The sequence below is a fragment of the Pseudomonas sp. GW821-FHT04C07 genome, assembly GCF_059420325.1.
On record NZ_JBWKTM010000013.1, the window covers coordinates 55,710 to 109,965 of the forward strand.

Annotated in this window: 61 protein-coding genes, 1 tRNA gene and 1 pseudogene (2 of these 63 only partly in view); 39 read left to right on the forward strand and 24 right to left on the reverse strand. The window is 56.3% G+C overall.

What is annotated here, in order from left to right; genetic code table 11:
• Positions 1-609 carry the 3' portion of a MucB/RseB C-terminal domain-containing protein gene (locus AC07UI_RS22255; protein ID WP_494994540.1) on the forward strand. The gene continues 351 nt to the left of window position 1, outside the view, so the window shows 609 of its 960 coding nt (coding positions 352-960); the start codon falls outside the window, past its left edge; its stop codon occupies positions 607-609.
• A gap of 244 nt (positions 610-853) precedes the next feature.
• Complete coding sequence (locus AC07UI_RS22260; protein ID WP_494994541.1) at positions 854-2,284, forward strand: DegQ family serine endoprotease; 1,431 nt, start codon at positions 854-856, stop codon at positions 2,282-2,284.
• Between the two features lie 76 nt (positions 2,285-2,360).
• On the opposite strand, the gene AC07UI_RS22265 is transcribed toward AC07UI_RS22260, so the two are convergent.
• Positions 2,361-3,794 carry a M48 family metalloprotease gene (locus AC07UI_RS22265; RefSeq protein ID WP_494994542.1) on the reverse strand — a complete coding sequence of 478 codons (1,434 nt, stop codon included), beginning with the start codon at positions 3,792-3,794 and terminating at the stop codon, positions 2,361-2,363.
• A gap of 97 nt (positions 3,795-3,891) precedes the next feature.
• Here AC07UI_RS22265 and AC07UI_RS22270 point away from each other — a divergent pair, with 97 nt between their 5' ends.
• A complete protein-coding gene (locus AC07UI_RS22270) occupies positions 3,892-4,131 on the forward strand; it encodes a sulfurtransferase TusA family protein (protein ID WP_494994543.1) in 240 nt (79 codons plus the stop codon).
• Positions 4,132-4,162: 31 nt separating this feature from the next.
• Positions 4,163-5,233, forward strand: coding sequence for an AI-2E family transporter (locus AC07UI_RS22275; RefSeq protein WP_494994544.1), 1,071 nt, complete (start codon positions 4,163-4,165; stop codon positions 5,231-5,233).
• A 49-nt stretch (positions 5,234-5,282) separates the two neighbouring features.
• Here AC07UI_RS22275 and AC07UI_RS22280 read toward each other — a convergent pair whose 3' ends face one another.
• Both AC07UI_RS22280 and AC07UI_RS22285 read right to left on the reverse strand, forming a co-directional pair.
• Positions 5,283-5,756: a peroxiredoxin gene (locus tag AC07UI_RS22280; protein ID WP_494994545.1), complete on the reverse strand. Its 474-nt coding sequence runs from the start codon at positions 5,754-5,756 to the stop codon at positions 5,283-5,285.
• Positions 5,757-5,766: 10 nt separating this feature from the next.
• Positions 5,767-6,327 carry a glycine cleavage system transcriptional repressor gene (locus tag AC07UI_RS22285; protein WP_419115067.1) on the reverse strand — a complete coding sequence of 187 codons (561 nt, stop codon included), beginning with the start codon at positions 6,325-6,327 and terminating at the stop codon, positions 5,767-5,769.
• 328 nt (positions 6,328-6,655) lie between these two features.
• Between AC07UI_RS22285 and dapA the strand changes: the two genes are divergently transcribed.
• The 7 genes from dapA (at position 6,656) to AC07UI_RS22320 (ending at position 13,299) form a co-directional block, all read left to right on the forward strand.
• Positions 6,656-7,534, forward strand: coding sequence for a 4-hydroxy-tetrahydrodipicolinate synthase (dapA, locus tag AC07UI_RS22290; protein ID WP_419115066.1), 879 nt, complete (start codon positions 6,656-6,658; stop codon positions 7,532-7,534).
• 17 nt (positions 7,535-7,551) lie between these two features.
• Complete coding sequence (gene bamC / locus AC07UI_RS22295; RefSeq protein WP_494994546.1) at positions 7,552-8,667, forward strand: NlpB/DapX family lipoprotein; 1,116 nt, start codon at positions 7,552-7,554, stop codon at positions 8,665-8,667.
• 4 nt (positions 8,668-8,671) lie between these two features.
• Complete coding sequence (locus tag AC07UI_RS22300; protein ID WP_494994547.1) at positions 8,672-9,430, forward strand: MBL fold metallo-hydrolase; 759 nt, start codon at positions 8,672-8,674, stop codon at positions 9,428-9,430.
• Between the two features lie 49 nt (positions 9,431-9,479).
• Complete coding sequence (purC, locus tag AC07UI_RS22305; RefSeq protein WP_419115063.1) at positions 9,480-10,190, forward strand: phosphoribosylaminoimidazolesuccinocarboxamide synthase; 711 nt, start codon at positions 9,480-9,482, stop codon at positions 10,188-10,190.
• Between the two features lie 83 nt (positions 10,191-10,273).
• Positions 10,274-10,363: transfer RNA gene (locus AC07UI_RS22310), tRNA-Ser, on the forward strand.
• Between the two features lie 429 nt (positions 10,364-10,792).
• Positions 10,793-11,752 carry a XamI family restriction endonuclease gene (locus AC07UI_RS22315; RefSeq protein ID WP_494994548.1) on the forward strand — a complete coding sequence of 320 codons (960 nt, stop codon included), beginning with the start codon at positions 10,793-10,795 and terminating at the stop codon, positions 11,750-11,752.
• A 2-nt stretch (positions 11,753-11,754) separates the two neighbouring features.
• On the forward strand, positions 11,755-13,299 hold the full coding sequence (locus AC07UI_RS22320) for an Eco57I restriction-modification methylase domain-containing protein (RefSeq protein WP_494994549.1): 1,545 nt from the start codon (positions 11,755-11,757) through the stop codon (positions 13,297-13,299).
• 270 nt (positions 13,300-13,569) lie between these two features.
• Here AC07UI_RS22320 and AC07UI_RS22325 read toward each other — a convergent pair whose 3' ends face one another.
• From AC07UI_RS22325 to AC07UI_RS22335, 3 genes are all read right to left on the reverse strand, one after another.
• A complete protein-coding gene (locus AC07UI_RS22325; RefSeq protein ID WP_494994550.1) occupies positions 13,570-14,196 on the reverse strand; it encodes a recombinase family protein in 627 nt (208 codons plus the stop codon).
• 133 nt (positions 14,197-14,329) lie between these two features.
• A complete protein-coding gene (locus AC07UI_RS22330) occupies positions 14,330-14,545 on the reverse strand; it encodes a hypothetical protein (protein ID WP_494994551.1) in 216 nt (71 codons plus the stop codon).
• 551 nt (positions 14,546-15,096) lie between these two features.
• Complete coding sequence (locus AC07UI_RS22335) at positions 15,097-15,318, reverse strand: helix-turn-helix domain-containing protein (protein ID WP_494994552.1); 222 nt, start codon at positions 15,316-15,318, stop codon at positions 15,097-15,099.
• A gap of 137 nt (positions 15,319-15,455) precedes the next feature.
• On the opposite strand from AC07UI_RS22335, the gene AC07UI_RS22340 reads away from it, so the two are divergent.
• Both AC07UI_RS22340 and AC07UI_RS22345 read left to right on the forward strand, forming a co-directional pair.
• Positions 15,456-15,770 (forward strand): hypothetical protein, encoded by a 315-nt coding sequence (locus AC07UI_RS22340; protein WP_494994553.1) that lies wholly within the window; start codon positions 15,456-15,458, stop codon positions 15,768-15,770.
• A 20-nt stretch (positions 15,771-15,790) separates the two neighbouring features.
• Positions 15,791-16,255, forward strand: coding sequence for a hypothetical protein (locus tag AC07UI_RS22345; protein ID WP_494994554.1), 465 nt, complete (start codon positions 15,791-15,793; stop codon positions 16,253-16,255).
• A 406-nt stretch (positions 16,256-16,661) separates the two neighbouring features.
• Here the strand turns inward: AC07UI_RS22345 and AC07UI_RS22350 are convergent, their stop codons facing one another.
• From AC07UI_RS22350 to AC07UI_RS22360, 3 genes are all read right to left on the reverse strand, one after another.
• On the reverse strand, positions 16,662-17,273 hold the full coding sequence (locus AC07UI_RS22350; protein WP_494994555.1) for a hypothetical protein: 612 nt from the start codon (positions 17,271-17,273) through the stop codon (positions 16,662-16,664).
• A gap of 793 nt (positions 17,274-18,066) precedes the next feature.
• Entirely contained in the window at positions 18,067-18,708 is a 642-nt protein-coding gene (locus AC07UI_RS22355) for a hypothetical protein (RefSeq protein WP_494994556.1), read from the reverse strand.
• Positions 18,709-18,806: 98 nt separating this feature from the next.
• Entirely contained in the window at positions 18,807-19,574 is a 768-nt protein-coding gene (locus tag AC07UI_RS22360) for a hypothetical protein (protein ID WP_494994557.1), read from the reverse strand.
• Positions 19,575-20,195: 621 nt separating this feature from the next.
• Between AC07UI_RS22360 and AC07UI_RS22365 the strand changes: the two genes are divergently transcribed.
• Positions 20,196-20,759, forward strand: a complete 564-nt coding sequence (locus AC07UI_RS22365) for a hypothetical protein (protein ID WP_494994558.1) — start codon at positions 20,196-20,198, stop codon at positions 20,757-20,759.
• A gap of 9 nt (positions 20,760-20,768) precedes the next feature.
• Here AC07UI_RS22365 and AC07UI_RS22370 read toward each other — a convergent pair whose 3' ends face one another.
• Together AC07UI_RS22370 and AC07UI_RS22375 are read right to left on the reverse strand one after the other, a co-directional pair.
• The gene (locus tag AC07UI_RS22370) at positions 20,769-22,265 is read right to left on the reverse strand and encodes a tyrosine-type recombinase/integrase (protein ID WP_494994559.1); all 1,497 of its coding nucleotides are present in this window, start codon (positions 22,263-22,265) and stop codon (positions 20,769-20,771) included.
• 275 nt (positions 22,266-22,540) lie between these two features.
• Entirely contained in the window at positions 22,541-22,732 is a 192-nt protein-coding gene (locus tag AC07UI_RS22375; protein ID WP_494994560.1) for a YegP family protein, read from the reverse strand.
• A 308-nt stretch (positions 22,733-23,040) separates the two neighbouring features.
• Here AC07UI_RS22375 and AC07UI_RS22380 point away from each other — a divergent pair, with 308 nt between their 5' ends.
• The 6 genes from AC07UI_RS22380 (at position 23,041) to AC07UI_RS22405 (ending at position 27,604) form a co-directional block, all read left to right on the forward strand.
• Positions 23,041-23,991: a glycosyltransferase family 2 protein gene (locus AC07UI_RS22380; protein ID WP_494994672.1), complete on the forward strand. Its 951-nt coding sequence runs from the start codon at positions 23,041-23,043 to the stop codon at positions 23,989-23,991.
• A gap of 2 nt (positions 23,992-23,993) precedes the next feature.
• Positions 23,994-24,704, forward strand: a complete 711-nt coding sequence (locus tag AC07UI_RS22385) for a class I SAM-dependent methyltransferase (RefSeq protein WP_494994561.1) — start codon at positions 23,994-23,996, stop codon at positions 24,702-24,704.
• Positions 24,705-24,732: 28 nt separating this feature from the next.
• The gene (locus tag AC07UI_RS22390; protein ID WP_494994562.1) at positions 24,733-25,128 is read left to right on the forward strand and encodes a GtrA family protein; all 396 of its coding nucleotides are present in this window, start codon (positions 24,733-24,735) and stop codon (positions 25,126-25,128) included.
• On the forward strand, positions 25,097-25,867 hold the full coding sequence (locus AC07UI_RS22395; protein ID WP_494994563.1) for a DUF6311 domain-containing protein: 771 nt from the start codon (positions 25,097-25,099) through the stop codon (positions 25,865-25,867). The genes AC07UI_RS22390 and AC07UI_RS22395 overlap by 32 nt, the downstream gene beginning before the upstream one ends.
• Positions 25,868-25,990: 123 nt before the next feature.
• Positions 25,991-26,929 carry a LysR family transcriptional regulator gene (locus AC07UI_RS22400; RefSeq protein ID WP_494994564.1) on the forward strand — a complete coding sequence of 313 codons (939 nt, stop codon included), beginning with the start codon at positions 25,991-25,993 and terminating at the stop codon, positions 26,927-26,929.
• Positions 26,930-27,238: 309 nt separating this feature from the next.
• Positions 27,239-27,604, forward strand: a complete 366-nt coding sequence (locus AC07UI_RS22405) for a 5-carboxymethyl-2-hydroxymuconate Delta-isomerase (RefSeq protein WP_494994565.1) — start codon at positions 27,239-27,241, stop codon at positions 27,602-27,604.
• Between the two features lie 17 nt (positions 27,605-27,621).
• Here the strand turns inward: AC07UI_RS22405 and AC07UI_RS22410 are convergent, their stop codons facing one another.
• The 4 genes from AC07UI_RS22410 to AC07UI_RS22425 all read right to left on the reverse strand — a co-directional run bounded on the left by AC07UI_RS22410 (position 27,622) and on the right by AC07UI_RS22425 (position 30,964).
• On the reverse strand, positions 27,622-28,557 hold the full coding sequence (locus AC07UI_RS22410) for a LysR family transcriptional regulator (protein ID WP_494994566.1): 936 nt from the start codon (positions 28,555-28,557) through the stop codon (positions 27,622-27,624).
• Positions 28,558-28,716: 159 nt separating this feature from the next.
• A complete protein-coding gene (locus tag AC07UI_RS22415; protein ID WP_494994567.1) occupies positions 28,717-29,628 on the reverse strand; it encodes a DMT family transporter in 912 nt (303 codons plus the stop codon).
• A gap of 170 nt (positions 29,629-29,798) precedes the next feature.
• Positions 29,799-30,269, reverse strand: a complete 471-nt coding sequence (cynS, locus tag AC07UI_RS22420; protein ID WP_494994568.1) for a cyanase — start codon at positions 30,267-30,269, stop codon at positions 29,799-29,801.
• Positions 30,270-30,304: 35 nt separating this feature from the next.
• Positions 30,305-30,964, reverse strand: coding sequence for a carbonic anhydrase (locus tag AC07UI_RS22425; protein WP_494994569.1), 660 nt, complete (start codon positions 30,962-30,964; stop codon positions 30,305-30,307).
• A gap of 108 nt (positions 30,965-31,072) precedes the next feature.
• Here AC07UI_RS22425 and cynR point away from each other — a divergent pair, with 108 nt between their 5' ends.
• The 6 genes from cynR (at position 31,073) to AC07UI_RS22455 (ending at position 37,241) form a co-directional block, all read left to right on the forward strand.
• Complete coding sequence (gene cynR, locus AC07UI_RS22430; protein ID WP_494994570.1) at positions 31,073-31,954, forward strand: transcriptional regulator CynR; 882 nt, start codon at positions 31,073-31,075, stop codon at positions 31,952-31,954.
• 362 nt (positions 31,955-32,316) lie between these two features.
• Positions 32,317-33,699: a glutamine synthetase family protein gene (locus AC07UI_RS22435; protein ID WP_494994571.1), complete on the forward strand. Its 1,383-nt coding sequence runs from the start codon at positions 32,317-32,319 to the stop codon at positions 33,697-33,699.
• 250 nt (positions 33,700-33,949) lie between these two features.
• Complete coding sequence (locus AC07UI_RS22440; protein WP_494994572.1) at positions 33,950-34,636, forward strand: class I SAM-dependent methyltransferase; 687 nt, start codon at positions 33,950-33,952, stop codon at positions 34,634-34,636.
• Positions 34,637-34,759: 123 nt separating this feature from the next.
• The gene (rnd, locus tag AC07UI_RS22445; RefSeq protein WP_494994573.1) at positions 34,760-35,893 is read left to right on the forward strand and encodes a ribonuclease D; all 1,134 of its coding nucleotides are present in this window, start codon (positions 34,760-34,762) and stop codon (positions 35,891-35,893) included.
• Positions 35,890-36,183 carry a YcgL domain-containing protein gene (locus AC07UI_RS22450; protein ID WP_494994574.1) on the forward strand — a complete coding sequence of 98 codons (294 nt, stop codon included), beginning with the start codon at positions 35,890-35,892 and terminating at the stop codon, positions 36,181-36,183. Before rnd ends, AC07UI_RS22450 begins: the two co-directional genes overlap by 4 nt.
• Positions 36,184-36,308: 125 nt before the next feature.
• Positions 36,309-37,241, forward strand: a complete 933-nt coding sequence (locus AC07UI_RS22455) for a D-2-hydroxyacid dehydrogenase (RefSeq protein ID WP_494994575.1) — start codon at positions 36,309-36,311, stop codon at positions 37,239-37,241.
• A gap of 125 nt (positions 37,242-37,366) precedes the next feature.
• Here AC07UI_RS22455 and AC07UI_RS22460 read toward each other — a convergent pair whose 3' ends face one another.
• On the reverse strand, positions 37,367-37,960 hold the full coding sequence (locus AC07UI_RS22460; protein ID WP_494994576.1) for a nitroreductase family protein: 594 nt from the start codon (positions 37,958-37,960) through the stop codon (positions 37,367-37,369).
• 284 nt (positions 37,961-38,244) lie between these two features.
• Between AC07UI_RS22460 and AC07UI_RS22465 the strand changes: the two genes are divergently transcribed.
• Together AC07UI_RS22465 and AC07UI_RS22470 are read left to right on the forward strand one after the other, a co-directional pair.
• Entirely contained in the window at positions 38,245-38,694 is a 450-nt protein-coding gene (locus AC07UI_RS22465; RefSeq protein WP_419115042.1) for a YcgN family cysteine cluster protein, read from the forward strand.
• Positions 38,695-38,742: 48 nt separating this feature from the next.
• Entirely contained in the window at positions 38,743-39,981 is a 1,239-nt protein-coding gene (locus AC07UI_RS22470) for a hypothetical protein (RefSeq protein ID WP_494994577.1), read from the forward strand.
• A gap of 49 nt (positions 39,982-40,030) precedes the next feature.
• On the opposite strand, the gene AC07UI_RS22475 is transcribed toward AC07UI_RS22470, so the two are convergent.
• From AC07UI_RS22475 to AC07UI_RS22490, 4 genes are all read right to left on the reverse strand, one after another.
• Entirely contained in the window at positions 40,031-40,408 is a 378-nt protein-coding gene (locus AC07UI_RS22475) for a YgaP family membrane protein (RefSeq protein WP_494994578.1), read from the reverse strand.
• 82 nt (positions 40,409-40,490) lie between these two features.
• Positions 40,491-40,958, reverse strand: coding sequence for an RNA methyltransferase (locus AC07UI_RS22480; protein ID WP_150642116.1), 468 nt, complete (start codon positions 40,956-40,958; stop codon positions 40,491-40,493).
• 185 nt (positions 40,959-41,143) lie between these two features.
• Positions 41,144-41,518 (reverse strand): YajD family HNH nuclease, encoded by a 375-nt coding sequence (locus tag AC07UI_RS22485; protein ID WP_494994579.1) that lies wholly within the window; start codon positions 41,516-41,518, stop codon positions 41,144-41,146.
• A 49-nt stretch (positions 41,519-41,567) separates the two neighbouring features.
• Complete coding sequence (locus tag AC07UI_RS22490; RefSeq protein ID WP_494994580.1) at positions 41,568-42,254, reverse strand: spermidine synthase; 687 nt, start codon at positions 42,252-42,254, stop codon at positions 41,568-41,570.
• 97 nt (positions 42,255-42,351) lie between these two features.
• On the opposite strand from AC07UI_RS22490, the gene AC07UI_RS22495 reads away from it, so the two are divergent.
• Positions 42,352-42,642, forward strand: coding sequence for a hypothetical protein (locus AC07UI_RS22495; protein WP_494994581.1), 291 nt, complete (start codon positions 42,352-42,354; stop codon positions 42,640-42,642).
• Here the strand turns inward: AC07UI_RS22495 and AC07UI_RS22500 are convergent.
• Entirely contained in the window at positions 42,639-43,112 is a 474-nt protein-coding gene (locus AC07UI_RS22500; protein ID WP_494994582.1) for a cyclic nucleotide-binding domain-containing protein, read from the reverse strand. The two genes, AC07UI_RS22495 and AC07UI_RS22500, sit on opposite strands and share 4 nt — an antisense overlap.
• Before the next feature lie 102 nt (positions 43,113-43,214).
• Positions 43,215-45,284: a S9 family peptidase gene (locus tag AC07UI_RS22505; RefSeq protein ID WP_494994583.1), complete on the reverse strand. Its 2,070-nt coding sequence runs from the start codon at positions 45,282-45,284 to the stop codon at positions 43,215-43,217.
• Positions 45,285-45,385: 101 nt separating this feature from the next.
• On the opposite strand from AC07UI_RS22505, the gene AC07UI_RS22510 reads away from it, so the two are divergent.
• The 7 genes and pseudogenes from AC07UI_RS22510 to AC07UI_RS22540 all read left to right on the forward strand — a co-directional run bounded on the left by AC07UI_RS22510 (position 45,386) and on the right by AC07UI_RS22540 (position 50,051).
• Positions 45,386-45,892 (forward strand): MFS transporter, encoded by a 507-nt coding sequence (locus tag AC07UI_RS22510; RefSeq protein ID WP_494994584.1) that lies wholly within the window; start codon positions 45,386-45,388, stop codon positions 45,890-45,892.
• A gap of 32 nt (positions 45,893-45,924) precedes the next feature.
• Positions 45,925-46,701, forward strand: a complete 777-nt coding sequence (locus AC07UI_RS22515; RefSeq protein ID WP_494994585.1) for a class II glutamine amidotransferase — start codon at positions 45,925-45,927, stop codon at positions 46,699-46,701.
• A 9-nt stretch (positions 46,702-46,710) separates the two neighbouring features.
• Entirely contained in the window at positions 46,711-47,253 is a 543-nt protein-coding gene (locus AC07UI_RS22520; protein WP_494994586.1) for a DUF2937 family protein, read from the forward strand.
• A 139-nt stretch (positions 47,254-47,392) separates the two neighbouring features.
• A pseudogene (locus AC07UI_RS22525) lies at positions 47,393-47,617 on the forward strand (MFS transporter); the annotation flags it as partial.
• Positions 47,618-47,683: 66 nt separating this feature from the next.
• Positions 47,684-48,436, forward strand: coding sequence for a 5-oxoprolinase subunit PxpA (locus tag AC07UI_RS22530; protein ID WP_494994587.1), 753 nt, complete (start codon positions 47,684-47,686; stop codon positions 48,434-48,436).
• A complete protein-coding gene (gene pxpB / locus AC07UI_RS22535) occupies positions 48,433-49,137 on the forward strand; it encodes a 5-oxoprolinase subunit PxpB (protein WP_494994588.1) in 705 nt (234 codons plus the stop codon). Before AC07UI_RS22530 ends, pxpB begins: the two co-directional genes overlap by 4 nt.
• On the forward strand, positions 49,134-50,051 hold the full coding sequence (locus AC07UI_RS22540) for a 5-oxoprolinase subunit C family protein (RefSeq protein WP_494994589.1): 918 nt from the start codon (positions 49,134-49,136) through the stop codon (positions 50,049-50,051). The genes pxpB and AC07UI_RS22540 overlap by 4 nt, the downstream gene beginning before the upstream one ends.
• Positions 50,052-50,180: 129 nt before the next feature.
• On the opposite strand, the gene AC07UI_RS22545 is transcribed toward AC07UI_RS22540, so the two are convergent.
• Both AC07UI_RS22545 and AC07UI_RS22550 read right to left on the reverse strand, forming a co-directional pair.
• Positions 50,181-51,359 (reverse strand): vWA domain-containing protein, encoded by a 1,179-nt coding sequence (locus AC07UI_RS22545; protein WP_494994590.1) that lies wholly within the window; start codon positions 51,357-51,359, stop codon positions 50,181-50,183.
• Between the two features lie 33 nt (positions 51,360-51,392).
• Positions 51,393-52,238 (reverse strand): AAA family ATPase, encoded by an 846-nt coding sequence (locus AC07UI_RS22550; RefSeq protein ID WP_494994591.1) that lies wholly within the window; start codon positions 52,236-52,238, stop codon positions 51,393-51,395.
• Between the two features lie 201 nt (positions 52,239-52,439).
• Here AC07UI_RS22550 and AC07UI_RS22555 point away from each other — a divergent pair, with 201 nt between their 5' ends.
• The 3 genes from AC07UI_RS22555 to cysK form a co-directional block, all read left to right on the forward strand.
• Positions 52,440-52,613, forward strand: a complete 174-nt coding sequence (locus AC07UI_RS22555; RefSeq protein WP_494994673.1) for a DUF4160 domain-containing protein — start codon at positions 52,440-52,442, stop codon at positions 52,611-52,613.
• 44 nt (positions 52,614-52,657) lie between these two features.
• Positions 52,658-53,164, forward strand: a complete 507-nt coding sequence (locus AC07UI_RS22560) for a DUF2442 domain-containing protein (protein WP_494994592.1) — start codon at positions 52,658-52,660, stop codon at positions 53,162-53,164.
• A 142-nt stretch (positions 53,165-53,306) separates the two neighbouring features.
• Positions 53,307-54,256: the 5' portion of a cysteine synthase A gene (gene cysK, locus AC07UI_RS22565; protein ID WP_494994593.1), read on the forward strand. The gene runs 25 nt beyond the window's last position; only the first 950 of its 975 coding nucleotides appear in the window; it begins with the start codon at positions 53,307-53,309; its stop codon lies off the right edge, out of view.

Here is a 54,256-nt window from a genome sequence, read left to right on the forward strand (position 1 = left end):
TATGACCTTGCCGTTATTGGCAGGTCGCGCGTGGCCGGTCGACCGGCAGTCATAGTTTCGCTGACTCCTCGTGATCAGCATCGGTATGGTTTCGAACTCCATCTGGACCGTGAAACAGGCTTGCCGTTGAAGTCATTGCTGTTGAATGACAAAGGGCAATTGCTTGAGCGGTTCCAGTTTACCCAGCTCAATACTGGTGATGTGCCCAAGGACGGCGAGCTGCAAGCCAGTGCCGAGTGCAAGCCTGTGGTTCTCGACAGCGACAAGGCTTCGGCAGTGAAGACTGCGCAGGCTTGGCATTCAGACTGGTTGCCACCAGGATTCGAATTGACCAGCAGCGCTGCCCGCAAGGATCCGGACACGAAGATACTGGTCAATAGTCTGATGTATGACGATGGCCTGGCACGATTCTCGGTGTTCCTTGAGCCACTCAACGGTGCGGTAGTCACCGATACCCGAACTCAGCTAGGCCCGACCGTTGCGGTTTCGCGACGACTGACCACGCCGGAGGGTGAGGTGATGGTGACGGTGGTTGGCGAGATACCGATCGGCACCGCTGAGCGGATTGCGCTTTCCATGCGCACCGATGCCACTGCGTCCAAGCAGTGAGCGGCTGAAGTAATGCTCATCAAAGCGTTTGGTTGTGCAAGAGTTCAGCAATGTCTACTCCACAATTGAGATGTCGAAATATTTGGTGAGTATTTCAACTTGCAAAGAATCCAGAATTTTTCTATAGGTCAGAGTCCTCGGCTCTGGCCTTGTTTGTTGTTCCCGGAACAAAAGTACCGGCGTATATTTTCCCGGTGTTTCTTGCTCCATATCGCTTAACCATGCTCGTTGTAACGGGAGCCGTATGTCGATACCACGTTTGAAGTCTTATCTATCCATTGTCGCCACTGTGTTGTTGCTGGGTCAGACGGTCGCCGCCCAGGCGGCTGAGCTTCCTGACTTCACGCAGCTGGTCGAACAAGCTTCGCCCGCGGTGGTGAATATCAGCACCACCCAAAAACTCCCTGATCGCAAGGTCTCCGATTCGGCTCAAATGCCTGATCTGGAAGGCTTGCCACCGATGTTGCGCGAGTTCTTCGAGCACGGCATGCCGCAGCCGCGTTCGCCACGTGGTGATCGTCAGCGCGAAGCCCGATCGCTGGGTTCGGGTTTCATTATCTCGCCTGACGGCTACATCCTGACCAACAACCATGTGATCGCCGATGCGGATGAAATCGTCGTGCGGCTGGCTGATCGCAGTGAGTTGAAAGCCAAGTTGATCGGCACTGATCCGCGTTCCGATGTGGCGCTGCTGAAGATCGAAGGCAAGGATCTACCGGTTCTGAAGCTGGGCAAATCCCAGGACTTGAAAGCCGGGCAATGGGTTGTCGCTATCGGCTCGCCGTTTGGTTTTGATCACACTGTGACCCAAGGCATCGTCAGCGCCATCGGTCGTAGTCTGCCGAACGAAAACTATGTGCCGTTCATCCAGACTGACGTGCCGATCAATCCGGGTAACTCCGGCGGTCCGCTGTTCAACCTTGCCGGTGAAGTGGTCGGGATCAACTCGCAGATATTCACCCGTTCCGGCGGCTTCATGGGCGTGTCGTTCGCTATCCCGATCGATGTTGCGATGGACGTTTCCAATCAGCTGAAGAGCGGCGGCAAAGTCAGCCGTGGCTGGCTGGGGGTGGTGATCCAGGAAGTGAACAAAGACCTGGCAGAGTCCTTCGGTCTGGAGAAGCCCGCCGGTGCGCTGGTGGCACAGATCCAGGATGGCGGCCCGGCGGCCAAGGGTGGCCTGCAAGTGGGCGACGTGATCCTGAGCATGAATGATCAGCCGATTGTCATGTCTGCGGATCTGCCGCATCTGGTGGGCGCACTCAAGGCTGGCTCCAAGGCTAAGCTTGAAGTCGTCCGTGAGGGCAAGCGCAAAAACGTCGAGCTGACCGTTGGCGCTATTCCTGAAGAAGGTAAAGAGTTGGACGCCCTGCCTAAATCCGGTGTCGAGCGCAGCAGCAACCGTTTGGGTGTTGCCGTGGTTGAGCTGACCGATGAGCAGAAGAAGACCTACGACCTCAAGGGTGGTGTAGTCATCAAGGAAGTTCAGGATGGTCCTGCCGCCTTGATCGGCTTGCAGCCGGGCGACGTGATTACTCACTTGAATAACCAGGCAATTGGTTCGGCCAAGGAATTTACCGAGATCGCCAAGGCGCTGCCGAAGAATCGTTCGGTGTCGATGCGGGTTCTACGTCAAGGTCGTGCCAGCTTCATTACCTTCAAACTGGCTGAATAACCGGGTAACCGGTTATTCGCGGCATTAAAAAGCCCGTCTCGAAAGAGACGGGTTTTTTTTGTGGGCGGGATAAAGGTCAGCGCATCATGTCTTTGATCATTTGCTCCTGGTCCATCAGCTCCCTTTGTCGGGCATCGATTCTTGAGGACAGGGGGAAGTTGGTGCCAGCGCGGCGTTTGGCAAAGTCGAGTTGCTGAATCGCCTGCCGGTAATCGCCGACCAGCGCGAAGTATTCGGCACGGGCTTGATGCAGGCCAATGATGTTGCCAGATAGCCCGCGGGTTTCCGCCACCATGTACCAGACATCCGGATCGTCCGGACGGGTCTTGAGCAGAGCCTCGAGCGCTTTTTCGGCGTCAGCGGGGTGGTTCTGCTTGAGCAGCAATTCAACACGCACTTGGTTCAGCGGATAGTTGCCCGGATACTGCTTGAGCATCCGATCGACTCGTGATTGTGCATCTGGCAGGCGGTTGTTGGTGATGTCCAGGTCAATCTGCGCCAGGTTATAGGTGATGTCGTTCGGTGATTTGGCCAGCAGTTGTTTGAGGTTCTCTCGTGCCTCATTGAACTGACTGCCTTTGATCTGGGCGATCGCCAGGCCGTAGCGGGCCACCTCATTGTTCGGGTTTTCATCGAGTTGAGCACGGAAGCGTTTGGCGCCCAGCCCCGGGGTTCCTTCGTAGTTCAACTGGACCCGTGCGCGAATCAATTGATAGCGCAGGCTGTCTTCGGTGCCGCCTGGTTTGGATTGTTCAGCACGGTTGCGGGTATCGGCGATCCGCGATTCGGTGACCGGGTGAGTCAGCAGGAATTCCGGCGGTTTGGCATCGAAGCGGTACTGGCGCATGAGCCTTTCGAACATGGTTGGCATGGAGCGCGGGTCGTAACCGGCTTTTTCCAGGTTGAGAATGCCAATGCGGTCGGCTTCCTGTTCGTTCTGGCGCGAGAAGCGTCGCTGTTCCTGAACCGCCGCAGCCTGGGTACCGGCGATAGTCGCAATCCCGGCATCACCGGCACCGGCGGCCGCGATCACGATCCCGGCCAGCAAGGCTGCCATCATTGGCACTTGCAGGCGTTGCTGGGCTTCTACGCCGCGAGCAAAGTGGCGTTGCGACAAGTGAGCCAATTCGTGAGCCAGCACCGACGCATATTCGCCTTCGGTCTGGGCATTGAGAAATAGCCCGCCGTTGACCCCTACGATCCCGCCCGGCGCCGCAAAGGCGTTGAGTTGCGGGCTATTGATCAGAATGAACTCCAGACGCCGGTCATTGACCTGGCTGGTTTCCACCAGTTTATAGACGCTGGACTCGACGTAGTCCTTGAGTTGCGGGTCGTTGAGCTGCGACACCTGGCTGCGCAACAGCGCCAGCCAGGCACGGCCCAATTGGTGCTCCTGTTGCGGTGAGACGATGGCAGAGCTGGCGTCACCGAGTGACGGCAGGTCGTCGGCGAAGCCTGGTGAGGCGAGCAGGCAGGCGAGCGTCAGCAGGGTAGGGCGCAAAAAGGTCATGCACAAAGCCTTAGTCGACAAAGAGCCTACTGTAGCCGGACACTTGGCTTGGGACCAGATATTCTAGGCGGCTTGAATGCCTGTCAGGAGCAAAGTAATGACCGACGCTTTAACGCACGACGCCGAACTTGATGCCAGCGGCTTGAACTGCCCGTTGCCATTGCTCAAGGCCAAGCTGGAACTCAATCGCCTGGCCAGCGGTGCGGTGCTCAAGGTGATTGCTACTGACGCAGGTTCCCAGCGCGATTTCCGCACCTTTGCCCGTTTGGCAGGTCATACGCTGCTTCGAGAAGAAGATGACGACGGCGTCTATCGCTATTGGCTGCGTAAAGCCTGAAACCTGCAGCGCTCATTTATAAGGATCATTGATGTTCAAAGTGTTACGCGACTGGATTCAGCGCTACTTTTCCGATGAGGAGGCCGTGGTCCTGGCCGTTCTCTTGTTTCTGGCTTTTACTGCAGTACTGACCTTGGGTGGCATGCTGGCGCCGGTGTTGGCGGGTATGGTGCTGGCCTACCTGATGCAAGGGCTGGTCAGCACGCTTGAACGCCTGAGTTTGCCCGGCGGGGCAGCGGTGGGTACGGTGTTCGCCTTGTTCATGGGCGTGCTGCTGGTGTTCATCGTGGTGGTCGTGCCGTTGCTCTGGCATCAGTTGATCACCTTGTTCAACGAGTTACCGGGCATGCTCGCCAAGTGGCAATCACTGCTATTGCTGCTGCCGGAGCGTTATCCGCATCTGGTGTCCGACGAGCAGGTGTTGCAGGCCATCGAAGTGGCACGCGGTGAGATTGGCAAGTTCGGTCAATGGGCGCTGACGTTCTCGCTGTCCAGTCTGCCGTTGCTGGTCAACATCATGATCTACCTGGTTCTGGTGCCGATCCTGGTGTTTTTCTTCCTCAAGGACCGGGAAATGATCGGGCAATGGGTTCGTGGCTATCTGCCCCGCGAGCGAGCGTTGATCACCCGGGTTGCGCAGGAAATGAATCGTCAGATCGCCAATTACATTCGCGGCAAGGTTATCGAAATCTTTATTTGCGGCGGCATTACTTACATTGCCTTTGTGACGCTGGGTCTGAACTATGCGGCATTGCTCGCGCTGTTGGTCGGGATTTCGGTCGTGGTGCCCTACGTCGGCGCGGTAGTAGTGACCGTGCCGGTGATGCTGATTGCGCTGTTCCAGTGGGGCTGGAGCGATCAGTTCATTTATCTGATGGCGGTGTACGGGATTATTCAGACGCTGGACGGCAACGTGCTGGTGCCGCTGCTGTTTTCGGGGGCGGTCAACCTGCATCCGGTGGCGATCATCTGTGCGGTGCTGTTGTTTGGCGGGTTGTGGGGCTTCTGGGGGATTTTCTTCGCAATTCCGCTGGCTACCCTGTTCAAGGCGGTGCTGGATGCCTGGCCGAGCAAGGAGCCGGTTGTAGCGCCCTTGCTCTAGGATTTGCCCGCGATGGCGTCCTGGCGGACAGCCCATCGCTTAAACAGGATCAGATCTTGTTGAGGGTCTGGGCTGCAGCCAGCACGGCATCCACATGGCCGGGTACTTTCACGCCGCGCCACTCCTGACGCAGGACGCCATCCTTGTCGATCAGGAAAGTGCTGCGGTCTACGCCCATGTACTCTTTGCCGTAGAGCTTTTTCAGTTTGATCACGTCGAACAGCTGGCAGAGGGCCTCGTCCTTGTCGCAGATCAGTTCGAACGTAAACTCCTGCTTGCACTTGAAGTTCTCGTGGGACTTCAAGCTGTCGCGGGACACGCCGAACACTTCGGTGTTGGCAGCCTTGAACTCGGGGTACTGATCACGAAAACCCTGACCTTCAGTGGTGCAGCCGGGTGTGCTGTCCTTCGGGTAGAAGTAGATCACCACTTGTTTGCCTTTGAGTCCTGCGAGGCTGACGGTTTGCCCGCTGGTGGCAGGCGCTTCGAAGTCAGCAACGGGTTGGTCGATAGCAACGGCCATGAAAGTTTCCTTACATTGGGTTCTGAGGGCGCCACGGTTCGATCAGCGCATCGAGGTTCAGCGCGTCGGCAAAATCCAGGAACTGGTCGCGTAGCCAGCTGATCTGCACGCCGGCCGGCAAGGTCACGGTGAACGTTGCGTTAAGCATGGTGCCGCCGGTTTGCGGGGCCTGGTAGGTGTCGCAGGTCAGGTTTTCCAGCTCGACGTGATGGTCGATGAAGAACTGGCACAGCTCGTTGACGATATCCGAGCGATAGGCCGAACTGACATACGCCACATAAGGCAATGCCTCGGGACGATTTTCCAGCGCAGCGCTACGCACTACGTTAACGGTGAAAGCGTGCTTCTTGGCAAGAGAGGGCAAGCCGGCTTCCAGGCGCGCCAGGGCGTCCCAGCTGCCTGAAATCTGCAGGACCAACGCGCTGCATTCGCCATGGCGAGTCAGGCGGGAGGTCACCACGGCGCAGCGATTTTCATGGCTGGCGCGGCACAGGACGTTAGTCAGCTCCATGGGGTTGGCGCCGAGGGCACTGATGACAAGGAATTGTTCGCGGACTGTGGGGGTGGACATGCAGCATTCCTAATACGATGAGCGGTCGATACTTTACGGGCTCGAGTACTGGGGGCGAGCGTCCGGATACGAATTCAGAAACCCTGAATCCAGAGGTTGCGACGAGCTCCAGTGAGACGAGAGCGAGGGGTGGCAACGGGGAATCGAGGGCTTCGGATGCCGAAAAGGGAGGCTGGAACCCGGCGTACAAGCTTATCAGTACCGATCAAAGTCTGAAGGGTAGCGAAAACCATCGCTCAGGGGAATGGCGCGAGCGTAGTACTTCGCTTGTACAAGCATCTTGGCGCCAGTACCATTACCGTTCTCTTTTTCCGGCAGGAGCGGTTGCATGATTGCGGGCAGTATGGTGGCACTGGTCACACCCATGGATGCACAGGGTCGTCTCGATTGGGACAGTCTGAGCAAACTGGTGGACTTCCACCTGCAAGAGGGCACCAACGCCATCGTGGCGGTCGGCACTACAGGTGAGTCGGCCACCCTTGATGTGAACGAACACATCGAAGTGATTCGTCGCGTGGTAGCTCAAGTTGCAGGGCGTATCCCGGTAATCGCCGGCACAGGCGCCAATTCGACGCGCGAAGCGATCGAACTGACTACCAATGCGAAGAACGCTGGCGCCGACGCGTGCCTGCTGGTAACGCCTTACTACAACAAACCGACGCAAGAAGGTTTGTATCAGCACTTCCGCACCATCGCCGAAGCGGTCGATATCCCGCAGATTCTCTATAACGTGCCGGGCCGTACTGCGTGCGACATGCTGGCCGAGACGGTGATCCGCCTGTCTACCGTGCCAAATATCATCGGCATCAAAGAAGCCACCGGTGATCTGCAACGCGCCAAGGACATCCTGGCCGGCGTGAGCAGCGACTTCCTGGTGTACTCCGGTGACGACGCGACCGCGGTCGAGCTGATGCTGCTCGGCGGCAAAGGCAACATCTCGGTAACCGCCAACGTTGCCCCGCGTGCCATGAGCGATCTGTGCGCCGCTGCGATGCGTGGCGATGCCGTGACTGCCCGTGCGATCCACGAAAAGCTGATGCCACTCAATAAAACCCTGTTTATCGAATCCAACCCTATTCCCGTGAAATGGGCCCTGCACGAGATGGGCCTGATGCCGGACGGTATCCGTCTGCCGCTCACCTGGCTCAGTGCTGCCTGTCACGAACCGCTGCGACAGGCCATGCGCCAGTCCGGCGTATTGGTTTAATTGAGGAAGTACTACGCATGAAGCGATTGGCCGGACTTTCCGCACTTGCCTTGATTATTTCCAGCACCAGTGGCTGTGGCTGGCTTTGGGGCTCGGAAGGCTACTTCCGTGACCGCGGTAGCGATTATCTGGAGTCGAAACAAACTGCGCCAATGCAATTGCCGCCGAATGTCAGCACTTCCAAGCGTTTCGACCCGCTGTTGCCGATCCCGCGTAACGTGGCCGACGACACCACCAAGGGCGAATACGTAGTACCGCGTCCACAGCCGTTGTCGGCTGTGGCCGAGGCCAGCGACTACAGCTTGCAGAAAAGCGCTGACTCGCGCTGGGTCATGGCCCAGCGTCCACCCGCTGAAGTCTGGCCAGTGGCCGTGCAGTTCTTCCAGGATAACGGTTTCCGTCTCGATGAACAGCGTCCGAAAACCGGCGAGTTCACCACCGCCTGGCAGCATTCCGACGAGCTTTCCGCCTCGATGGCCAAACGCCTGAGCAGTGCCGGAGTGGCATCCGGCAGCGAAACCCGTGTGCGGGTTCGTATCGAGCCGGGCGTGCAGCGCAACACCAGTGAGGTCTATGTGGTCAGTGCCGAGCGTCCAGCCGGCAGCACGACCAATGCGGATTTCACCAGCCGTTCGGTCAATACCGGTCTGGACGCCGCACTGGTCGACGAAATGCTTGCCAGCATGAGCCGCAGCTCCGAGAAGGGTGGTTCGGTATCGTTGTTGGCCGCGCGTGATTTCGATACGCCTAACCGCGTCAGCCTCACCGAAGACGGTAGTGGTAACGTGGTGCTCAACCTCGGCGAAGACCTCGATCGCGCCTGGTCGAGTGTCGGTCGTGCGCTGGAACATGGCGAATGGCGTGTTGAAGACATCAACCGCAGCCTGGGCCTGTACTACATCAACCTCGCTGAAAAAGCCGAGAAGAAAAACGACGAACCAGGTTTCTTCGGCAAGCTGTTTGGCAGCAAACCCGCCAAAGAAGAAGTCGAAGCCCGCGCCGAGCGTTATCAGGTTCGCCTGAGCAAGGTTGGCGACACCGTACAAGTCACCGTCGAGAAAAACATCAATACCGTTGCGCCGGCTGAAGTGGCGCGCAAAGTGTTGAGCGTGATTCAGGACAACCTGGGCTGATCAGATGCGTTTCGCCGTTCTCGGCAGTGGTAGCCAAGGAAATGGCACGCTGATAGCCAGTGATGAGACGTACGTTCTGGTGGATTGTGGTTTCTCCTTGCGCGAAACCGAGCGGCGCCTGCTGCGCCTGGGTGTCAACCCAACGCAGCTGAGCGCCATACTGGTAACCCACGAACATGCCGACCACGTGCATGGCGTGGGTTTACTGTCTCGGCGCTACAATCTACCGGTCTACCTCAGTCGCGGTACGTTGCGCGGGATGCGCAAACCTGTTGAGCCGACGGGCTTCGTGGCGGGTGGCGAGCAATTTCAGGTTGGTGCCTTGAGTATCAGCGTGATCTCCGTATCCCACGATGCGCAGGAGCCGACGCAATTCGTCTTCAGTGATGGTCACCGGCGTTTCGGTCTGTTGACCGATCTGGGCTCGTACTGCGCCACTGTGCTCGACGGCTATCGCGATCTGGATGCGTTGATGATCGAGGCTAACCATTGCCGCGATATGCTCGCTCGAGGCCACTACCCGTACTTTCTCAAGCAGCGGGTGGGCGGAGAAATGGGACATTTGAACAACCATCAGGCCGCACGCCTGGTGGACGAGTTGGGATGGCAAGATTTGCAGCATTTGGTGCTGGCCCATCTCAGCAGCAAGAACAACCTGCCGCAGCTGGCCCGGCAATGTTTTGTCGACACCCTCGGGTGCGACCCGGACTGGCTGCAGTTGGCCGATCAAGATTCAGGGCTCGACTGGCGGCATATCGCCTAGTGTCCCAAACGGGGCGCCTAGCCCACCTACTTAGCAAGCGGAGCCCATCATGGAAAAACGTGAAGAACTCTACCGCGGCAAAGCCAAATCGGTTTACAAGACCGATGACGCTGACCGTTTGATCCTGCTGTTTCGCAACGACACTTCGGCGTTCGACGGCAAGCGCATCGAGCAGCTCGACCGCAAAGGCATGGTGAACAACAAGTTCAACGCCTTCATCATGCAGAAACTCGAAGAAGCCGGCGTGCCGACCCAATTCGACAAACTGTTGGGCGACAACGAATGCCTGGTGAAGAAGCTCGACATGATCCCGGTCGAGTGCGTCGTGCGTAACTACGCAGCCGGCAGCCTGGTCAAGCGCCTGGGCGTCGAAGAAGGCCTCAAGCTTGAGCCTTACACCTTCGAACTGTTCCTCAAGGACGACGCCAAGGGCGACCCGTTCATCAACGAATCCCACGTCGTGGCGTTCGGTTGGGGCAAGGCCGAGCAACTGGTTCGCATGAAAGAGCTGTCGCTCAAGGTCAACGAAGTCCTGAGCAAGCTGTTTGACGATGCTGGCCTGCTGCTGGTCGACTTCAAACTCGAATTCGGCGTGTTCCACGGCGAAATCGTCCTCGGTGACGAATTCAGCCCGGACGGTTGCCGTCTGTGGGACAAAGCCACCGGCAAGAAAATGGACAAAGACCGCTTCCGTCAAGGCCTCGGTGACGTCATCGAAGCCTACGAAGAAGTTGCCAAGCGTCTCGGCGTACCGCTTTAATCGACGCAAGCATCTGATAGCACGGAAAAATTTTGCTTGGGGGCTTCGCTTCCAGTAACTGTGCTGTTATGATGCGCGCCGTTGGAGAGATGCCAGAGTGGCCGAATGGGACGGATTCGAAATCCGTTGTACCTTCACCGGTACCTAGGGTTCGAATCCCTATCTCTCCGCCATTATTTGAAAAGCCCCGTAGATCAAGGTCTACGGGGCTTTTTCGTTTCTGGATTGTACTACTGTGTTGTACTACTTTGACCGCTCCAAAAAGCGTTATGGGGCATTCAGCTATGCGTTGTGGCATGTGCTGCGGATCGGAGCATTTTTGTTGCCTTCACAATGTCTCACCGTCATCAGCTACGCCGAGACATGACTTCAAAGTCGGTGGTGTCACTTTTTTCGCCAAAGATCGCTTATGCCGGGTGGCCTGCGAAGATGGCGTAAGGGTTTCCGCTTGAGGGGGCAGGGCTAGGAAGGGGACGTTTGTCCGAGTCAGGCGGAGAAACCGTCACCGATTTCGAGTACCATTCCATACCTAGGGAAAAGGAGGACAAGTCGAGATTTGAAGCTTGCCTAACGGATGAATTCGATAGTTTGGAAGGTCGTTGATGCCAGTTAATGCGGATAAAATTTATAGTTGGAAGCACGATGTGGCGCGTTCGGTGGATATGTATAATTCGTGGTTTATGAGTTATGCTCCTGCTGCTTTCCGTAAGACTAGAATTAAAACTACTCGTGACGTAGAGCACGCGCTAGAGATCACCAATTATCTGACAGATATTTCTCCCGCAACTCTAGCGGCTAATCCAGGGATTATCTCGACTCTCAGAATGTCTACTTGTCCTCCAATAGCTGTGGATAGATTGATTGGGTTGGCGGGTGCGAATCCTTCAATGGTCAAATCTATGGAATTGCTCGGGAGAGTTCCGCCAAGAATGGATAGTGTTACCTTGCTATCAGAGTTGAGTAAGGTCGCGTCGGTTATTCAGCGTATGGCCGATCCTGATATATTCGTTTGGCTTTCCGGGACTGGTGATCTAGAACAATCTAATATACACAGGGCTGCAACCATCGTTGCTGATAGGTTGTGTGGGGCGGTAGCTAACCCCATAATAAGAAACGCACAAGAGCAGCGCCAGCTAGCAGCTATCGAGTTCTGGCTTAATGCTAGAGGGTATAGGAAAGTTGGTGGAACTTCCCTCACTTGTGAGAATATGCTGCCGGGAACTTACAGTTTTCGTATGAATATTCCGGTTAGGCTAGAGACTGGTATTAATACTATTAATATTCCTGTCGATGTTGTTGTTAAGCCTTTGGGCTCTGAAGTTGGCCAGCTACCGATATTCTTTGAGGCAAAATCTGCTGGTGACTTTGCGAATACGAATAAGCGTAGGAAGGAAGAAGCAGTCAAGGTTACACAGTTGCGTCGTACATTTACTGTTGATGTTTCGTTTAACTTGTTTTTGTGTGGCTATTTTGATTGTGGCTATTTGGGCTATGAGGCCGCTGAAGGAATTGATTGGGTTTGGGAGCATCGTATAGATGATCTCGCTTTGTTCGGGCTCTAAAAATGAATAGTAAATTTAATTTCGAGCAGCAAAGGTTGGTAATTCAGGCGCAGCTTGATGCTGAAAAGACATCATTGCAACGGAATAAAATGGGTCAATTCGCTACGCCCACCGAGCTGGCAACAGATATTCTGCGTTACGCTAAATCGTTGCATGGTGAAAACGGTGTTGTAGACTTTCTCGATCCGGCGATAGGCACTGGGTCGTTCTACTCTGCGTTAAGACGTGTGTTTGATGAGTCTGAAATTAATTCTGCTTCTGGTTTTGAAATTGATCCGCACTATGCATTGCCAGCCATTGAGCTGTGGGCGGGTGAGCGACTTGAAGTAACACTTGCGGATTTTACAACTCAGGAGCCGGTAAAAAAGACAAATTTATTAATCTGCAATCCACCATATGTGCGTCATCACCATATGGATGCTGCCGAAAAGAAGCGACTCAAAGACCTATGCTCTAGTGTTTCAAATATGAAGCTAAGCGGGTTGGCTGGTCTCTATTGTTACTTCATGGGAGTCGCTCATGCGTGGTTGAGTGACTCGGGCATCGCTGGCTGGTTGATTCCAAGCGAGTTCATGGATGTTAACTATGGTAAGAAAGTCAAAGAGTACCTGCTCAATGAGGTTACTTTACTTCATGTGCATCGCTTTGATCCAGAGGATGTTCAGTTTTCAGATGCCTTGGTTTCTTCCGCAGTAGTGTGGTTTAAGAATTCAAAGCCGGAGCGTAAGTATGATGTTGAGTTTTCATTCGGAGGCACTTTGAATGAGCCTCGTCTAACACGCTTTGTATCGACTGATGATTTGAGGATGGAGCCTAAATGGTCTAGGTTTCCGGTGAGTGATGTGCGGGAAGCTACGTCTGGGGCAGTGATAGCAGACTACTTTAAAATCCGACGTGGATTGGCTACGGGTAGTAATGATTTTTTTATCCTCTCTGAAGATGATGTCAAGAATGAGTTCTTAAGCTTTGATTACCTTAGCCCGATTCTTCCAAGTTCGCGATATATAGATCAGGATGTAATTGAGTCCGATGAGGCAGGTATCCCATGCTTGAGTAAGAAGTTGTTTTTGCTTGATGTTCGGGAGAGTGAGGTTGAAATCTCTAGGAAATGGCCCGAGCTTTCTCGATACTTAGAGAAAGGAGTTCAGGATGGAGTTTCGCAGGGCTATCTGTGTAAAAATAGACCAGTGTGGTACTGGCAGGAGCAGAGACTTCCTCCGCCGATAGTGTGTACGTACATGGGGCGAAGTAGTGAAGTTGGGGCGAATCCTTTTCGATTTATATTAAATAAATCCAAAGCGACAATAACCAACAGTTTTCTTGCTATGTATCCGGTTGGAGACTTGGCTAAAGCAATTTTGCTTGATGAGGGAATACTGCATACTGCATGGGAAGAGTTAGTGAAACTATCTCCAGGCAGCCTTCTTGGCGAGGGCAGAGTATATGGCGGAGGGCTTCATAAACTTGAGCCAAAAGAGCTTGCAAATGTGCAGGTGAACGAGTTAAAGAAGGCGATTGATCTAGTTCTCTCTCGTTTGGCAAACTAGCGTTCATAGATTATTGGCCCTCCTAGCTGGGGGGGCTTTCTGTGTGGTTACTGCCCGCCCGCCAATTTTTTCAGCTACATCTTGTATGAATTTTGATTTTCAACCTGCAATATAAACTGGGGCGTTCCACTGATATTCTGGTATGAAAACCAGTGCTGCTTAATCACCAAAACCGGTGTCAAATAGAAAGCTCCAAACGGAACCATAAATAAGTTGGGGGGGCATGAAACCCCATATAATCCGAGCAGGATGACATAGCTAAGGCCGGAGTCAGGCAGCCTTCGTTTCTCGCTTGATTCTGTACACCGTGGCAACGCCACACTCAGCCAGTTTGGCAATTTCATCAGCTGACATTGTTGGATGCTTCTGCATCAGCGACTGTACCTCTGCCCACTTGGCTTTGTTCTTACCCTTACCAGATGGCTTCCATTCAGGATCAGCAGCGCGTTTGTTTTCCAGACCTTGCCTGATGCGTTCCACACGCTTCTCTTGATCCAGTCGTGCCATGGTTGCCATTAGGTCAATCAGCATGTTGTTGATCACGTCCATGATTTGTCCAGTGATTCCCTGAGCTTCTACCAGCATGTGACTGGTGGGTAGATCGGCAACAACCAGCCTCAGCCCCTTAGCCTTGATTGTGGCCTTGAGAGTGTCCCAATCAGCTTGTGAGAGGCGACTGAGGCGGTCTACGGACTCAACCAATAGCACGTCTCCACTCTCAGAAGTATCAAGCAAGGCGAGCAACTGGGGGCGGTTGAGCTTGGTTCCGCTGATGTTCTCGGCGTACACGCCAACGATGCTCAATCCCTTCTCGACAGCGAACAACTCCAGGGCGATTTTTGCACGATTGGCATCTTGGTCTTTGGTCGATGCTCGCAGATAGAGGTGAGCGTTCATTGCTGACTATCCTTTGATCTTAAATTCGATAGATAAATGATAGTTTAATCGTATGGCTATCTGCAATAGATATCTGATAGCGATTTGCGAGCGGCTATCGAGCTACCGGATGGGTCTACTTCTTTGATAGAGGCTACTGCCTCAGTTTTAGGATTCCAGCGGTGATGGAGGATGCATTCGTGTCGAGGGTGCCCAGCGCCGCGATGGCATTGTCATGAGTCTCGGGTGAGCCAGTTGACCTTGCCCACAGGGCCACTTCCTCGATTGCGGCGGCAAGTGCGTGCTGGTTGTGTAACAACAGGGTCAGCACGTCGGCTGTGGTGATGTTGGCATCCAGGTTGTCTGACATGGAAGTCGTCCTTGGTTGGTGCGGGAATTCGAGCCAGTCCTGGCTGATTACAGGAACACATTCCTACGCGATTTTGATTTCAGGGCTTTAACAGTAATCCGCTATCAAAAGAAGCCCCATCATCACCGACGGGGCTGCTGGTAGCTACTACAAAACCTGATGCTCCTTCGGCCCATCCAGATGCGAGTACCAGTAACGCACTGTACAGATACCAGCAGATTCCATTGCAGAATTTAGAATGTGGCGAATCCGATTAGCTCCGTTGACACCATCCATTTTCGAAGGGATGGACACGTACCAAGTACCCTGAATGAAGCGACATTTATAGCGGCAAAGTGTGCGGCCGAACCGAATGGCCTGAAAGCCGGTTGTTGCAGGACTCAGGGTAATACCGAAGCGAATGTGATTGTTCATCTTTTACCTATTAATAAATTGGGCAGAACGGATGTCCTGTCTAATGTATTTAGTGAGGTCGATTTTCAAATCACCGCTTTTCGAGAAAAAAATTCAAAATTTCCTTAAAGCACCAACCAACAGTGTTCCAGTCGCGGCTACAACCCTTCCAGCAGCTCCGACAGCGACATACCCAACCCATCAGCAAGCACCTTGGCCGCATCTAGGCTGGGGTTGGCAGTGCCTGTCTCGATTCGTGACATGTAGGTGCGCATGAAGCCACATTTATCGGCAAATGCTTCCTGGCTAAAGCCTTGAGCTTTCCGTAGCTCCCGGATTCGTTGGCCGAAGCCTTTTCTGAGGTTTTGATTAATCTGCATCCTTGCATGATGGAAGTCCGTGCTCTGATCGTGAACACACTAAATGGTGACACACCAATCGTTACATTTTAATCCTGCGATGGCATTATGGTGGTCTGAGACCTATGGATTCACACCACATTAAAGGAAATCGCTTGATGAACACCGTTTCTCGCTTGCTGTGCTTGCTCCCCCTTCTCGCATCTGCTGCCATGGCAGAGACCTACCCTCAGCGAACGCTGATCGCCGGTTCAATGCTTTGCTACAAGCTCGGTGATTGGCGCGACATGATTGAAGCTTCGCAAGACAAGGATGAGGATGGTGCTGAACACCTGATTTCAACTGGAAAGTGCAGGACGATATCTTCTCCAACTAAAGTTAGTTTTATTGAGTCGAATAGCGACGGTAAATCTGCATTAATTCTGCTACCCAGCGGTAAAACAGCAATGACAGCAAACGGTTGGCTTCGTTGATAATTACCCGAGGAGGACGCATGAACAAGGTGTTCCCTAAGCTTTCGATATACCTCGTATGCCTATCTTCGTCAGTTTACGCGGGTGAAGACTTGAGTTCTAAATACTGGTCACTTGGTTGGTCGCATAAGGCAACAGTGATCAGCAAGGAAAGCGAGCACGCTTATATTCGAGTTATCCCCGCAGATGAAGGCATGCGTTTGGCGTACATTATCAGTGGTGAGGGTGCTTGCCCTGAAGGCGAGTCGAACTTCAAGGCTCAGGGAGAGGTTAACGGTAAAAGTCTTAGCTTTGCTGGTATGTGTTCGGATGAGTACTACAAAGAGCTGGTGCCAGAAACAGAGGCGGAGCAGGTGATTTTGAAACGTGAGCTTCTGACCAAAAAATCAGTTGTAGTAAAAGTCGGTAAGCTCCCGAAGCGGACCTTCACGACAGCTAGATTTCGCACTGTAGCGGAGTCCGCTGGGCTTAGTGCCGGAGAGTAACGGGGCAGACCAAGCCTGATGTAGCTCTTTGTAGCGCAACAGTCCCGATGGTGATCCCTGCACCATTGGTCAATATCCAGGAAAACCAGTTCTGAGAAGAGAGAGCACCGCTTGCTAAGCAAAATCCCTTAAGTTATTGGGTGTGGAACTTGCTGGTGTTTTCTCTGAAGCTGTTTGCACCAGATTAGGCCATTGTTTTAATATGGTTATTGGTGGATTTGCCGACTCTGATCAGCTCAGGGTTTCAGGTTGAGCGGAGTTCAAGGTAGTGCCCCTATCGAGCTTTGCTCAATCATTATTACGCACCCGAGCGGATATTCTGAGTTGTACTCCTGTTGATTGATATATTTAGAGTGGGTGTTTGCTTTACTGCTAGATGATGAATATTAGACGTACGGCTTGTGACTTAATCTTGAAACGTGTTGCAGCGTTGCTCACCAATACGAGCTTCGATGACACCCATCAAAGTATCACCGTCAACTGTACCGTGAGCTTGGAGCAGATCGGCCAATGCTTTGACTGTATCCCAGTGTTCACGCAACATCTTACCTGCACGCTTGATAGCACGTTGTTCTGTAGCGTAGTGAGTGTCAGCAGGCAGCAAATCAAGGAGAATTTGTGCGGCCTTAACATCACCAGCACCACCATTCATCATCACATAAAACTGGCTCTGACGTGTGTGCAATGCTTCAGCAACAGGACCTGCCATCAGTCCCATAAGATCGTGATCAAGGTGGGTCAGGTAATTCGGAACGCTACTGCGGATAAAGTCAGGAAACTCACGCGCCGTAAAAAGAGAAATCAAGGGAGACGTTTCGACCAATCCAACCGCATCCTTAATTTCATCACCCTTACGACTAATAATAGGGAGCTCGGTTGAATTCGGCTTCATTCTTACATGAGCCTGATAAATTTCTTTTCCACTCCACCAGTCAGCCAGTACATGACCTGCTTCATGGATAGCCGTGGTACGTGTCGAATACTTAACGGATTTTCGTATTGCTACTGTATTGGTCATAGGTAATACCTCCTTGTAAGGGATGAATTTTTCGTGTGTGTGTTGCGGGGAGACATAAGACGAGAGAGGTAGTTATTACTCGCTCGCAGCTAATGTTATCATTGAAGCTGTATAACTCCAATACTAAATAGGATTACTACCGGGCGTATGCCCAAGCTGACCACACTCAAGTGTTACAGCCAAATCAAACCAATACATTACAAACCAGTATCAGTAGAACTGCCGTTCTTGGAAGGGTAGCCATTTTATTAGGGTTGAAGACGATAGGCTGGCCTATCAGGGTTACTCTATTTTAAGTTTTGTTGATCATTATTAATTTATTTATTAACAGCATATCAAGATGGATAACATCCAGATGGGATACCGCCGGGCGAACGCCCAATGTTTCTGCACCTCAAATGCGATACCACTGGAAATGGTATCCTGATAAACAAATACATAATGACAAATACCAGATGAGCTCAAGCGCTCTTGATTGTCCAGTGCAAGAAGACACCGTAGGTTGTCAGGATTACTCTATTTGATTTTGTTTTTTTTATTATTTATTGATTTTATTTAAACATTTCAAATAATAACTCTTTGAAGTACCTCCAAAGGATATCCCCGTCAATGTACATTGTCAGTAGCACCCTACTTTAATTTTTTGTTGATTTAATCTTATTAATTGGAGTGCTAATCCAGAATCGGGACGATACGACTATTGTCTTCGAAGCGGGTTATCCCACTCAGACGTCACCGTCTGGCATTTACTCGTGAACAAGTGAACCTTGTATAGTCTTTATGGACAAAAGGTTCACATGCACAGACGGTCGTATTCATGATCGACTTCTTGAGCCTGTACTTCAAACTGTGATCGTTGAGGAAGACGCTCCTCCATTTTACTCACTGCATCTGACATTTGCCGCCCTTGAACGATTGGTCCAGCCGGATGGCTACCTGTGACCATAGACAGAATCGCATCGCGTACGTGCCAAGATGAAGCGTTGGGGTACAGTGCGCAAATTTCTCCATGCAGTTCATCAAGGCGGTCAGTCAAAAGGCTTGCAGCTTCAATGATTGCTGTTTGGCTCGATCTGGCCGCTTCAGGCTCCATCCAGTCAGGGCGGACAAATGCATCCTTGGGAAGGCATCGCTTGGTTTTCCGTTCGATGGCCTCAGGGATCATGTCTCCAAAGGGAATACCATACGCAGCTTTGATCTTGGTGCGGAATTCAAGGCGGGATATGCCTTCAGGACGAAGCGCCAGCGGAGTCAGCTCTTCTACCAAAAAGAAATGAGTGTTGTAGACGGTAACGGAGTTCAGATTTCGCTTGCACCAGTTAAGGGTAATACCGTCATCGCTCAAGGCAAAGACGATCTCCGCATAAGTGTAACCTTCAGTGCGCATCTGTATTGCTTTGGTGCGAGTTGTAGGCGTGATTTTGCTTCTTGTCATTTCGTTCTCCTTCGTCAGTTCATTTCGATAGGCGTGTGCCTCGTTAGTTGTGGTTGCCGCAGGCGTCGGCCTGCGGTGGTGCTTGGGTTGGGCGTAACTCAGTCCCGGATGTGACGGGAGCATGTTCGAAGTCGTTTGATCACGCGGGCATCAAGTTTCGATTCGTAGATATCTGCCAGCTGATTGCAGTACGCCCGGTGGGCCGACTGGTACGCTCTGAAGGCTTCCGTGATGTCTTCGAATATCCCCAGTACATCAGGCTTGCCGAACATCGAAAGCACAGACACAAAACCGACTCCGCCTGACGCAACTGACACTCCAATGGGCAATCTGCCGCGACGACTCCTTGTGTCCCTGAAAATCTGATTAATCAGCTTCGGAACGACCGAGCAGTGCTCAGGTGAGTACGCTGTGTTCATCGGGTCCAAGATGTCTTTGTCCAGTTCTGCGTCAGACTCGAAAGCATATGGCTGCATGGAGTACCACGCGGCGAACTCTTGATAGTCCCACCACTTTCTACAGACGCTGCAATATTCATAAGCGGTAGCTTTTTTGGGGCCGTAAGCTCGCCGCATCATGTTGTGCCAAGTTTTGTGGGGCGTCCCTTTTCCTGTTTTGAAGTAGGGCATTCCCATGGCCTTGCGACGGCGACCAGAGTTGTAGCCGAAGCCGTAGGTCAGCGACTCATCCAATGGGGGAGCGAATAGCGGTATCTCCTCCCCAAGGCTGTAGTCGAGGCGTACCCCGGCCACGCAAGGGGCTACGCGGATAGTTCTGGTGATGTCATAGATGCTGTGTTGTTGCATGTTGTTACCTCCGTTCAGTTGAAAAAATGGGCAATAAAAAACCGACACATTGGTCGGCATCGGCTCGTCATTCTTCTCACTACGGAGGAGCAGGAACTCAGCTATTCGATGTCGTCGACCTCATGTTGGTGTTCGCTTGCTTTGCAATAGTCATGGCAGTTCTCATGGTTTGCTGTGATCGTCAAATGGTGATCAACCAAAACTCAGGCGTTAAAAAACCTCCTGTGGTTTCGTGCATTTTCAGCACTGGCCACGTAGAGGTTTCTCGGCGATCTGTTCTGCCCACTGAGGCAGGAGTCGAATTCTACACGATTCCTTTAAAAAAGCAACCCCCGCGTATTGACATTTCCGATTTCCAAGTTTTGAAAACTATTTTTCAGCGAGAGAGAAAAGCATTTGCTTGGTCAGACAGCCATGTAAGCCCGTAAACACTGGACTGAATGACCGTTGTTACTCAGGACATGACGAATTCAGTGCAGGTTATGCTTGGGTTTATCGATGGTTTCTAACGAGTTTTCGGGGCCGCCAACCTTTCAGTTAATTGAGGCTGGCGGCTCGTTCATGCGAAGAGGCTAGGCGGGGCTGTTGTCGCTGGCTGGGTGGGATGTGAGCAGTCGTGGTACTTACTTCAGCATGCGTTCTGGTAGCATTCTGGAATGATCAAGCAGGCGGATAAACCGGATGAGTTTTAAGCGAAAGAGAGTTCTGTGGGCGGTATTGCTGCCTCTTGCTTTGGCCGTTGTCGTTCCGATTATCAAAATGGTCACGGAGGAGCATAAACAGACCATCCTACCAATGGTTTCCGCCGTCTGGACTTGGCTGATTGGCGTCTATGAAAGCCTCATGCAAATGGTCCAGACTCCGCTCTGGCTACTCATCGTAGTAGCGACATTGGCAGTGGTATTGGTTGCTTTCTTGTCCCGTCTCGCTTGGAGGCTCGCTGCCGATTTGAAAGAGGCGAATCTCAAATTGAATCCAACGCTTCCTCCGCTTGATGAAAGTGCACTCAAGGTTTTGAAAGTCATTGCGGAGCATGAAGGCGATGATCAGTGCCTGTACGTGAGTGAGGTACAACAAACCACTGAGCTATCGCCGCTTCTATACAAAGGTGCTTTGGATGATCTGAATCGCTGGGAGCTGATTTCTATCGTTGAATCAAAATGGGGGGACCATATGTCGTTGTCCGCCCCCGGTAGGGCATACGTCAGACACGAGCAATCACCGCTATCATCGCTGGCAGTCTGAGAAAATTCCTCACTCCAATTCTGCCGACTGAGTTGTTTGGGCTGTGAGGGAAGGGAGCTTGGAAATGGCTTCCAATTTTTGAATCGAAGACGCGCCTTGTGAGTAAACGTCGAAGGTCACGATTCCAGTTTCATGACCTACCAGTTCAGCAATCAGTGGCCCTTGCACGCCAGCCCTGTGAAGTTGAGTGATAACCGTCTTGCGGATCGAATGGAACACGTGTTGGGCGCCGTAGCCGTGCGCTTCTTTGAGTCTGCCAAACGCCTTTGAGAGCGCGTCAGAACGTATGCCGTACTTGTTCTTGCTGTCAGACGGGATCAGATAGCCATCCTTGGAGTCGTTCTTCAGGCGCTCGACAATTCGGGTGAGGGCAGGGTGTACAGGCACGACCCGGATACCCGCTGCGGTCTTTGAATCAACAATATCGAAGCTTTCAATGCCGTCCGGCTTAATCAGGTGCTCGACCCTTAATTGGCAAAGCTCTTCGATGCGAGCGCCTGTATAAGTACCCAAGAGGATCAAGTCAGCCAGCGTCGTGTGGTCAGCGGCTAACGCGGCAGCGTGAAGCTCCGCAATCTCTTTCGGCTGGAAGTCCTTTCTCTGACGGTCTGCACGTTCCTTGCCACGGGTTTGCGGTAGCTCATGGTTCTCAAACGGGTTGGCCTTGTCCTTGAAGTCTTCACGCCAGCGAGTGTCGTGTTTCATCGCCCATTTCCAGAAGACGTTACCTGCCAAGAGGTATTGGGTGAGGGTCTTGCTTGCCAGCTTGAGCGAGTCGAGCCACGCTGACACGGTATCGAAGTCGAGCGGCTTACCTTCTTTAGCCAGGTATGCCGACAGCTTCTCCAGCTTCGATTCCTGTTGATCCATCGTCTTGTCAGCGACATTCCGCGTTTCACGATACTGGCGGAACGTAGCGATACGCTGCTTTGTGATTGGCGACCGAACTTTACGAATTCCATCACCATCACCAGCCGCAATCATCCTGATCTCGTCCTTCTCATCTGCGGTGGGCGTGTAGTGAGTTTCAAACCGCTGAGCCACTGCGGTTTTGAAAGCGGCTCCCAGTTCGTCATCAAGCTTGAACAGACCCATGGGGGTTTGGCGTGCTTTCTGAATCATTCCCTTGAGAGCGTCCACCATGGCAGGGTTGTCCTCCATGAACTGCGCCATTTCAGTTGGTTCTGGCAAGACATAAGGAGCAGCGCCAGCTTCACCTATGCGGGTCATTTTGGAATGCTTTGTTATGCTGTCCACAGTTTCTAGCATCCCAGCCAGCGACTCTTGCCAGTCAGGGGGCAATGGCTTGCCAGCCCGAGCCGTCACTATACGAGCTTTCCAGTTGGCGAGGATTGGAAGGCGTGCATCCATTGCTTCCTTGCGGAGTCCGGTCTTCAACGACTGTATCAGCACCTTACAGCCAAAGGCTTTCTGCACATCCACAGGCACCGCCAGTCGCACATACCACGTGGACTCGCCTTTCTTCTGAATCAGATTGTCTGTCATTGGAGCGTCGTGTGGAGGAGAGTGGTACATCGGATTGTACTACTAAATTGTACTACTATGCACGCTGAAACCCCCGTAATGCTGGCCTTGTTGGTCGAAAACTTTCTTTATGGTGAGTCCCTATCTCTCCGCCATACACAGAAAAAGCCCCGTAGCTGAATAAGCTACGGGGCTTTTTCGTTTTCCGGTGTTTGCTCATGCTCGCATCATCGACTGTTTGAAGCATGCCCAAGCGGCTCATTGCTCCTGAACAGTTTCGGCATCGGCCAGCGGGTTTAGATTTCCTTCACCGGGATATCGCTCTGGGTGCTTGTGATCAGCCCGATTGCGTGCAAGCAATCAGCCTTGTTGATGTAGGATTCGCCGCTGGCGATTATCTCGTGATTTCCCGCCCTCAACCGCCAGCGCCATTGTCCTGTTCCGGTGCTTGGGGTGCCTTGGGATTGCCTGTAAATCTCAAAATACATACTGCTCGCTCCATGCGATTGATCTAATTGCGAAAGCCTGTGTGACTCATCGAAGCAAGCGTAGCGGAGGTGATTTTTTTGGCTATCAGGTTTTTGTTTCTAATAGTTTTAAATTATTTCAAGAAGCGTAACTGACGTTGACGTACCGGCATGTTGAATGGCCAAAGCCGCCGCAGTTTCGCCCTTGCATCACCTCCCGCGCTCCTGCTTAATACGACTCGGCTCATGGCGCTGAGTATCAGTCGGCGGCTGCAGATTGTAGAAAAATTACTATAAAAAAGAGCAATCAATTGACTCATCAGCACGGAATGCAACTGGCTGAGCATTTGGAACTATCGCTCGTCATCCCCGTTTTCAATGAAGCGGCCACCATCGATTTGTTCATCGCTCGGATTACTGACGTCTTCAAGGATGAGGCGTTGGTCGGTCTGGAGATGGTGTTCATCAATGACGGCAGTACCGATACCACGCTGGATCTGCTTCTGGAGCGCCAGAAGACTGACCCGCGTATTCGAGTGATCGATTTGAGCCGCAATTTCGGCAAGGAAGCCGCATTGACGGCAGGCCTTCAGACTGCGACCGGCCAGGTCGTGGTGCCTATCGACGTCGATCTGCAGGATCCACCGGAAGTCATCCTTCAGATGATCGCCCGTTGGCGTGAGGGCTATGGAGTGGTGCTGGGTTATCGTGTGAGTCGCAACAACGACTCCTGGGCCAAGCAAACTTCGGCCAGTTGGTTTTGCCGCCTGCACAACAAAATCTCTGATCAACCTCTGCCGAAAAATGTCGGTGACTTTCGGCTCATGGACCGTTGTGTGGTTGACGCATTGCAGAGCCTGCCCGAGTCTCGGCGCTTTATGAAAGGTTTGTTTGCCTGGGTTGGGTTTCGGCCCCCCCATGTCGATTACGAGCGCCCGGAGCGGGTGGCGGGTGAAAGCAAATTCAGCGGGTGGCGCTTGTGGAATTTTGCCCTGGAAGGCATCAGCAGTTTCAGCACCGACCCGCTCAAGGTCTGGACCTGTCTGGGGCCGTTCGTGTCCGTGGTTTCTTTTTCGTTCGCCATTTTCATTGTGTTGCGGACCTTGTTTACCGGGATCGATGTACCGGGCTACGCCTCGCTGATGGTTGCCGTCACCTTTCTGGGTGGCCTGCAATTGATCGGTATCGGGGGGCTGGGCGAGTACCTGGGCAGAACCTGCATCGAATCAAAACGCCGCCCGGTTTTCCTGGTGCGTCGCGTCTACAACGCCAAGGACTGAGCATGGATCTCAAGGAAACCGACATCCTCGGTTCTAGCATCGAGCAGCATTGGTATTACTGTTCAAAAGCGGCGGCGATGATCCGCCTGCTTCAGGGCGCAGAGAGCCGCAAGATCCTTGATGTGGGCGCCGGTTCGGGGTTCTTTTCCCATCATCTGCTGAGCCATACACTCGCCAGTGAGGCCTGGTGCGTGGACATTAGCTATGAGGCGGACTCGGACGCCACAATCGCCGGGAAACCGGTGCACTACCGTCGTTCGATCGACTCGGTCGATGCCGACCTGGTACTGCTGATGGACGTGCTGGAGCATGTCGATGACGACGTCGGATTGCTCAAGGCCTACGTCGATAAAGTTCCGTCCGGCAGCCGTTTTCTGATGACGGTTCCGGCATATCAGTTTCTCTGGAGCGGGCACGATGACTTTCTCGAGCACAAACGGCGTTACACCCTGCCGCAACTGGAAACGGTGGCCAGGGACGCTGGTTTGACGGTCAGGCACGGAGCTTACTACTTCGGCCTGGTCTTCCCCATTGCGGCAACCCTGCGGCTACTGCCAAAAAGTGCACAACCGTCGCCACCGCGCTCGCAACTCAAGCGGCATCATCCGCTGGTCAATACGCTGTTGAAGACGTTGTGTAGTGTCGAGCTTCCCTTCATGGGCGCGAACCGTCTGGCCGGTCTGACGGTGTTCTGTCTGGCGCAGAAGCCGTGACGTCGCGCTGCTGCTTGAGTGACAAGCAATGAGCCGTGAGACAGGCACTGACAAGTCAGCCTTGATCAAACGTGCCCGGCGTTTTGCCGTGACCGGATTGTTCGTCACGGCCCTTCATGCACTCATTGCCGTACTGTTCATCAACTATGTGTTACCCCTGCCGCCCTTGGCCAACGGCGCGGCGTTCGCTGTAGCGACCGTGGCTTCTTATGTGATCAATACCACCTGGAGTTTTTCCAGCCGATTGCACGGCCGGACGCTGGTGCGCTTCATGATGGTCTCGGGCGCAGGTTTTTTACTTGCGATGTTGGTGGCCTGGGCCGCCCAAATGGCCGGGCTTCATTATCTGCTGGGAATTGCTGCAGTAGCGCTGACCATCCCCGCTTTCACCTTTGTACTGCATAACTTTTGGACTTATCGATGAAGCTTTCTGGAAAGCATCTGGCGATCACCCTGTTGCCTGTTCTTATGGGGGGCTAGCACTCTTCGCGGTCTCCAACAAAGTCGGTATCGGCCCCTTCGAGCTCGACTATCCTCTGCCCGCGTTTGTCGTGGCTGCCGCGAATGTTTTCCGGGCGTCGGGGCGAATGTTCTGGCCGGTTTTCTACGTGACTATCTTCGCCGTCATCTATGTTGTTGTTGTTGTTGTTGTTCGGGGCCACAGTCCGCGTACAACCCTCTGTCTGTTGGTCGTCGTACTGGTGATACAGGTGACGGATACCCGGGCAGGCTGGGCAGGCACAGGTAATTTCCTGATGGTGCCGCCAGCATCGGCAAAGACCGCGCTCGTTGATCCGTTCTGGCAGAGCGCTGCTTCTCACTACCAGAAGGTTCGCTGGGTCCGTCCGCAGAATTACTCGCCCAATTGGCTTGCGCTGGCGGATTACGCTAGCTCCCATCGCCTTGCCACCGGGAAGTATGACGTGGATTCACTGTATGTTCTGGATGAGCGGGCGCTGCTTCAGGCGGCCATCAGCATTGATGCCAACACCGATCTTCTGGCCCAAATCGATGGTTTGAATATTCTTGCGCCGGGCTGGAAGCAATGCGCAGACTGCCTCCAGATGAGCGCAACAAATCCGCTCAAGCTTATACCCTTGCTGAAACAGGGCGAGGATGGACGCAAGCTGGCGATAGGGCTGCAGGCGTTGACCGTGCGTTGAGGCGCTGCGCCTCAAGTGCGTCGGGATCCGGTGACGGTCTGGGTGATCTTCTGCGCAGGCAGGTAGACGCCAACCCCCAGGCCTTTCTACACTGCCCGCAGTCTTGGAGACTGGGGATAGCAGATGAATCGTAACGAACTGCGCAAGGCGGACATCAACCTGATGGTCGTGTTCGAAACGCTGATGCTTGAGCGCAATGTGACGCGGGTGGCGGAGAAGCTGTTTCTCGGGCAACCCACCATCAGTTCGGCGCTCAATCGCTTGCGCACGATGTTCAACGATCCACTGTTCATCCGGGTTGGCCATCGCATGGAGCCGACGGCAAGGGCCGAGGAGATCATTCAGCATCTCTCGCCGGCGCTGGATTCGTTGTCGGTCGCTCTGAGCCTGACCCACGATTTTGATCCCGCCAGCAGCACCATGACCTTCCGCATTGGCCTGTCCGATGATGTCGAATTCGGTTTGCTGCCGCCGTTGTTGCGCGCGTTGCGCCAAGAGGCGCCGCAGGTGGTGTTCGTCGTCCAGCACGTCGATTACTGGCGTATCCCGGACTTGCTGGCGTCCGGCGACATCACCGTCGGCATCAGCCAGACCCGCGGCCTGCCGGCTAATGCCAAGCGCAAATTGCTCAGGCATATTCAACCCAGCGTGTTGCGCGCGGACGCTTCTGAAACCCCGCTGACCCTGGATGAATACTGCTCACGGCCGCATGTGCTGGTTTCTCACACGGCCAATGTCAGCGGTTTCGCAGATGAATGGTTGGCTGAAATTGGTCGTAAACGCCAGGTGGTGCTCTCGGTACCGCAATACAGCTCCTTGCCGGCATTGCTCGCCGGGACCGACATGATCGCCAGCCTGCCGGATTACACGGCCGCGGCCATGGCTGCTTCAGGTCAGTTGTTCTGCGAACCGTTCCCGTTCAAGACGCCGACACTGGACCTGTCCATGGTCTGGCTCAGTCATGTCGATACCGACCCGGCCGAGCGCTGGCTGCGTTCGCGGCTGGAAGCGTTTATGAGCGAACGCGGTTTGTCCGAAATACAGGACATCAAGTCGCTCTGAAGCCAACGCGATGCGCAGAGGCCTGCTTGATACCTCGAGGCTGGGTTGTTTTGCTGTGTAGCGTTACCCCTCAGGATTTGACCGGAGATCCACCCCATGAGCAGTTCCCGTTCTCTGTTGCGTGGGCGCGGCAGCCACGACAGTGGTAAGGCCGGCACGGTCGGCGGTGCTGATTACGGTTGCTGCGTGGGATAGCCTTGCGCTGCGCGACTCAGTGGCTGCCCCTGAGCATTAACTAGTGCTCAGGTGGAGCAGGACTGGTCTGTGTTATATGTACGACCTTTCCTTTACCCGATCAGGATTATCGCCATGCCTCACCTGCATATGGAATACACCCCCAACCTGCCAGCGCTCGATGCCGACAAGGCATTGTCGCGACTCAACCATGCGTTGGTGGCTTCCGGGCAGTTTACGGCGGAGTTCGATATCAAGAGCCGAGCGGTGCAGGTGGGAGCATTTCGGGTCGGTACCGGACTGGGCGAACGTGCTTTTGTGCATGTGAAGCTGGCGCTGTTGAGCGGACGTTCGACCGAGATCAAGAAGCAGTTGTCGCAAAGCCTGTTGGCCGTGCTACAGGACCTGTGTGAATGGCCGGCCGATGTAGAGGTGCAGTTGTGCGTGGAGATTCTGGATATCGATCGTGAGTCCTACACCAAGGCGGCTATCGGCCACTGACAGGCGAGCTTCCGGGCTCAGAGCAAGCCTTGTTCCACGCAGACTTTGAGCACTTGCTCACGGAGCCAGGTATTGGCGCTGTCCTGATCGCTGGCTTCACTCCACCGCATGTCGAGGGTGAACCCCGGCAAGCCATTCGGTGCTTCGCAATGGCTGAAGACTGCGTCATTGGCCAGAAGCGTTTGAATGCGCCGTGGCAGCGTCAGGATGAAGTCGGTGCCGGTGATCATCTTGAGTGCTGCGCTGTAGCTGTTGGACCGCGCGACAATCTGCCGTTTATGCGCCTGGTGGGCCAGCCAGCCATCCACCATGTTGGTATCGGAGGTCCACGGCGTGGGGAACACGTGACGACGCTCGACAAAAGATTGCAGGCTGAAGCGCGGTTCCAGCGGGGTCGCGCGTTTATCGAAGACGCACACCAGGTCATCTTCCACCAGCATCCGGGATTTGAAGTCGTTGTGGCTGCGGTGAAAGTTGGGGCCGAAGCAAATCACCAGGTCGAGACTGCCGTCGCGCAGTTCATCGGCGGGAATATCGGTTTCGAGCTTTTGCACATTGACGATTACCGGCAGGTCGGCGAAATCGAAGTTTTTCAATAGTCGCGGCAGTATCAGCAGTTCGAAGTATTCCGGCGCGCAAATGTTGAACGTCACGGCTTTTTGGGTTGGATCGAAGGCCTGAACACCGGAATGGCACAGATTGATGCTTTCAAGAATTTTCAGCACGTGCCCGTACATGGTGGTGGCTTTGCAGGTCGGACGCATACCCGTTCGGGTATTGATGAACAACTCGTCCTCGAAGCTGGTACGCAGCTTTTTCAGACAATAGCTGACCGTGGACTGGCTGACATAGAGGGTTTCGGACACGCCGGTGACACTGCTTTGTTCATAAACAGCGATAAAGACCATAAGGTCCTGCATGTCGAGCTTTCTAAGCAAGTTGCTGTTCAGCATCAGATCCGTCTCATGAGCCCCTTGCGCCGATTGAGCGCAACACGTAAGTAAAAGGGTAACGGAACGATAGTCCCAAGAGAATGCCTCGTGGGAAATTTCGTGGTCAGCAGTGGGTCACAAAATGCAGGTAAGGCGACCTGCGCACTCCATCGCCCGCTCTTACGCCGTTGCAGGTTCCGAGCGTCGGCTGGAGATGACCAGCGCGAGCATTCCGATCCCCACCAGCAGTGCGCCAAACAGTTCTATCAGCAGCGGTTGTTGTCTGAGCCAGAACCAATGGAACAAGGTGATGAACAGCGTGCTCAGGTAAACGTAGGAAATCACCGTGGACGGGGCAATGACACCGATTGCCCGATGCAACAGCCAGAAAGTAGCGAGTGTGGCGAACAGCGCCAGGTAAACCAGCCAGAAGAAATCACTGATCGCCAATAGCGAACCCGTGCGCCAGCCGCCGCTGAGCAGGGAGAAGACAAACAGAAACAGTGAGCCGAACAGCATATTCCAGAAGGTCATGGCCACCGGGCCTCGACCTTTGAGGCTGTGGTCTTTGAGTCGCTGGCTCAGGGGCGAGTAAAAGGCCATCGCCAGACACCCGACGCCATACACCAGGACTGCGTAGAGCGAAGGCAGCTGTCCGGGACCTGCGCCTTTGAGAATCAGCAGCACTGCGCCGGCCGCTGCGATCAGCATGGGCAGCAAGCGATTTCTAACGCTGTTGTTGGGCATCAGAAAGGCTTCGAAAAGCAGCGTCATCAATGGCACGAGGGTGAACATCGTCCCGGTATTGACCGCAGAGGTGTAGCGCAGGGCTTCGAACAGCGAACCGAAATACACTGCCAGCAATAATCCAAGGGCTGCGTGGCTGAGCAAGCCGCGCGCAGTCATAGGGGTGGTGCCTTTCAACAGCAGCATCGGCAAAAACATCAATGCCGAAAACAGCAGTCGCAGACCGGTCAGGAGGATTGGATCGATGGCCTGACTGACTTGTGCAGCGGCGAAAAACGAGGCAGCGATCAACAGCGCCCAGATCAGCATTCCTGCGTTGGCGGTGGCGAAACTAACGCTTTTCATCTTCGATTGTTTTCCATCATCAGGCGTTGAGTGATAAGCGTGTGATTAGGCAGGGTATGCGGCAGCGCAGCAAATCAAAAACTTGCTGCGGTTATTGAAAAATCAGGTAAGGGGGTAGTGGCGAACATCCTGAGGGCCAGGAAGGTTCATAGAACCTTCCTGGCGGTCTATCAGAATGGCTTGGTCGGCAAGTACTTGCCATCCAGGGTGATCACTGCACGGGAACCGCCGTCCGGGTCTTCGACTTTCTTGATGTCCAGTTTGAAGTTGATGGCGCTGATGATGCCGTCGCCAAATTGCTCGTGCACCAGGGCTTTAAGGGTCGAACCGTAGACTTGCAGCATTTCATAGAAGCGGTAAACGGTCGGGTCGGTCGGGATGCCACCCTGAATGCTGCCGCGCAATGGCACGCTTTGCAGCAGACGGCTGGCGTCCTGGTCCAGGCCGAGTTTGTCGCAAACCACATCGGCTGCTTCAGCCGGCAGCGGGTGTTGACCGAGCAGGGCGGCGGTCACGAAAGCCAGGCTCAGGCCCGTGCCGTCGGTCAGGTCCTGCCAGGACAGATTCTTGCGTGCCTTGGCGTCGATGATGATGTCGGCCAGGGCCAGGCGTGGAGCTTGAGCGAATTGGGATTGCAGCATGATGATTTCCTCTTTAGTGATGCAAGAGCTGTGGGTTAGGCGGCGCGTTGCAACTTGCTGGACAGCGCGCAGGTTTTCGGGTGTTCGGCGAGGGAAACGAAGCGTTGGGACGCGCCGTCCAGGGCGGCGATGCAACCGCTTTCAATGTCATAGACCCAGCCGTGCAGGTTCAGTCGACCTTGCTCCAGGGCCAGAGCGACCGAGGGGTGAGTCTTGAGGTTGGCCAGTTGGGCAATGACGTTTTCCCGCACCAGCGAATCCAGGCGGTCTTCAATTGAGGCGTGAGTACGAGAGGCATTGATCACCTTGGCCGACTCGGCGTGACGCAGCCAATTGGCGACGGCCGGTAAGTGGTCAAGGCATTTGCAGGTGGCGATGGCGGTCATTGCACCGCAGTCGGAGTGGCCACAGATCACGATGTCGCTGACGCCGAGTACGGCGACTGCGTATTCAACCGTGGCCGAGACACCGCCCGGCTCGGGGCCGTAGGAAGGGACGATGTTGCCGGCGTTGCGGATCACGAACATGCCGCCAGGTTCTTGTTGAGTCAGCAGTTCCGGGACCACCCGGCTGTCCGAGCAGGTGATGAACAAGGTGCCGGGGCTTTGTGTGGTGGCGAGTTGTTTGAACAGTTCGCTACGCTGCGCAAAGGCCTCACGCTGGAACTTGAGGAAGCCGTCGATGATGTCTTGCATGGTGGTTCTCCTTGCGTTGCTGATGGGGCAAGGATGAAAGTTTTCAGTTATAGCGTCCAAGACTGGCTTATTATTGTTTCTATAAGTCAGGCCTATAGTTGAGCGCCCATGCTGCTACGCCATATTCGTTACCTGCTTGCGGTCGCCGAGCATCGCAACTTCACTCGAGCCGCTGAAGCTCTGCATGTGTCCCAGCCGACGCTGTCGCAGCAGATCAAGCAACTGGAGGACTCCCTCGGTGCACCGCTATTCGACCGTTCGGGGCGTTGTGTGCGCCTGACAGACGCTGGTGAGGCTTATGTGCGTTATGCGCGGCAGGCCTTGCAGGATCTACAGGCGGCCAAGCGGGCGATGCATGACGTGCAGGATCTGAGCCGGGGGGCGTTGCGTCTGGCGATGACCCCGACCTTCACCGCGTACCTGATCGGCCCGTTGCTGACCCGCTTCAACAACCTCTACCCGGCGATCAACCTGAGCGTTGAGGAAATGACTCAGGACCGTATAGAGGCGGCGCTGGCCGAAGACCGCCTGGATATCGGCATTGGATTCAGCGGTGAGCATTTGGCCGATATCGAATCTCAGTCGCTGTTCGCCGAAACCTTGAGCCTGGTGGTCAGTGATGCGCATCCGGGGTTCGCCGGGCAACAGTCGCTGAGTGCTCACGCTCTGGGTGAGCAGGCGCTGGTCTTGCTCAGTGGTGACTTTGCCACCCGCCAGCACATCGACCGGTACTGCCGTGAGCAAAACATCGCACCACGCATCGCCATTGAAGCCAACTCCATCAGCGCGATAATCGAAATCGTGCGCCGCAGCCAGCTGGCGACCATTCTCCCGCAAGCCATCGCCCACGAGCAGACGGGATTGCAGTCGCTGGCACTTGATCCCGAGTTGCTGCAACGCACCGTGGCACTGCTCAGTCGCAAGGGCGCTTACCGAAGTGCCGCGTGTGGGGCGTTTGTCGAGTTGGTCGAGCAGCGGGGGAATGTTTAGTCAATCTGCAACCACACTTCGTCAAGTCTGGATTTAACGGCTTATCTGCCCGTGTGACGCTGCTCGACACCTGTTTTCTGCGGTTATCCCTATGGACGGTTGGTCAGTTGATATCAAGCACGAGGCTTCGCCTGGCGCCCGCGCGTCAAGCCTTCAGCCCCGTCGTCGATTCACCCCTGCCACCGCTCCGAGCTTGTCTGCACTCCCTTCTGAACTGGCCTTTTGGGCGCTATGGCACTGTCGCCACGCGCGCCCACCGGATACCTGCATTTCCCGTTAAGTCTTCATATGGTTCGCCCTGTGCGGTGGATCGAACCGGCGGCGCCTGTGCGTTCGCCTGACGCGGAAATACGAGAGTTCCCATGAGTTTTGCCACGACCCCCTTTGCCTCAAAGCAAGAAGCCCTGACTTTTCTTGAGCACAACCCGGATATCGAGATGTTCGAGTTGTTCATCCTCGATAACAACGGCGTGCCAAGGGGCAAGTTGCTGCATCGCGATGAACTGTTGGCGGTGTATGAAAGCGGACGGCCGCTGCCGAGCACCATCCTCGGGTTGACCATCAATGGCGACGACGTGGAAAACTCCGGGTTGGTCTGGGAAGTCGGTGATGTCGACTGTCGGGCCTATCCGCTCAGTGGTAGTTTGCAGCGCATGCCATGGCGGCAGATTCCCACGGCTGCGGTGCAGGTCAGCATGCATCCGCAAGAGGGGATGCCCGCGACGGTGGCTGATCCGCGGCACTTGCTGGTCAAGGTGATCGATGCGCTCAAAGCCGATGGCTACTATCCGGTGATGGCGGCGGAGCTGGAGTTTTATCTGCTTGATCGCCAACGCGACAGCGACGGTCGCCCGCAACCTGCGCGGGATGTCGATGGTGGCCGGCCGCTGGCGACACAGGTCTATGGCTTGCGTGAGCTGGAGCAGATCGAGCCGTTCCTCGCAGATCTGTATAACGCCTGCAAACTTCAGGGCATTGCGGCACGCACGGCAATTTCCGAGTACGCGCCGGGGCAGGTGGAAATCACCCTTGAACATCGCAGCGATGCCTTGCAGGCAATGGATGAAGCGGTGCGTTACAAGCGTCTGGTCAAGGGCGTGGCGCACAGGCATGGAATGACCGCCTGTTTCATGGCCAAGCCGTTCGATAACCTGGCCGGCACCGGCATGCACATGCACGTCAGTCTGGCGGACAAGGATGGCAACAACCTGTTCGCCAGCGAAGCACCCGACGGCACGCCGCTGCTCAGGCAAGCGGTCGGCGGCATGCTCAGTACCATGCTTGATTCGTTGCTGATGTTTTGTCCGAATGCCAACTCTTATCGACGTTTCCAGACCAACAGCTACGCGCCGCTGGCCGCTACCTGGGGTGTGGACAACCGCACTGTGAGTTTGCGAGTGCCTGGCGGCCCGGCATTTTCCCGGCATATCGAACACCGCATCTGCGGTGCCGATGCCAACCCGTATCTGGCGGCAGCTGCGATTCTGGCGGGCATTCATCGGGGAATTCGTGAGCAGTGCGATCCTGGTGCGCCGGTTGAAGGCAATGGTTACGCTCAGGCCAAAGAGCTGCTGCCTACGGACTGGCTGACCACCTTGCGCGCACTGGAAGGCTCCTCCTGGGCTCGGGATGCATTCGGTGCCGGGTTTCTTGGGGTATATCTGGCGGTCAAACGTGCCGAGTACCGTCAGTTCATGGGGGAAGTGGGGGAGCAGGACTGGCGTTGGTATTTGCACCAGGCCTGAAGTTCCCGGGTTCTGGCGACGGTTCTGGCAATTAGCCATTGATTGACTATTTGCGGGCTGGTTTTGCACGAAAAGTTGATGGCTGGCTGCCTGAGGTTTGGTCAACTACCAAGGCTTGTCTTCATTGACGGTCCTTGTGATCGACGCAGTTGTGACCACTCAGTAAGGTCTTCACCACCGTTCGACCTTTTTTTCACGCGCCAGCCGTTAATCTGTCGCCAGAAGATCCCTTTTTAAGAGTTCGCGAGTCATGTCATCGCAGCCCCCATCCTCCATCGAGCTTGAGTTCGCCAGGCGTTACGACCAGGAGCACGCTCAAGTTTGCCTGGAGACACGGCCGACCGGGTTGGCCCGGCGACTTTCGCTTTGGCGAGATGAGCAGTTGGTGCGGCGCGCCCTCAAAGCGGCGGGCGAGCCCGGGCTGGTTCTCGATGTGGCTTGCGGTGCCGGGCGTTTCTGGTCGGTGCTGGCGGAGCGTGCCAATCGGGTAATCCTGGCGACGGACAACTCTCAGGACATGCTCAACCATGCCCAGACCCATCACTCGCCAGGCCTGCTCAAACGGGTCAAAACCTTCCAGGGCTCGGCATTCACCATCGGTCTGCCGTCCAATGCGGTGGACTGCATTTTCTGCATGCAGTTGTTTCAACACATTGTCAGCAGTGAGCACCGACTGCTGCTGCTGCGTGAGTTTCAACGTGTCAGCCGTGACACCGTGATCGTTTCGGTGGGGGTCGACGTCGGCTTCAAAGTTCGGCGAGGTCAGGGGCAGGGTGCTGACGAGCCGTCGTCGGCAGGCGTTGCGAAGTACCCGCTGGCCAGTAGAACTCAGGTAGAGAGTGAGTTCAGACAGACGGGCTTCGAGATTCTCGGTTATCAAAACTTCATACCTGGCTGTGCTCTGTCGCGGGTTTACGTACTGCGCAAAGGCAGCTAGTGCTGATCTGTCGGACTATTCTGGTAGTCCGACAGATGTTTTCCCACACGCACTTCTGCAGTGGATGCTCGGAAATCGCCGGGCGCGTTATATACTGCGCGCCAATCTTCAAGGGAGAGCCGTGTGGCCATCGATATTCACTGGATTCGCGACAACGATAGCCTCGGTCAGTTTTGCGCCGAGTGGCAGCAACTGCCATTCGTTGCCCTCGACACCGAATTCATGCGGGTCGACACTTTTTATCCGATCGCCGGGCTGCTTCAGATTGGCGATGGCGTGCGCGCTTACCTGATTGATCCTTTGACGATCGACAACTGGCAACCCTTGGCCGCATTGCTGGAAAACCCGGCGGTGATCAAGGTTCTACACGCCTGCAGCGAAGACCTGGAAGTATTGCTGCGTCTGACCGGCAGCCTGCCGGCGCCGCTGTTCGATACGCAATTGGCCGCTGCTTATCTGAATCTGGGTTTCTCCATGGGCTATTCGCGTCTGGTCCAGGAAGTGCTGGACATTGATCTGCCCAAGGGCGAGACCCGTTCGGACTGGTTGCAACGCCCGTTGTCTGAAACCCAAATCAGCTACGCCGCGGAAGATGCTTTGCATCTGGCTGAGGTTTACATCCGCCTGCGTCCCAAATTGTCTGACGACAAGTACGCCTGGGTGCTGGAGGACGGTGCTGAACTGGTGGCCAATCTGCGCCGCGAAGTCGACCCGTACGAGGTCTATCGCGAGGCCAAACTGGCCTGGAAACTCTCCCGAGCCCAGTTGGCCGTGCTGCGCGAGCTCTGCGCCTGGCGTGAGCGTGAAGCCCGCGCTCGCGACCTGCCGCGTAACCGGATTATCCGTGAACACTCGTTGTGGCCATTGGCCCGGACTCAGCCGGATAACCTCGCAGCGCTGGCAAAAATCGAAGACATGCACCCGCGTACCGTGCGTCAGGATGGTGAGTTTCTGCTTGAACTGATCAAACAGTCTGGCAGTGTATCCCCTGATCAATGGCCACCCACGGTGCCCGAGCCGTTGCCGGTTGAGGCCGCGGCGCTGATCAAGCGTTTGCGAGCGCTCGGTCAGGCTGAAGCTGAACGCCTGGAAATGGCGCCGGAATTAATGCTGCGCAAGAAAACCCTGGAGGCCCTGCTCAAAAGCGGCTTCCCCGAGGGCCCTTACCAATTGCCTGATTCATTGCGTGGCTGGCGCCGCGAATTGATGGGCCAGGCGTTGCTCGACAGCCTGGCCACCGCCGGAGAACAGCCTTGAAACGTATTTGCTCCATCTACCGAAGCCTGCGCAAAAACGAGATGTACCTCTACGTGCTGAAAAGCGATGCACTGGAGCGCGTTCCGGAAAACCTGCTGTTGGCTTTCGGCAAACCGCACCATGCCTTCGATCTGGTACTCAGCCCTGAGCGCAAGTTGTCCCGCGAGGACATCAACGTGGTACTGGAGAATCTCGACAAGCAGGGCTATCACCTGCAAATGCCACCGGCCGAAGACGAGTACATCGAACATTTGCCTGAAGAATTGCTACGGCGTAATGATCCGGTCTGACGGACTGGCCCGAGTGCTCTGTCCAGAGCACTCTTATAAATAGAACTGAATAATCTGGCGGTGGCCGTTGACGATGGGGAAAAAACCATCGACGACCTCCTGCACTGTTTTGAAAGGTTTGAACCATGCGCGTTCTGATTGCTGAACACGACCACGCTCTTTACGCCCAATTGTTGCGTCAGGCTGCTCCTGACCTGGAAGTGCTCACCAGTGGTGACTCCGCCGAGCTTGCGAGCCTTGCCGCTGATTGCCCGATCTGGCTTGGTCAACCGGACCTGCTGGCGACCCTGTTGCGTCAGGGCCACGAGCCACAGTGGCTGCAATCGACCTGGGCCGGGATCACCCCGTTGCTCGCCGAGGGCTTGCCTCGGCATTACCGACTGACGCGGGCAGTGGGCATTTTCGGCCAGGTCATGGCTGAATACGTGCTGACTTATATGCTTGGCCATGAGCGCGAAGTATTGGCACGACTGGTCAGCCAGGTCGAGCGCAAGTGGGACAGCCGCTTGGCTCAGAGCCTGGCGGGACGCAAGGTGTTGATCGTCGGCACCGGCGATATCGGCAGCAGCGTGGCGCAGTTCCTGGTGCCGTTCGGCGTCCAGTTGTATGGCATCGCCAGTGAGGCTCGAGAGCAAGCGCCGTTTATTGAAGTCGCCGGACTGGAGGATTTGGGCCGTCTCGTAGGGGAGGTCGATTACGTGGTCAATCTCCTGCCCAACACGCCCAACACCCATGATCTGTACGACGCGGCGCTGTTCAAGCAGTTCAAGCCGACCGGGTTGTTCATTAACGTCGGGCGCGGTGTGGCGGTGGTCGATGCGGATCTGGTCGAGGCGTTGAAGGAAGGGCATCTGGCGGGGGCGGTGATCGACGTCTGCCGTCAGGAACCGTTGCCGCAACGTCACCCGTTCTGGACCGCCTGGGGCTTGCTGCTGACCGGACACAGTTCGGCGCCGACTTCACCGCCGATGATGGTGCAGTTGTTTATCGAGAATCTGCAGGCGTATCAGGCTGATACGGCGTTGCGCGGAGAAGTGGATTTCAATCGCGGGTATTGACGTCGCGGTGATCAACTGTGGGAGCGAGCTTGCTCGCGATGGGGTCATCACATTCAGCATCACTGTTGATTGTCACGCCGCCATCGCGAGCAAGCTCGCTCCCACATTTGGTTTTGCAGTGTGGCTTACAAACTGAAATCACCCTCGGCCGCCAGCTCGCTCAGCGGGCGGCGCGGGCTTGGGGTTTCGCGGGCTTGCAGGTACTCGGCCAGGGTCGCTTTGTCCCCCAGTTTGCCGATCGCCACCGCGGCGTGCAGCGCGTAGCCTTCAGGAATATTCAGTTCCTTGCGGGTCAGCTCCTGATCGAAACCGGCCATGCCGTGGGTGTGCCAGCCGCTGAGGCTGGCTTGCAGCGCCAGATGGCCCCAGGCCGAGCCGGTGTCAAAGGTGTGCCACAGCGCCGGAGTTTCCTCTTCGGCGCCTGGTGCCGTGAAGGTGGTTTTCGAAATCACGATCACCAGCGCCGAGGCGTGTTGTGCCCAGCTGCGGTTGAATTCATTCAACAGACCCAGGTAGCGCTCCCAGTTTGGCGTGTCGCGACGCGCGTAGAGAAAACGCCAAGGCTGCGAGTTGTAGGCCGAAGGTGCCCAGCGCGCGGCTTCGAAAAAGCTCAGCAGAGTTTCTTGCGGGATGCTTTCACCAGTGAAGGCGCGGGGAGACCAGCGGTCAGTGAACTGTGGGTGGATGGCATATTCGGCAACACGTGGATTAGCGCTCATGAAGAGTTCCTGACTACGTTTGAGAATCAAAGGTTGAAAAAACCGGCGGGCGCAGTTAGCAGTTAACTGAGCAGATATGGTTTTCTGAGGTGTGGCAGCTAACCTGAGTGCAGCGCGGTCGAGCGTTTATGGCACCTGTGCATGGCTTCTTTCGACTCGCAAAGCTACTTCGCGGCGCAAGAACTGACAAGTCCTGTTCTACCGGCAGTCGCAATCGCTTGGCCCCAGAGCCCTCGCGCACTAGACTGGCGGCCTTTTCACTCGCTGATACCGATGCTTGAACCATGGCCGCCAAAGTCGAACCTTTCTGGATACGCAAAACCCTCGAACAACTCGATCAAGAGGAGTGGGAGTCGTTGTGCGATGGCTGTGGTCTGTGCTGTCTGCAAAAGCTTGAAGACGAGGAAGACAACAGCGTCTATTACACGCGGATCGCCTGCAAACTGCTGGACCTGAAAACCTGCCAGTGCACCGATTACACCAATCGTCGCGATTCGGTGCCCGATTGCATCCAGCTCACGCCGGGCAAGGCTGACCAGTTCAAATGGCTGCCGCCGACTTGCGGGTATCGTTTGGTCAGCGAGGGCAAGGACTTGCCGCTCTGGCACCATCTGGTTTGCGGTGATCGCGATGCGGTTCACCACGAGCGGATTTCCCAATCCGGGCGCATGCTGGCCGAAGGCAGCGTGGCCGAAGAGGATTGGGAAGATCACTTGATCTTCCGTGCGGGTTGAGGGCCGAGCGGGTCAAGCATTTCAACGTTGATTCACGAGGGCGTGTATATGGCTGTGGGGTCAAGGCTGCCGTTAGCCATTTTGCTGCTGGCACTGAGTTCGCCGCTGTTGGCGGCGAAGAAAGTCGATGTGGATTACCACGTGCGTTTGTTGCCGCAGAGCGATCAGGCTGAAGTTCGGCTGACACTGGCCGACGGTGCTGCGGTACACAGCCTGGACTTCGATCTGGGTAATCGCGGTGATTACAGCGATTTCAAGGCCGATGGTCAGTGGCAATCCACTACGCCCAAAACTTCCGAAAGCCAGCGCGGCATCTGGCGCCCTGCCAGTGGCCAGTCCAGTCTTACCTACCGTGTGCGCATCAGCAATGCCCGCAAGAATGGCTCGTTCGAAACCCGTATGACCCCCAATTGGGCGTTGCTGCGCGGCGAAGACCTGGTGCCGGCGGCGCGTTTGGATCAACAGGACGGCACCGAGTTGGTGTCGCGTCTGGAATTCGAATTGCCGGCGGGCTGGAAAAGCATCGAAACCCCCTGGCCGCGTATTGGCAAGAACCGCTTTCGGGTCGACAACGTTTCGCGCCTGTTTGACCGGCCGACCGGCTGGATGCTCGCCGGAACCCTGGGTAGTCGCCGCGCTCGCCTGGGGGAAACCGAAGTTACGGTCGCCTCGCCGCAAGGGCAGGGCATGCGGCGTATGGACGTACTGACGCTGCTGACCTTCGTTTGGCCGCAAGTGCAGGCAGTATTCCCGCGCCACCTGAACAAACTGCTGATCGTCGGTGCCGCCGATCCGATGTGGCGCGGCAGTCTGGCCGGGCGGGATTCGATCTACCTGCACAGCCGCATACCGCTGGTCAGCGAAAGCGGCATCAGCCCCTTGGTGCGCGAGTTGGTTCAGGTATTTGGCAGGGTCAATGGCAATCAGCACAGCGACTGGATCAGCGAAGGTTTTGCCGAGTACTACGCGATCGAACTGGTGCGCCGTGCTGGCGGTATGAGTGACGAGCGTTATCAGAGCCTGGAGACCCGGCTGACCAGGGAAAGTCACCAGGTCACCACCCTGCGTGGTAAACAGATCAGCGGGCCGGCGGTCGCCAAAGCGGTGTTGCTGTTGCAGGCGCTGGACGGCGAGATACGCCTGAAAACCCGTAACAAGCGTTCACTGGATGACGTGCTGCATGCGGTCATGAACCAGGGTAGCGTCAGCACCAAGGAGTTTGTGCAATTGAGTGAAGGCATCCTCGAGGGGCCGTCGAAGGTGCTGGATAGCGAGTTGCTGCAGTAGATGCGGATGCGTTCCCACGCAGAGCGTGGGAACGATCATCTGTGTCGCTTCAAACCCCGGCTTCAGGCGATTTCAGCGAATCCTTGTCGACCACCGTCGCAGTGCGAGTCGCTGTTCCAGCATTGGCTTTAAAGCGGCTCAACTCTTCTGCGGTTCGTTCGATTCTCGAGCGCACGTTGTTCATGTCCTGACGGCCTTTTTCCAGCAGGTCTTTCGCCGAGCTGTGACCAGTGATGCCGCGGGCCAGGGCTACGCCGCCAATCGCCACCTGAATCAAACCGAAAACGCCGCCTCGGCGCAGACCTTTGCCCATCATCACCACACCACCGGCCAGCGAGCCAATGCGCTCCCAGCCCAGGACGTTCTGCGTCGGCAGAGTCTGGAACGGGGTGGATTCGCTGCGCTCTACGATTTTGCTGTCGCTCATGATCTGTCTCCAGCGGGGTGATTGATATAACGCGGACTGCGCGAGTGCGCCGCTTGTTCCGTCCATTTTCTATATTTACAAACTAGAATTTCGGACCGGAGCGTGTGTTATTGCCTTTCGCCATGCGGTCGTAAAGCACCACGTTGACGGTCGCGGCGAGGTTCATGCAGCCGGTGGTCGGGATGTACACCACGTCCTCACACCAGTCACGGATGTCTTTATCCAGCGAGCCGTCTTCCGGTCCGAAGATATACAGCGCGCGATCCGGGTGGGTGTATTCCGGCAGTGAACGGGCCCCTTCGACCAGTTCGACAGCGACCGGTATGCAGCCCAGCGGGAGGATTTTCTTCAGGTCTTCGATGCCGATCAGCGGAATGTCCTGATGGACTTTCTTGGTGTCAGTGACGAAGTCGCGGGCGCGTTCATAACGTTTTCCGGTGTAAAACACCGACGCCACGCCATAACAGCCAGCGGCGCGCATCACCGAACCGACGTTCTCCGGTGATTTGGGGTTATACAAACCAATGCAGCTGTACCGTTTGTTTGCCACGAGCCGGGTGCCTTCGAGAAAAAACGCGATTATACGGGGATTGTGCTCGGGGCGTTTGCTTTGGGGATGGGGTGCTAGATCTATCGCCATCGCGAGCAAGCTCGCTCCTACAGGTCTTGTGCAATCCATGTAGGAGCGAGCTTGCTCGCGAGAGGCCGGAACTATCAAAGAAGATTTGGCAGGGCTTACTCGTCTTTCTTCATCAACCCGGCCAATGCGGCGAACGGGTTGTGGGTGGCCTTGGCGATGGTCGGCGAGCTGGTGGAACCCTCGGCGTAGTACTGCTGGTCGGTGTAGCGCGAGTGTTCGTTGTCGTGGCAGTACAGGCAGAGCAGCTCCCAGTTGGAACCGTCCTGCGGGTTGTTGTCGTGGTTGTGGTCGCGGTGATGCACGGTCAGCTCGCTCAGGCGCTTGCCGGAGAACTCACGGGCGCAGCGTCCGCAGACGTGCGGGTACATCTTCAGGGCCTTGTCGCGGTAACCCATTTCACGGTCGCGCTGAGCGTCGGCGAGGATGCGGTCCAGCTTGGCCGTGTTGGAGGGAGGCGTTGACGAACTCATGGGTTCACCTTTGTAAAAAGACTAATGACGGTTATGAGGCAAGTTTAGCTCAGCCCTTGAGCTTCTCGGCAATCCAGATGGTGTGCCGGGTGCCTTTATTGCCATGGGCGAAGACTTGCACTTCCTCGGCCTTGAAACCGGCCTTGCGCAATTTGTCGGAGAACTGCCGGTCAGCGCTGGCCGACCATACCGCCAACACGCCTTTGGGGCGCAAGGCTTTGGCGCAGGCGCTGAGGCCGCCTGAGGAGTACAGCCAGCTATTGGCCTTCTGGGTCAGGCCTTCGGGGCCGTTGTCGACGTCGAGCATGATTGCATCGAAGCCCTGCGGCTCGGCTTGTAGCACTTTGGCCACGTCTTCCATGCGGATCACTGTGCGCGGATCGAGCAGCGGTCGACCGGATTTTTCCCCCAGCGGCCCACGATTCCACTCAACCACGCCAGGTACCAGCTCCGCGACCACCACTTCGGCGGTCTTGCCCAGGTGTTTGAGGGCTGCGGCCAGCGTGAAGCCCATGCCCAGACCACCGATCAACACACGAGAGCCCGGACGGCCGGCAACCTTACGGCAGGGAATTTCCGCCAGGGCGTCTTCGGAGCCGTGCATGCGAGTGTTCATCAGCTGTCCGCCGTCACCGCCCTGGATCTTGATGACGAAATCCTCGCCATACTCGAACAGGCACAAGGCACCGCCGTTTTCGGGAATCGGGGTGGTGTCGAGCAGAACGAAACGTTTCATGGGACTCTCATTAGGGAGGGAAAACTGGCATTGAGAAGGGCAAAACTGCGCGGTTGGGAGTAGCCTGAAGACCCCAACAAGGGCAACGGAGCCATTGATGAAGCGCACTATTCTAACGGCCATTGTGTTGGCCGCGCTCTCGATAAGTGCAGCGCGGGCGCAAGAGCTGCAACCTGTCCCCATTACACCCGAGCCGGCGTCAGGTTCGCCGGGCACCGCGACACCTACGCCGTATCCGCAGGTTACACCAAGGAGTGTGCCCAGGGCGGGTGGCGGGAGCGCCGGTTCGCCTTTGCTGCCACCGATCGAAATGCCCAATCCGCCCAAGGATCAGACCTTGCCGGGGTTGGAGCAGAATCAGCAGAAAGCCAAGACGCCCGGCGGTTAGACCTGCTGCGAAAGCAGTTGCCCATCAGCCATGCGCAGGCGTTTGGACAGCGCAATAGCGATGGCACGGATGATCTTGGCGGCGATTTTCGGGGCGTCATTGAGCATCTTTTCCAGCGAGTCCTTGCCCAGATTGAGCAATTGGCAATCGCTGGCGGCGACACAACTGGCTGAGCGCCGTTCGCCGTCGAGCACCGCCATCTCACCGAAGGCCCGGCCACTGCGCAGAGTCGCGATGGTCACCTGCTGGCCTTCGCCGTTGGTCTTTTGCACCGCGACCTGGCCTGTGTGGATGATGCACATGAAGCTGCCGGCATCACCCTCATGGAAAATCTCTTTGCCTTGGGCGATGGCGCTGATGCTGAAGTAGCCGGCAGCGGTGCTGAAGTCGACCGGCAACAGCTGATCGAACATGCCGCAGTCCATCAGCCAGTCGCGGATTTCGTTGTTCAGTAAAGTGGGTTCTGACATGTCATCACAGTCTTTTTTTGTGTCTGTTACTGTTCCGGGCGTTGGATGAAACGCCAAACCCCGGCGGCCCAGTGTTAAGACCGGGACGCCGGGTGGAGTTCCTCAGGCAATGCCCAATACCTTAAAAACAAATGCGTATTCGAGCGCCACGTCACGCAGTCCCTGATAACGACCGCTCATGCCACCGTGGCCAGCGCCGAGTTCGGTCTTGAGCAGCAGCAGATGGTCGTCGCTCTTGGTCGCCCGCAGTTTGGCCACCCATTTAGCAGCTTCCCAGTACTGCACGCGGCTGTCGTTGTAGCCAGCAATCACCAGGGTTGCCGGATAGGTCTGGGCACTGACGTTTTCGTAGGGCGCGTAAGCCTTTATCCGGTCATAGACTTCAGGCTCTTCAGGATTGCCCCATTCGTCGTATTCGGTGACGGTCAGCGGCAGGTCGGGATCGAGCATGGTGTTCAGCACGTCGACAAACGGTACTTCGGCAATCGCTGCCTGGAACAGCTCCGGACGCTGATTGAGCACCGCGCCAATCAACAGGCCGCCAGCGCTGCCGCCGCTGATCGCCAGTTGCGATGAGGTGGTAAAACCCTTGGCGATCAGGTGTTCGGCGCAGGCGATGAAGTCGCTGAAGGTGTTGTGTTTGTGTTCCTGCTTGCCGGCACGATACCAGGCTTCGCCCAGTTCACCGCCTCCCCGCACATGGGCGATGGCGAAGGCGACGCCGCGATCGAGCAAGCTCAGGCGCGCATGGGAAAACCACGGATCGAGGCTTTCACCGTAGGCGCCGTAACCGTAGAGGTAGAGGGGTGTTGGTTTACGCTCCTGGTTTTCGAGCAAGGCTTCGCGTTTGACCACCAGGCTGATGGGCACCAGAGTACCGTCAGGGGCGGTGGCCCAGAGACGTTGACTCACATAAGCGTCCGGATCGAACGGGCCGAGCACCGGGGTTTCCTTGAGGACTTTCTGTTCGCCGGTTGCAAGCTCAAGCTGACGGATTTGAGCCGGACGATTCAGCGCTTCGTAGCGCAGACGGATCTTGTCGCTGGCGAACTCCAGGCTGTTTTGCACATGCAGGCTGTAGGCCGCGTCGGGCAGTTGCACGCGGTAGGCGGGCAGGCCTTGGGGGCGGACCTCTACGATTGGCAAGCCACCTTCGCGCAGGCTCAGGGTCAGGGCCGAAGCGTTCAGGCTCATGCCGTCGAGCATCACGCTGTCGTTGTGGGGGACCAGATTCTGCCAGTCATCCTGGGACGGTACGACGCCGTTGTCGGCGGCCTGATACAAGGCGAAGTTGATTCCGTCACGGTTGCTGCGAATCAGCCAGGCCCACTGGTCGTCGAGCTTGCCGTGGTCGACGTCATATTCATGGCCTTCGACCCGTGGCGCCAGGCAGGTAAAGGGTTGCTGTGGCTGTGTGGCGTCGAGCACCCAGACTTCGCTGGTGGTCTTGCTGCCCAGAGACAAAATCAGTTGGCGTTCGGAGCTGGAGCGGTAGCAATGCAGGAAGAAACGTCCGTCCGGCTCATTGAACACCTCCTCGGCCGCGGTGCCATCCAGGCGGTAGCGAAACAGCTTGTGCGGGCGATGGGTGTCGTCCAGCTCGCCGAAGAACAGCGTCAGGCTGTCGTTGGCCCAGGTCATGCTGCCGTCGCAATTTTCGAACGACAGTTCGCTGACTGTACCGCTGGCCAGTTCCTTGACGAACAAGGTGTAGGTTTCCTCGCCGCTGGTGTCCAGGCTGTAGGCCAGGCGCTGGTGGTCCGGGCTGATGCTGAACGCACCGAGGGAGAAATATCCGCCATTGGCCAATACGTTCGGGTCGAGCAGCAGCTCTTCCTGGCTTTCATCGACCTGCAGGCTGTCATCGGCCGGGCGCGGGCAGCGGTAATGCCGGGCGTACTCATCACCTGCGGTGGTGCGCGTGTAATACAGATACGGGCCCCAGGGCGAGGGCAGCGAAAGGTCGGTTTCGCGAATTCTTGCTTTGATTTCCTGGTACAGGGTTTCGCGCAGTTGGGCCTGATCGGCCAGTTGCGCTTCCTGGTAGCGATTTTCAGCCTTGAGGTAGTCGAGCACCGGCGCGCTGTCGCGGTCCTGTAGCCAGGCATAAGGGTCAGCACCATCGGCCTTGTGGGCGATCGGGGCAGCGAGAACGTTGGCGGATAGGGGCATGAATGGCTCTCGGACGTTGTACAAAAGAAGGGTTCGCCGACGGCGGTGCAGCCTGACATGCGAAAAGCCGTTATCATAAGCGTCTCTTTGCCTGCCTTGCCATGGACACCATGACCGAGAACGACTATCTGATCGCTTGGGGCCTCTACGCCTTCGCCGCTTTAGGCTGCCTGTTGGTATGGATGCGCATGACCCGCTGGATGTGGCGCTGGTTGCGCGAGCCATTGCGCCTGCTGATGGCCGTGCTGCTGTTCAGTCCGACCATTATCGACCCGGTGAAGGAAAAGTTCGCCCCGGCCGTGGCCATTACCGCTCTGGACCTGCTGTTCAAGGTCGGTAACAACGTCTGGCGTGCGATCTCTGACCTGCTCATGTACAGCATGATTGCCTTTGGCATTTACCTCGTTTTCGTGTTGATCCGCTGGCCGATCGAGCGCGCTTCCAAAGCCCGCCGCGAGCAGGCCGCGGCCGCGAAGGCTGCGAAGGCTGCGGCTACGATGCCGGAACCTGAGGATGAACAGCCCTTTGGTGGCGCCGGTGATGACCGCTATGGCCGCCCACCCGTTCCTGGCAGCCCCCAGCGTTTGCGAGTCGAGCCGCGTTTGTAACCCTGCCCCGGCATTGAAGCGAGAGTCCGAGCATGTGTGAGTTATTGGGCATGAGCGCCAATGTCCCGACCGATATCGTGTTCAGCTTTACCGGGCTGATGGAGCGCGGTGGCCGCACCGGTCCGCACCGTGACGGCTGGGGCATTGCGTTCTACGAAGGCCGGGGCTTGCGGTTGTTTCAGGACCCGGCGGCCAGTTGCGATTCGCAAGTCGCGCAACTGGTGCAGCGTTATCCGATCAAAAGCGAAGTAGTGATTGGCCATATCCGTCAGGCCAATGTCGGCAAGGTCTGCCTGTCCAATACCCATCCGTTTGTTCGTGAGCTGTGGGGGCGTAACTGGTGTTTCGCCCATAACGGCCAATTGGCCGATTTGCAGCCCACCGCCAGTTTCTATCGGCCGATCGGTGATACCGACAGCGAAGCGGCGTTCTGCGATTTGCTCAATCGTGTGCGCCAGGCGTTTCCCGAACCGGTGGACGTCGAGCAGCTGTTGCCGGACCTGGTGGCCGCCTGCGCCGAATACCGCGGCAAAGGTGTGTTCAACTGCCTGCTCAGCGATGGCGACTGGCTGTTCTGCTATTGCTCGACCAAGCTTGCGCATATCACTCGCCGCGCGCCGTTCGGCCCGGCGCGCTTGAAGGATGTCGATGTGATCGTCGATTTCCAGGCAGAAACCACGCCCAATGACGTGGTGACTGTGATTGCCACCGAGCCCTTGACCGAAAACGAAACCTGGACCCGCTACGAACCGGGCCAATGGAGCCTGTGGCGACGCGGCGAATGCGTCAGTCAGGGCCAGACCGAATAAGGACCCCCTATGTTGCTCAGTTATTTGCGACTGGTGTTGTTTGCCATTGGCTTGTTGGTTGGTGTGCAAGTGCCGGGTTTCATCAGCGATTACGCCAAGCGGGTTGAAGCCCACTTGATCGAGGCGCAGACCGGGCTTCAAGGCTTTCAGGGTACCGCCCGGCAATTCTTCAAGGGCGACCTGCAAGCGTTGGTGGCTCATTACCGCGCCAGTGAAGACCCGGTGATTCGCAGCGATGCCGAGAGCCTGAGTACTTTGCTCACGCGCCAGTTGGCCCTGGATAAACAGTTCCAGGCCATGCAAGGCCCGTGGTACATCCGTGCGTTGCAGGTGGCATTGGCCGCCGACCCGGACATTCGCAAGGAAACCTGGAACGGCTACAGCTATCAGATCCTGCTGAACCCCGAAGCAATGGGTTGGGGCATGGGCGGTGCGTTGCTGCTGTCGTTCGGTCTGGAATGCCTGTTTCGCTTGATCGACTGGGTGGTACTGGGCGGCAAACGCCTGCGCCAGAGCCGGCCGATTGAAGAGCGCGATTTGCGGGGGTTGTAAGTTTGGCGTGATGCTGATCGATCCCACGCTCCCGCGTGGGAACGATCGAAGGGATAGGTGTCCATCATCTGCTCGGCGGGTGGTTTTTATTAATTGGACGGGCAGGGCGCCTGCGCCAAAGAATGCGCCCAATCCACGATATGCGTCGTCGTGGTTCAGAACCATACCCATAATGCTAACGTGGATATTTGCCATATTTTGCCGGGCGTTGGCGGCATTTTTCCCGCTGCTGATGGGTCTGCTTAGCCAGAACGTGCCGTTGGGCATGGGGATCGGGGTTTTTGCGGCGGTCTCTTACGGCGTGGTGATTCTGGCGGCCCTGAGCCTGCCGGAAGCCCGTGGCAAGCAACTCGAGGTGCAGTAACTGATAACCTGATGCTGACGAAAGATCCCGCACAAGAACATTCAAAAGCCTACAGGAGCGTTCATCGTGAGCCGCCTGCTATTGAACTGCGACATCGGCGAAAGCTTTGGCAACTGGACCATGGGTCTGGACGCCGAGGTCATGCCGTTCATTGATTGCGCCAACGTTGCCTGCGGTTTCCATGCCGGCGACCCGAGCATCATGCGCAAGACGGTCAGCCTCGCGCTGGCCCATGGCGTACAGGTCGGAGCGCATCCGGCCTATCCGGACCTGGTGGGTTTCGGTCGCCGCTCCATGGCCTGCACCCCGCAGGAAATTCAGGATCTGCTGCACTATCAGATCGGTGCCCTGGATGGCATTTGCCGGGCCCAGGGCAGTCGCGTGAGTTACGTTAAACCCCACGGTGCGATGTACAACGACATGATGGCCAATCCTGAGCAACTGCGTGCGGTGATCCAGGCCGTGGCCGCCTATGACCGGCAATTACCGTTAATGCTGATGGCGACCCGCGACAACAGTGCGGCTCAGGCCCTGGGCGATGAGTACGGCGTGTCGCTGTGGTTCGAGGCGTTCGCCGATCGGGCCTACGACAGTGCCGGGCGCCTGGTGTCACGGCAGTTACCGGGTGCGGTGCATCACGATCCCGAGAAAATCATCGAGCAAGCATTGATCATTGCCCGTGGTGAGAACCTGATCGCCAGTGATGGAAGCGCCTTGCACTTGCAGGCCAACACGCTGTGCGTGCATGGCGACAACGCCAGTTCGGTCGCCGCCGTGCGGCGTATCCGCGAGGCCTTGAACCAGCAGACTCAACCATGAGGCCACGGGTTGAAGTGGTGGCCATTGACTGTCTGATGGTGCGGCTGTTCGACGTCATCGCCGAGGACAACATGCCATGGATGCTCGCTGCCAGCGAACGACTGCGTAGCGGTTTCGCCGGGCATCTGATCGATCTGGTGCCGTCCTATACGACCTTGATGGTGCATTACGATCTGACCGCGCTGACCCCCTCCCGGGCCCGTGAACTGATTGCCGAGGCCTTGACCGATCTGACGCCGAACCCGCAGGCCAGAGGCCGGAGCCATGTGCTGCCGGTCTGGTATGACCCAAGCGTCGGGCCTGAGCTGGGTGTGTTGTCCCGGCGCAGCGGCTTGGCGGTCGACGAAGTGATTCGTTGCCACAGCGAGCGCGAATATCAGGTGTTCGCTCTGGGCTTTGCGCCGGGTTTTGCCTTTATGGGCCTGGTGGAGGAGGTGCTGGCCGCGCCACGTCTGAGTACGCCGCGCAAGCGCGTGGCGGCCGGCAGTGTGGGGATCGCCGAGCGGCAGACCGCCGCTTATCCGGTGGTCTCTCCCGGTGGTTGGAACCTGATTGGCCGCACACCGAGCAAATTGTTCGACCGGGAACGCGACGGCTACAGCCTGATGCAGCCGGGTGACACCGTGCGCTTCGAGGCCGTCAGCCATGCAGAGTTCATTAATCTGGGCGGTGATGACTCGCCGTTGGAGAGCGTGGCATGAGCCGTCTATTGATTGAAGCCAGCACGCCGTTGTGCCTGCTGCAGGACGCAGGGCGTTTCGGCGTGCGGCATCTGGGCGTGACTCAGGGCGGCGCGCTGGACTGGGTGTCGATGTCCTGGGCTAATTGGTTGCTAAGCAATGCGCTGGATGCGGCGGTGATTGAAGTGACTCTCGGTGGCTTCACATTATTGGCGCAGGACGATTGCTGCCTGGCGTTGGCGGGAGCAGACCTTGGTGCTCAACTCAACGGCCAGCCTCTTTCACCGTGGCGCGGTTTCAGCTTGAAGAAGGGCCAGCGCCTGCAGTTCACTCAACCGTTGCTCGGAGCACGAGCCTACCTGGCGGCACCAGGTGGTTTCAGCGCGTCCAGGGTGTTGGGCAGTTGTGCCACGGTGGTGCGTGAAGAGCTGGGTGGGCTTGATGGTTTTGGGCAGGCGTTGGCAAAAGGTGCGCAGCTGAGTTATGTGCCGTCAGCTGCGACTGTGCGCGAACTGCCTCGCGAACTCATTCCGGATTTCAAATTGAACCGACCACTGGACGTGGTGCTCGGTGCGCAGATTGGCGAGTTCAGTGGGCAAAGTCTGTTCGATGCCTTCAACAGCACCTGGACTGTCGACAGCCGTGCTGATCGCATGGGCATTCGTCTGCTTGGGCCCGCGCTGCAGTATCAGGGCCAGCCAATGATCTCCGAAGGCATCCCGCTGGGCGCTATTCAGGTGCCGCCGGATGGGCAGCCGATTGTGCTGCTTAACGACCGGCAGACCATTGGTGGGTATCCACGCTTGGGGGCGTTGACGCCATTGGCGTTGGCGCGGTTGGCGCAGTGTTTGCCGGGCGCGCAGATCCGGTTGACGCCAGTGGTGCAGGAGACCGCGCATCAGCAGCAAGTGAGTTATTTGCGCAGGTTTGCTTGATGTTGATCGTTCCCACGCTCCTGCGTAGGAATGCATCCCGTGACGCTCCGCGTCACAGCCTCAACAGCGGACGCAGAGCGTCCATGGCGGCATTCCCACGCAGAGCGTGGGAACGATCAGGACTGAGGGTTATTTCGAGAGAAAGCGCATCCCTTCTTCCAGCCCACGCAACGTCAGCGGAAACATCTGATCTTCGACCAGGTCGCGCACGATGTTGGTCGAGGCGGTGTAGCCCCAGGTGTCTTTCGGGTAGGGGTTGATCCAGATGAGCTTCTTGTACTTCTCCTTGAAACGCTGCATCCACACATAACCGGCTTCTTCGTTCCAGTGCTCTACGCTGCCGCCGGCCTGGGTGATTTCGTAGGGCGCCATGGCGGCGTCGCCGATGAAGATCACTTTGTAGTCGGCGCCGTACTTGTGCAGCAGATCCTGGGTCGAAGTCCGTTCGGAGCCGCGACGCATATTGTTCTTCCACACTGATTCATAAATGAAGTTGTGGAAGTAGAAATACTCCAGGTGTTTGAACTCGGTCTTGCAGGCCGAAAACAGCTCCTCGCAAATTTTCACGTGGGCGTCCATCGAGCCGCCGATGTCGAACAGCAGTAGCAGCTTGATGGTGTTGCGACGCTCCGGACGCATCTGAATGTTCAGCAGGCCAGCATCGCGAGCGGTGTGGTCGATGGTGCCGTCGATATCCAGCTCTTCCGCCGCGCCCTGGCGAGCGAATTTGCGCAGACGACGCAGGGCGACCTTGATGTTACGGGTGCCCAGTTCGACCGAATCGTCGAGGTTCTTGTATTCGCGCTGATCCCAGACCTTGACCGCTTTGCCCTGACGTTTTCCGGTATCGCCGACCCGAATGCCTTCCGGGTTGAAACCACCGGAGCCGAACGGGCTGGTGCCGCCAGTGCCGATCCATTTGTTGCCGCCGGCGTGACGTTCCTTTTGCTCTTCGAGGCGCTTCTTGAATTCTTCGATCAGCTTGTCCAGGCCGCCGAGGGACTGGATCTGCGCACGTTCTTCATCGCTCAGGGAACGCTCGAATTCCTTGCGCAGCCAGTCTTCGGGGATCAACGCCTGAAGATGATCGTCGAGCTTTTCCAGGCCATTGAAGTAGGCGCCGAACGCCCGGTCGAACTTGTCGAAATGTCGTTCATCCTTCACCAGAATCGCCCGGGCGAGGTAATAGAACTCGTCCATGTCGGCGAAGATCACCCGCTGTTTCAGCGCGTTGATCAGGTCCAGCAGTTCGCGTACCGAAACCGGCACCTTGGCTGCGCGCATTTCATTGAACAGGTTGAGCAGCATGGCTGTCGCCCTTGAGATCGTAAAAAAGAAGTATCAGCGAGTGCCGCGACGGCTCATGAACGCCAGACGCTCAAGCAATTGCACGTCCTGCTCGTTCTTCACCAAGGCGCCTGCCAGCGGCGGGATGGCTTTGGTCGGATCGCGCTCACGCAGCACCGCTTCGCCAATGTTGTCGGCCATCAGCAGTTTCAGCCAGTCCACCAGTTCGGAGGTCGACGGCTTCTTCTTCAGCCCCGGCACCTTGCGTACGTCGAAGAACACGTCCAGCGCTTCGCTGACCAGATCTTTCTTTATATCCGGGTAGTGCACGTCGACGATTTTTTGTAGGGTGATGCGGTCCGGGAAGGCGATGTAGTGGAAGAAGCAGCGGCGCAGGAAGGCGTCCGGCAGTTCTTTCTCGTTATTGGAGGTAATGATGATAATCGGCCGCTTTTTGGCTTTGATCGTCTCGTCGATCTCGTAAACGTAGAACTCCATCTTGTCGAGTTCTTGCAGCAGGTCGTTAGGGAATTCGATGTCGGCTTTGTCGATTTCGTCGATCAGCAGAACCACCCGCTCCTCGGATTCGAAGGCTTCCCACAGCTTGCCCTTTTTCAGGTAGTTGCGAACGTCATGGACCTTGTCCACGCCCAGCTGCGAGTCACGCAGGCGGCTGACCGCGTCGTACTCGTAAAGGCCCTGATGGGCCTTGGTGGTGGACTTGATGTGCCAGGTGATCAACCGCACGCCGAAGGACTCGGCCATTTGCTCGGCGAGCATGGTTTTACCGGTGCCGGGTTCGCCCTTGACCAGCAATGGTCGCTCCAGCGTGATGGCGGCGTTGACCGCAAGCTTCAGGTCATCGGTGGCGACGTATGCGCTGGTGCCTTCGAACTTCATCTGCAAATCCTCGAACGGTAACGCCGACCTGAGCAAAGCAGGGCGGGCGAAGTAAAAGTCATGTCCGACTATAACGCGGTGCCCGGTCGACTGTGAACGCAGACGCCCCATTCAGTCTCTGAATGGGGCGTCACATCTTGACTCAGTCAGGGCGGGGAGCCAGTATTGATGTATCGCCATTTTGGCTATAGCTTGCTCGGCATGTCTACTAAATATCGATTTCGCGACAAATACCGTATTCAGTTGCGGGAACAGGACCATTTACCGCCACACGTTCATCTGACCGGTGGCGGGGTGGATGTAATGATTAGCCTGGAAACAGTGGAAGTGATGGCGGGCCATGCTCCCGCGCTGATCCTGAAGGAAGCGCTGTAATGGGTAAGGGCGCATCGCGAGCAACTTTTGGAGGAGTGGAAACTATGGCATCGATGAAACGGCCACGCTTGGCGGCCGTGCAGGCATTGCCTGATAGCAGACTGGCATTGACCTTTATCGATGGTCAGCAATTGACCCTGGATTTAAGCAGCGATCCGAGTAAATTCCCGGGGCTGTTGCCGCTGCAGGATGGGCAAGCGTTTGCTGGCGCAGAGTTGGGTGATGACGGCTGGACCGTGGAATGGCCGGAGCTGGACATTCAGATCGGCGCCGACACCTTGTACCTGGATGCTCTGGCGCAGAATGCTGCAGATGAAAACACCCGGATCTTCATCGGCTGGCGAGCCCGTACCGGGTTGCCACTTAGCCAGGCCGCCGAAGCGCTGGGGGTCAGTACGCGTAGCATCTCCCGCTACAGTAACGGCCGCGAGCCGGTGCCTCGGTCTCTGGCGCTGGCCTGTCTGGGCTGGGACTCGTTGCAGGAGCTGGCATCGCCCGCACTGCAAGCAGCCGAAGAAACCGGCCGTTATCAAGTGACCCGCAAAAACTAGTCAACCGATGCGTTGTGCTGGTTAGTCTCAAGTCGCATTAAGCCATTGATTGTTCTACACGACAGTCGCTCGGCTGACTGGACGCCCATGAGCACGAGGCATACCCTTGAAGGCCTCTTCAATGCTGCATAAGGACCCAGCCATGAGCCGTATTTTTGCTGATAACGCCCACTCCATCGGCAATACGCCCCTGGTACAGATCAACCGCATCGCCCCCCGTGGCGTGACGATTCTGGCCAAGATCGAAGGGCGTAATCCAGGGTATTCAGTCAAGTGCCGGATTGGCGCAAGCATGATCTGGGACGCCGAAAGCACCGGCAAGCTCAAGCCTGGTATGACCATTATCGAGCCGACCTCGGGCAATACCGGTATCGGCCTGGCGTTCGTCGCGGCAGCTCGCGGTTACAAGTTGGTGCTGACCATGCCGTCGTCCATGAGTATCGAACGACGCAAGGTTCTCAAGGCGCTGGGTGCCGAATTGGTGCTGACTGACCCTGCCAAAGGCATGAAAGGCGCCATCGAAAAGGCTACCGAGATTTCCGCCAGCGATCCGGCGATGTACTTCATGCCACAACAATTCGATAACCCGGCCAACCCGGCTATTCATGAAAAAACCACCGGCCCGGAAATCTGGAATGACACCGACGGTGCGGTAGACGTGCTGGTGGCGGGTGTGGGCACCGGCGGGACTATTACCGGGGTGTCGCGCTACATCAAGAACACCCAGGGCAAGCCGATTCTGTCGGTGGCGGTGGAGCCGATTAGCTCACCAGTCATCACTCAGAAGCTCGCAGGGGAAGAAATAAAACCGAGTCCGCACAAGATCCAGGGCATCGGCGCCGGATTTGTGCCGAACAACCTTGATCTGTCGATGGTCGACCGGGTCGAATTGGTCAGCGATGAAGAATCCAAGACCATGGCGCTACGGTTGATGCAGGAAGAGGGGATTTTGTGCGGTATTTCCAGTGGTGCGGCCATGGCCGTCGCCGCGCGGCTGGCCGAAACCCCGGAAATGCAGGGCAAGACTATTGTGGTGATCCTGCCGGACTCGGGTGAGCGTTACCTGTCGAGCATGTTGTTCAGCGATTTGTT

What these genes read in the sequence shown, in the direction of transcription:
- AC07UI_RS22260 (WP_494994541.1), top strand. Translation starts at nt 854, where the DNA reads ATGTCGATACCACGTTTGAAGTCTTATCTATCCATTGTCGCCACTGTG.
- AC07UI_RS22265 (WP_494994542.1), bottom strand. Translation starts at nt 3,794, where the DNA reads ATGACCTTTTTGCGCCCTACCCTGCTGACGCTCGCCTGCCTGCTCGCC.
- AC07UI_RS22270 (WP_494994543.1), top strand. Translation starts at nt 3,892, where the DNA reads ATGACCGACGCTTTAACGCACGACGCCGAACTTGATGCCAGCGGCTTG.
- AC07UI_RS22275 (WP_494994544.1), top strand. Translation starts at nt 4,163, where the DNA reads ATGTTCAAAGTGTTACGCGACTGGATTCAGCGCTACTTTTCCGATGAG.
- AC07UI_RS22280 (WP_494994545.1), bottom strand. Translation starts at nt 5,756, where the DNA reads ATGGCCGTTGCTATCGACCAACCCGTTGCTGACTTCGAAGCGCCTGCC.
- AC07UI_RS22285 (WP_419115067.1), bottom strand. Translation starts at nt 6,327, where the DNA reads ATGTCCACCCCCACAGTCCGCGAACAATTCCTTGTCATCAGTGCCCTC.
- dapA (WP_419115066.1), top strand. Translation starts at nt 6,656, where the DNA reads ATGATTGCGGGCAGTATGGTGGCACTGGTCACACCCATGGATGCACAG.
- bamC (WP_494994546.1), top strand. Translation starts at nt 7,552, where the DNA reads ATGAAGCGATTGGCCGGACTTTCCGCACTTGCCTTGATTATTTCCAGC.
- AC07UI_RS22300 (WP_494994547.1), top strand. Translation starts at nt 8,672, where the DNA reads ATGCGTTTCGCCGTTCTCGGCAGTGGTAGCCAAGGAAATGGCACGCTG.
- purC (WP_419115063.1), top strand. Translation starts at nt 9,480, where the DNA reads ATGGAAAAACGTGAAGAACTCTACCGCGGCAAAGCCAAATCGGTTTAC.
- AC07UI_RS22315 (WP_494994548.1), top strand. Translation starts at nt 10,793, where the DNA reads ATGCCAGTTAATGCGGATAAAATTTATAGTTGGAAGCACGATGTGGCG.
- AC07UI_RS22320 (WP_494994549.1), top strand. Translation starts at nt 11,755, where the DNA reads ATGAATAGTAAATTTAATTTCGAGCAGCAAAGGTTGGTAATTCAGGCG.
- AC07UI_RS22325 (WP_494994550.1), bottom strand. Translation starts at nt 14,196, where the DNA reads ATGAACGCTCACCTCTATCTGCGAGCATCGACCAAAGACCAAGATGCC.
- AC07UI_RS22330 (WP_494994551.1), bottom strand. Translation starts at nt 14,545, where the DNA reads ATGTCAGACAACCTGGATGCCAACATCACCACAGCCGACGTGCTGACC.
- AC07UI_RS22335 (WP_494994552.1), bottom strand. Translation starts at nt 15,318, where the DNA reads ATGCAGATTAATCAAAACCTCAGAAAAGGCTTCGGCCAACGAATCCGG.
- AC07UI_RS22340 (WP_494994553.1), top strand. Translation starts at nt 15,456, where the DNA reads ATGAACACCGTTTCTCGCTTGCTGTGCTTGCTCCCCCTTCTCGCATCT.
- AC07UI_RS22345 (WP_494994554.1), top strand. Translation starts at nt 15,791, where the DNA reads ATGAACAAGGTGTTCCCTAAGCTTTCGATATACCTCGTATGCCTATCT.
- AC07UI_RS22350 (WP_494994555.1), bottom strand. Translation starts at nt 17,273, where the DNA reads ATGACCAATACAGTAGCAATACGAAAATCCGTTAAGTATTCGACACGT.
- AC07UI_RS22355 (WP_494994556.1), bottom strand. Translation starts at nt 18,708, where the DNA reads ATGACAAGAAGCAAAATCACGCCTACAACTCGCACCAAAGCAATACAG.
- AC07UI_RS22360 (WP_494994557.1), bottom strand. Translation starts at nt 19,574, where the DNA reads ATGCCGACCAATGTGTCGGTTTTTTATTGCCCATTTTTTCAACTGAAC.
- AC07UI_RS22365 (WP_494994558.1), top strand. Translation starts at nt 20,196, where the DNA reads ATGAGTTTTAAGCGAAAGAGAGTTCTGTGGGCGGTATTGCTGCCTCTT.
- AC07UI_RS22370 (WP_494994559.1), bottom strand. Translation starts at nt 22,265, where the DNA reads ATGACAGACAATCTGATTCAGAAGAAAGGCGAGTCCACGTGGTATGTG.
- AC07UI_RS22375 (WP_494994560.1), bottom strand. Translation starts at nt 22,732, where the DNA reads ATGTATTTTGAGATTTACAGGCAATCCCAAGGCACCCCAAGCACCGGA.
- AC07UI_RS22380 (WP_494994672.1), top strand. Translation starts at nt 23,041, where the DNA reads ATGCAACTGGCTGAGCATTTGGAACTATCGCTCGTCATCCCCGTTTTC.
- AC07UI_RS22385 (WP_494994561.1), top strand. Translation starts at nt 23,994, where the DNA reads ATGGATCTCAAGGAAACCGACATCCTCGGTTCTAGCATCGAGCAGCAT.
- AC07UI_RS22390 (WP_494994562.1), top strand. Translation starts at nt 24,733, where the DNA reads ATGAGCCGTGAGACAGGCACTGACAAGTCAGCCTTGATCAAACGTGCC.
- AC07UI_RS22400 (WP_494994564.1), top strand. Translation starts at nt 25,991, where the DNA reads ATGAATCGTAACGAACTGCGCAAGGCGGACATCAACCTGATGGTCGTG.
- AC07UI_RS22405 (WP_494994565.1), top strand. Translation starts at nt 27,239, where the DNA reads ATGCCTCACCTGCATATGGAATACACCCCCAACCTGCCAGCGCTCGAT.
- AC07UI_RS22410 (WP_494994566.1), bottom strand. Translation starts at nt 28,557, where the DNA reads ATGCTGAACAGCAACTTGCTTAGAAAGCTCGACATGCAGGACCTTATG.
- AC07UI_RS22415 (WP_494994567.1), bottom strand. Translation starts at nt 29,628, where the DNA reads ATGAAAAGCGTTAGTTTCGCCACCGCCAACGCAGGAATGCTGATCTGG.
- cynS (WP_494994568.1), bottom strand. Translation starts at nt 30,269, where the DNA reads ATGCTGCAATCCCAATTCGCTCAAGCTCCACGCCTGGCCCTGGCCGAC.
- AC07UI_RS22425 (WP_494994569.1), bottom strand. Translation starts at nt 30,964, where the DNA reads ATGCAAGACATCATCGACGGCTTCCTCAAGTTCCAGCGTGAGGCCTTT.
- cynR (WP_494994570.1), top strand. Translation starts at nt 31,073, where the DNA reads ATGCTGCTACGCCATATTCGTTACCTGCTTGCGGTCGCCGAGCATCGC.
- AC07UI_RS22435 (WP_494994571.1), top strand. Translation starts at nt 32,317, where the DNA reads ATGAGTTTTGCCACGACCCCCTTTGCCTCAAAGCAAGAAGCCCTGACT.
- AC07UI_RS22440 (WP_494994572.1), top strand. Translation starts at nt 33,950, where the DNA reads ATGTCATCGCAGCCCCCATCCTCCATCGAGCTTGAGTTCGCCAGGCGT.
- AC07UI_RS22455 (WP_494994575.1), top strand. Translation starts at nt 36,309, where the DNA reads ATGCGCGTTCTGATTGCTGAACACGACCACGCTCTTTACGCCCAATTG.
- AC07UI_RS22460 (WP_494994576.1), bottom strand. Translation starts at nt 37,960, where the DNA reads ATGAGCGCTAATCCACGTGTTGCCGAATATGCCATCCACCCACAGTTC.
- AC07UI_RS22465 (WP_419115042.1), top strand. Translation starts at nt 38,245, where the DNA reads ATGGCCGCCAAAGTCGAACCTTTCTGGATACGCAAAACCCTCGAACAA.
- AC07UI_RS22470 (WP_494994577.1), top strand. Translation starts at nt 38,743, where the DNA reads ATGGCTGTGGGGTCAAGGCTGCCGTTAGCCATTTTGCTGCTGGCACTG.
- AC07UI_RS22475 (WP_494994578.1), bottom strand. Translation starts at nt 40,408, where the DNA reads ATGAGCGACAGCAAAATCGTAGAGCGCAGCGAATCCACCCCGTTCCAG.
- AC07UI_RS22485 (WP_494994579.1), bottom strand. Translation starts at nt 41,518, where the DNA reads ATGAGTTCGTCAACGCCTCCCTCCAACACGGCCAAGCTGGACCGCATC.
- AC07UI_RS22490 (WP_494994580.1), bottom strand. Translation starts at nt 42,254, where the DNA reads ATGAAACGTTTCGTTCTGCTCGACACCACCCCGATTCCCGAAAACGGC.
- AC07UI_RS22495 (WP_494994581.1), top strand. Translation starts at nt 42,352, where the DNA reads ATGAAGCGCACTATTCTAACGGCCATTGTGTTGGCCGCGCTCTCGATA.
- AC07UI_RS22500 (WP_494994582.1), bottom strand. Translation starts at nt 43,112, where the DNA reads ATGTCAGAACCCACTTTACTGAACAACGAAATCCGCGACTGGCTGATG.
- AC07UI_RS22505 (WP_494994583.1), bottom strand. Translation starts at nt 45,284, where the DNA reads ATGCCCCTATCCGCCAACGTTCTCGCTGCCCCGATCGCCCACAAGGCC.
- AC07UI_RS22510 (WP_494994584.1), top strand. Translation starts at nt 45,386, where the DNA reads ATGGACACCATGACCGAGAACGACTATCTGATCGCTTGGGGCCTCTAC.
- AC07UI_RS22515 (WP_494994585.1), top strand. Translation starts at nt 45,925, where the DNA reads ATGTGTGAGTTATTGGGCATGAGCGCCAATGTCCCGACCGATATCGTG.
- AC07UI_RS22520 (WP_494994586.1), top strand. Translation starts at nt 46,711, where the DNA reads ATGTTGCTCAGTTATTTGCGACTGGTGTTGTTTGCCATTGGCTTGTTG.
- pxpB (WP_494994588.1), top strand. Translation starts at nt 48,433, where the DNA reads ATGAGGCCACGGGTTGAAGTGGTGGCCATTGACTGTCTGATGGTGCGG.
- AC07UI_RS22540 (WP_494994589.1), top strand. Translation starts at nt 49,134, where the DNA reads ATGAGCCGTCTATTGATTGAAGCCAGCACGCCGTTGTGCCTGCTGCAG.
- AC07UI_RS22545 (WP_494994590.1), bottom strand. Translation starts at nt 51,359, where the DNA reads ATGCTGCTCAACCTGTTCAATGAAATGCGCGCAGCCAAGGTGCCGGTT.
- AC07UI_RS22550 (WP_494994591.1), bottom strand. Translation starts at nt 52,238, where the DNA reads ATGAAGTTCGAAGGCACCAGCGCATACGTCGCCACCGATGACCTGAAG.
- AC07UI_RS22555 (WP_494994673.1), top strand. Translation starts at nt 52,440, where the DNA reads ATGTCTACTAAATATCGATTTCGCGACAAATACCGTATTCAGTTGCGG.
- AC07UI_RS22560 (WP_494994592.1), top strand. Translation starts at nt 52,658, where the DNA reads ATGGCATCGATGAAACGGCCACGCTTGGCGGCCGTGCAGGCATTGCCT.